Source organism: Methanoregula sp. (assembly GCA_026625165.1).
Lineage (GTDB): Archaea > Halobacteriota > Methanomicrobia > Methanomicrobiales > Methanospirillaceae > MVRE01.
Genome location: CP112999.1, coordinates 1,949,595 through 2,007,265 on the forward strand (window position 1 = coordinate 1,949,595; position 57,671 = coordinate 2,007,265).

At 54.4% G+C, this 57,671-nt stretch carries 53 protein-coding genes, 1 tRNA gene and 1 pseudogene (2 of these 55 cut by a window edge); 22 read left to right on the plus strand and 33 right to left on the minus strand.

Translation table 11 applies throughout. The annotated features are described in order from the left end of the window. From glgP to OS112_10300, 9 genes are all read right to left on the minus strand, one after another. Positions 1–899 carry the 5' portion of an alpha-glucan family phosphorylase gene (gene glgP, locus OS112_10260; GenBank protein WAC04821.1) on the minus strand. The gene continues 1,270 nt to the left of window position 1, outside the view, so only the first 899 of its 2,169 coding nucleotides appear in the window; its start codon is at positions 897–899; its stop codon lies off the left edge, out of view. A gap of 305 nt (positions 900–1,204) precedes the next feature. After that, positions 1,205–3,856 (minus strand): PAS domain S-box protein, encoded by a 2,652-nt coding sequence (locus OS112_10265; GenBank protein ID WAC04822.1) that lies wholly within the window; start codon positions 3,854–3,856, stop codon positions 1,205–1,207. A gap of 2 nt (positions 3,857–3,858) precedes the next feature. Beyond that, on the minus strand, positions 3,859–4,920 hold the full coding sequence (gene cheB, locus OS112_10270; GenBank protein WAC04823.1) for a chemotaxis-specific protein-glutamate methyltransferase CheB: 1,062 nt from the start codon (positions 4,918–4,920) through the stop codon (positions 3,859–3,861). A gap of 2 nt (positions 4,921–4,922) precedes the next feature. Then, positions 4,923–7,247: a response regulator gene (locus OS112_10275; GenBank protein ID WAC04824.1), complete on the minus strand. Its 2,325-nt coding sequence runs from the start codon at positions 7,245–7,247 to the stop codon at positions 4,923–4,925. Between the two features lie 11 nt (positions 7,248–7,258). After that, positions 7,259–8,908, minus strand: coding sequence for a methyl-accepting chemotaxis protein (locus tag OS112_10280; protein ID WAC04825.1), 1,650 nt, complete (start codon positions 8,906–8,908; stop codon positions 7,259–7,261). Positions 8,909–9,011: 103 nt separating this feature from the next. Next, the gene (locus OS112_10285; GenBank protein ID WAC04826.1) at positions 9,012–10,649 is read right to left on the minus strand and encodes a methyl-accepting chemotaxis protein; all 1,638 of its coding nucleotides are present in this window, start codon (positions 10,647–10,649) and stop codon (positions 9,012–9,014) included. Between the two features lie 25 nt (positions 10,650–10,674). Then, complete coding sequence (locus OS112_10290; protein WAC04827.1) at positions 10,675–11,301, minus strand: chemotaxis protein CheW; 627 nt, start codon at positions 11,299–11,301, stop codon at positions 10,675–10,677. Then, positions 11,298–12,851, minus strand: a complete 1,554-nt coding sequence (locus tag OS112_10295; protein WAC04828.1) for a hypothetical protein — start codon at positions 12,849–12,851, stop codon at positions 11,298–11,300. Before OS112_10295 ends, OS112_10290 begins: the two co-directional genes overlap by 4 nt. 2 nt (positions 12,852–12,853) lie before the next feature. Further along, a complete protein-coding gene (locus OS112_10300) occupies positions 12,854–13,324 on the minus strand; it encodes a chemotaxis protein CheW (GenBank protein WAC04829.1) in 471 nt (156 codons plus the stop codon). A 789-nt stretch (positions 13,325–14,113) separates the two neighbouring features. Here OS112_10300 and OS112_10305 point away from each other — a divergent pair. The 6 genes from OS112_10305 to OS112_10330 all read left to right on the plus strand — a co-directional run bounded on the left by OS112_10305 (position 14,114) and on the right by OS112_10330 (position 20,889). Beyond that, on the plus strand, positions 14,114–15,271 hold the full coding sequence (locus OS112_10305) for a PEGA domain-containing protein (GenBank protein ID WAC04830.1): 1,158 nt from the start codon (positions 14,114–14,116) through the stop codon (positions 15,269–15,271). 164 nt (positions 15,272–15,435) lie between these two features. Further along, positions 15,436–18,624, plus strand: a complete 3,189-nt coding sequence (ileS, locus tag OS112_10310; protein WAC04831.1) for an isoleucine--tRNA ligase — start codon at positions 15,436–15,438, stop codon at positions 18,622–18,624. 43 nt (positions 18,625–18,667) lie between these two features. Continuing rightward, positions 18,668–19,075 (plus strand): hypothetical protein, encoded by a 408-nt coding sequence (locus OS112_10315; protein WAC04832.1) that lies wholly within the window; start codon positions 18,668–18,670, stop codon positions 19,073–19,075. Between the two features lie 104 nt (positions 19,076–19,179). After that, the gene (locus tag OS112_10320) at positions 19,180–19,641 is read left to right on the plus strand and encodes a hypothetical protein (GenBank protein ID WAC04833.1); all 462 of its coding nucleotides are present in this window, start codon (positions 19,180–19,182) and stop codon (positions 19,639–19,641) included. 11 nt (positions 19,642–19,652) lie between these two features. Continuing rightward, positions 19,653–20,141, plus strand: coding sequence for a hypothetical protein (locus tag OS112_10325; protein WAC04834.1), 489 nt, complete (start codon positions 19,653–19,655; stop codon positions 20,139–20,141). Between the two features lie 40 nt (positions 20,142–20,181). Next, entirely contained in the window at positions 20,182–20,889 is a 708-nt protein-coding gene (locus tag OS112_10330; GenBank protein ID WAC04835.1) for a hypothetical protein, read from the plus strand. A 49-nt stretch (positions 20,890–20,938) separates the two neighbouring features. On the opposite strand, the gene OS112_10335 is transcribed toward OS112_10330, so the two are convergent. Beyond that, positions 20,939–21,670, minus strand: a complete 732-nt coding sequence (locus tag OS112_10335) for a tRNA 5'-guanylyltransferase (GenBank protein WAC04836.1) — start codon at positions 21,668–21,670, stop codon at positions 20,939–20,941. Between the two features lie 67 nt (positions 21,671–21,737). Next, the gene (locus tag OS112_10340) at positions 21,738–22,001 is read right to left on the minus strand and encodes a PRC-barrel domain-containing protein (protein ID WAC04837.1); all 264 of its coding nucleotides are present in this window, start codon (positions 21,999–22,001) and stop codon (positions 21,738–21,740) included. Positions 22,002–22,054: 53 nt separating this feature from the next. Between OS112_10340 and OS112_10345 the strand changes: the two genes are divergently transcribed. Continuing rightward, complete coding sequence (locus OS112_10345; protein ID WAC04838.1) at positions 22,055–23,200, plus strand: CBS domain-containing protein; 1,146 nt, start codon at positions 22,055–22,057, stop codon at positions 23,198–23,200. 2 nt (positions 23,201–23,202) lie between these two features. Here the strand turns inward: OS112_10345 and OS112_10350 are convergent, their stop codons facing one another. From OS112_10350 to OS112_10360, 3 genes are read right to left on the minus strand one after another with little or no spacing between them, the layout of a single operon-like run. After that, positions 23,203–24,846 (minus strand): radical SAM protein, encoded by a 1,644-nt coding sequence (locus OS112_10350; GenBank protein ID WAC04839.1) that lies wholly within the window; start codon positions 24,844–24,846, stop codon positions 23,203–23,205. Continuing rightward, a complete protein-coding gene (locus tag OS112_10355) occupies positions 24,836–25,456 on the minus strand; it encodes a DUF115 domain-containing protein (protein ID WAC04840.1) in 621 nt (206 codons plus the stop codon). The genes OS112_10350 and OS112_10355 overlap by 11 nt, the downstream gene beginning before the upstream one ends. A gap of 1 nt (position 25,457) precedes the next feature. Next, positions 25,458–26,915 (minus strand): DHH family phosphoesterase, encoded by a 1,458-nt coding sequence (locus tag OS112_10360; protein WAC04841.1) that lies wholly within the window; start codon positions 26,913–26,915, stop codon positions 25,458–25,460. Between the two features lie 235 nt (positions 26,916–27,150). Between OS112_10360 and OS112_10365 the strand changes: the two genes are divergently transcribed. Next, positions 27,151–27,223 (plus strand) — tRNA-Lys (locus tag OS112_10365). An 83-nt stretch (positions 27,224–27,306) separates the two neighbouring features. Here OS112_10365 and OS112_10370 read toward each other — a convergent pair. From OS112_10370 to OS112_10390, 5 genes are all read right to left on the minus strand, one after another. Continuing rightward, positions 27,307–27,699, minus strand: a complete 393-nt coding sequence (locus tag OS112_10370; GenBank protein ID WAC04842.1) for a PIN domain-containing protein — start codon at positions 27,697–27,699, stop codon at positions 27,307–27,309. Further along, entirely contained in the window at positions 27,696–27,920 is a 225-nt protein-coding gene (locus OS112_10375; GenBank protein WAC04843.1) for an AbrB/MazE/SpoVT family DNA-binding domain-containing protein, read from the minus strand. Before OS112_10375 ends, OS112_10370 begins: the two co-directional genes overlap by 4 nt. A 133-nt stretch (positions 27,921–28,053) precedes the next feature. Then, the gene (locus tag OS112_10380) at positions 28,054–28,479 is read right to left on the minus strand and encodes a cupin domain-containing protein (protein ID WAC04844.1); all 426 of its coding nucleotides are present in this window, start codon (positions 28,477–28,479) and stop codon (positions 28,054–28,056) included. Between the two features lie 17 nt (positions 28,480–28,496). Beyond that, positions 28,497–28,778: a DUF1294 domain-containing protein gene (locus OS112_10385; GenBank protein ID WAC04845.1), complete on the minus strand. Its 282-nt coding sequence runs from the start codon at positions 28,776–28,778 to the stop codon at positions 28,497–28,499. A gap of 262 nt (positions 28,779–29,040) precedes the next feature. Continuing rightward, a complete protein-coding gene (locus tag OS112_10390) occupies positions 29,041–29,601 on the minus strand; it encodes a DUF2148 domain-containing protein (protein WAC04846.1) in 561 nt (186 codons plus the stop codon). A 185-nt stretch (positions 29,602–29,786) separates the two neighbouring features. Here OS112_10390 and OS112_10395 point away from each other — a divergent pair, with 185 nt between their 5' ends. Next, positions 29,787–31,091 carry an alpha/beta fold hydrolase gene (locus OS112_10395; GenBank protein ID WAC04847.1) on the plus strand — a complete coding sequence of 435 codons (1,305 nt, stop codon included), beginning with the start codon at positions 29,787–29,789 and terminating at the stop codon, positions 31,089–31,091. A 115-nt stretch (positions 31,092–31,206) separates the two neighbouring features. Beyond that, entirely contained in the window at positions 31,207–31,779 is a 573-nt protein-coding gene (locus OS112_10400) for a rubrerythrin family protein (protein ID WAC04848.1), read from the plus strand. 141 nt (positions 31,780–31,920) lie between these two features. On the opposite strand, the gene OS112_10405 is transcribed toward OS112_10400, so the two are convergent. Next, entirely contained in the window at positions 31,921–32,691 is a 771-nt protein-coding gene (locus OS112_10405) for a hypothetical protein (GenBank protein ID WAC04849.1), read from the minus strand. Between the two features lie 96 nt (positions 32,692–32,787). Between OS112_10405 and OS112_10410 the strand changes: the two genes are divergently transcribed. From OS112_10410 to OS112_10425, 4 genes are all read left to right on the plus strand, one after another. Beyond that, on the plus strand, positions 32,788–33,153 hold the full coding sequence (locus tag OS112_10410; protein ID WAC04850.1) for a hypothetical protein: 366 nt from the start codon (positions 32,788–32,790) through the stop codon (positions 33,151–33,153). 51 nt (positions 33,154–33,204) lie between these two features. Beyond that, on the plus strand, positions 33,205–34,158 hold the full coding sequence (locus tag OS112_10415) for an aldolase (GenBank protein WAC04851.1): 954 nt from the start codon (positions 33,205–33,207) through the stop codon (positions 34,156–34,158). Positions 34,159–34,546: 388 nt separating this feature from the next. Continuing rightward, a complete protein-coding gene (locus OS112_10420; protein ID WAC04852.1) occupies positions 34,547–34,987 on the plus strand; it encodes a hypothetical protein in 441 nt (146 codons plus the stop codon). Positions 34,988–34,993: 6 nt separating this feature from the next. Continuing rightward, positions 34,994–36,523 (plus strand): hypothetical protein, encoded by a 1,530-nt coding sequence (locus OS112_10425; protein WAC04853.1) that lies wholly within the window; start codon positions 34,994–34,996, stop codon positions 36,521–36,523. A 40-nt stretch (positions 36,524–36,563) separates the two neighbouring features. Here OS112_10425 and OS112_10430 read toward each other — a convergent pair whose 3' ends face one another. Continuing rightward, positions 36,564–37,505, minus strand: a complete 942-nt coding sequence (locus tag OS112_10430; GenBank protein WAC04854.1) for an IS5 family transposase — start codon at positions 37,503–37,505, stop codon at positions 36,564–36,566. A 215-nt stretch (positions 37,506–37,720) separates the two neighbouring features. Next, positions 37,721–37,912 carry a hypothetical protein gene (locus tag OS112_10435; protein ID WAC04855.1) on the minus strand — a complete coding sequence of 64 codons (192 nt, stop codon included), beginning with the start codon at positions 37,910–37,912 and terminating at the stop codon, positions 37,721–37,723. Positions 37,913–38,046: 134 nt separating this feature from the next. On the opposite strand from OS112_10435, the gene OS112_10440 reads away from it, so the two are divergent. From OS112_10440 to OS112_10450, 3 genes are all read left to right on the plus strand, one after another. Next, on the plus strand, positions 38,047–41,154 hold the full coding sequence (locus OS112_10440) for an Eco57I restriction-modification methylase domain-containing protein (protein ID WAC04856.1): 3,108 nt from the start codon (positions 38,047–38,049) through the stop codon (positions 41,152–41,154). A 132-nt stretch (positions 41,155–41,286) separates the two neighbouring features. After that, on the plus strand, positions 41,287–41,520 hold the full coding sequence (locus OS112_10445; GenBank protein ID WAC04857.1) for a type II toxin-antitoxin system HicB family antitoxin: 234 nt from the start codon (positions 41,287–41,289) through the stop codon (positions 41,518–41,520). Further along, complete coding sequence (locus OS112_10450; GenBank protein WAC04858.1) at positions 41,513–41,737, plus strand: type II toxin-antitoxin system HicA family toxin; 225 nt, start codon at positions 41,513–41,515, stop codon at positions 41,735–41,737. The genes OS112_10445 and OS112_10450 overlap by 8 nt, the downstream gene beginning before the upstream one ends. Before the next feature lie 89 nt (positions 41,738–41,826). Here OS112_10450 and OS112_10455 read toward each other — a convergent pair whose 3' ends face one another. The 3 genes from OS112_10455 to OS112_10465 form a co-directional block, all read right to left on the minus strand. Continuing rightward, on the minus strand, positions 41,827–42,120 hold the full coding sequence (locus OS112_10455) for a hypothetical protein (GenBank protein WAC04859.1): 294 nt from the start codon (positions 42,118–42,120) through the stop codon (positions 41,827–41,829). 597 nt (positions 42,121–42,717) lie between these two features. After that, on the minus strand, positions 42,718–43,230 hold the full coding sequence (locus OS112_10460) for a hypothetical protein (GenBank protein ID WAC04860.1): 513 nt from the start codon (positions 43,228–43,230) through the stop codon (positions 42,718–42,720). 133 nt (positions 43,231–43,363) lie between these two features. Next, complete coding sequence (locus OS112_10465) at positions 43,364–43,879, minus strand: hypothetical protein (protein ID WAC04861.1); 516 nt, start codon at positions 43,877–43,879, stop codon at positions 43,364–43,366. Between OS112_10465 and OS112_10470 the strand changes: the two genes are divergently transcribed. Further along, complete coding sequence (locus OS112_10470; GenBank protein WAC04862.1) at positions 43,836–45,476, plus strand: beta-ribofuranosylaminobenzene 5'-phosphate synthase; 1,641 nt, start codon at positions 43,836–43,838, stop codon at positions 45,474–45,476. The two genes, OS112_10465 and OS112_10470, sit on opposite strands and share 44 nt — an antisense overlap. A 679-nt stretch (positions 45,477–46,155) precedes the next feature. Next, positions 46,156–46,689, plus strand: a complete 534-nt coding sequence (locus OS112_10475) for an Hsp20/alpha crystallin family protein (protein ID WAC04863.1) — start codon at positions 46,156–46,158, stop codon at positions 46,687–46,689. Positions 46,690–46,994: 305 nt separating this feature from the next. Here the strand turns inward: OS112_10475 and OS112_10480 are convergent, their stop codons facing one another. From OS112_10480 to OS112_10505, 6 genes and pseudogenes are all read right to left on the minus strand, one after another. Then, the gene (locus OS112_10480) at positions 46,995–48,194 is read right to left on the minus strand and encodes a radical SAM protein (protein ID WAC04864.1); all 1,200 of its coding nucleotides are present in this window, start codon (positions 48,192–48,194) and stop codon (positions 46,995–46,997) included. Continuing rightward, positions 48,191–48,679: an Lrp/AsnC family transcriptional regulator gene (locus OS112_10485; protein ID WAC04865.1), complete on the minus strand. Its 489-nt coding sequence runs from the start codon at positions 48,677–48,679 to the stop codon at positions 48,191–48,193. Before OS112_10485 ends, OS112_10480 begins: the two co-directional genes overlap by 4 nt. Then, positions 48,666–49,175: an AsnC family transcriptional regulator gene (locus OS112_10490; GenBank protein ID WAC04866.1), complete on the minus strand. Its 510-nt coding sequence runs from the start codon at positions 49,173–49,175 to the stop codon at positions 48,666–48,668. Before OS112_10490 ends, OS112_10485 begins: the two co-directional genes overlap by 14 nt. After that, positions 49,172–50,245: a radical SAM protein gene (locus tag OS112_10495; GenBank protein WAC04867.1), complete on the minus strand. Its 1,074-nt coding sequence runs from the start codon at positions 50,243–50,245 to the stop codon at positions 49,172–49,174. Before OS112_10495 ends, OS112_10490 begins: the two co-directional genes overlap by 4 nt. An 80-nt stretch (positions 50,246–50,325) precedes the next feature. Then, the gene (gene katG / locus OS112_10500; protein WAC04868.1) at positions 50,326–52,527 is read right to left on the minus strand and encodes a catalase/peroxidase HPI; all 2,202 of its coding nucleotides are present in this window, start codon (positions 52,525–52,527) and stop codon (positions 50,326–50,328) included. 14 nt (positions 52,528–52,541) lie between these two features. Further along, positions 52,542–52,658, minus strand: a pseudogene (locus tag OS112_10505) (catalase). 334 nt (positions 52,659–52,992) lie between these two features. Between OS112_10505 and OS112_10510 the strand changes: the two are divergent. Next, positions 52,993–53,340, plus strand: coding sequence for an MTH938/NDUFAF3 family protein (locus tag OS112_10510; GenBank protein ID WAC04869.1), 348 nt, complete (start codon positions 52,993–52,995; stop codon positions 53,338–53,340). A 75-nt stretch (positions 53,341–53,415) separates the two neighbouring features. Here OS112_10510 and OS112_10515 read toward each other — a convergent pair whose 3' ends face one another. Then, entirely contained in the window at positions 53,416–54,306 is an 891-nt protein-coding gene (locus OS112_10515) for an ABC transporter ATP-binding protein (protein ID WAC04870.1), read from the minus strand. Between the two features lie 193 nt (positions 54,307–54,499). Here OS112_10515 and OS112_10520 point away from each other — a divergent pair, with 193 nt between their 5' ends. Next, complete coding sequence (locus OS112_10520; GenBank protein ID WAC04871.1) at positions 54,500–56,305, plus strand: PrsW family intramembrane metalloprotease; 1,806 nt, start codon at positions 54,500–54,502, stop codon at positions 56,303–56,305. After that, complete coding sequence (locus OS112_10525; GenBank protein ID WAC04872.1) at positions 56,302–57,381, plus strand: ABC transporter permease; 1,080 nt, start codon at positions 56,302–56,304, stop codon at positions 57,379–57,381. Before OS112_10520 ends, OS112_10525 begins: the two co-directional genes overlap by 4 nt. 28 nt (positions 57,382–57,409) lie before the next feature. Here the strand turns inward: OS112_10525 and OS112_10530 are convergent, their stop codons facing one another. After that, positions 57,410–57,671, minus strand: the 3' portion of a protein-coding gene (locus OS112_10530) for a hypothetical protein (GenBank protein ID WAC04873.1). Its footprint extends 212 nt past the window's final position; the window shows 262 of its 474 coding nt (coding positions 213–474); the start codon falls outside the window, past its right edge — the gene reads right to left on this strand; its stop codon occupies positions 57,410–57,412.

Sequence of the window (57,671 nt, forward strand, 5' to 3'; positions counted from 1 at the left end):
AGTGCCTCATCAAAAGATTGCCCTTTCTCCACGCGTTCCCTGATCCGCTCCAGCAGGGCAAACGCCGGGTGGCCCTCGTTGAGGTGTACGGCTGTGTACTCGATTCCAAGATGGCTCAGTACCTTGCGGCCGCCGATTCCAAGCACAATCTCCTGCTTCAGCCGCAGTTCCCGGTCGCTGGTATAAAGGCTTGATGAAATTTTACGGCTCGCGGGATCGTTTAAGGGAATATCGGTATCGAGAAGGTAAAGGGGGACCTTCCCGACATCCACCTTCCATACTGCGACATAAATCGGCGGTTCGATATGAGGCGTCCGGATAACCAGTTGCTCTCCCTCACTTGTCAGTATCCGTTTGACCGGGGCGGCATCCCGGTCGAGGATCTCCCGGATCCCTACCTGCCAGCCATCGGTCCTGATATGCTGGTGGAGATATCCCTCCGAGTACATGAATCCCACACCCACCAGCGGAACTCCCAGATCGCTGCATTCCTTGAGGTGGTCGCCGGCGAGAAAGCCAAGCCCGCCTGCATACAGGGGGAGGGAGTGGTGAAGGCCGTACTCCGCGGAAAAATAAGCGATTGTCAGGGCCCGGCTGTCGGGATTATGATCCTGGAACCAGCCGGCTTTTGAGTTCATGTACCTAAAAAAACGGTTCATTATGATATCGTACCGCCGGAGATATTCCTCGTTCTTTACAGCGGCTTCAAGAAATTCGGCCGGGATATCACGGAGCATCTTCACCGGGTTATGAACGCTCGCCTTCCATGCCTCCTGGTTCAGCTGCTTGAAAAGGACCCGTGCCTGCGGGTGCCAGCTCCACCAGAGATTGTACGCCAGGTCAACAAGCCCGGATAAACGGGTGGGAATATTGCTAAAATGGTTGTTGGTACCGTTCACATTACCTATCTCTACCGGTGACCATATAATATCTGAGATTGGCGCCGGATCCATCGGAAGGGAGATGCGATGAAGGAAAGATCCGGAGTCAGACGAACTTTTTCATGTACCGTTGCTGTTTCCGGCCCCGATTGCTACTATCTGCATACCATCTGTTAAGCAGACCTCAATATTAAACTCCGGCTTAGAAGAGTGATACTCTCATTCTGACATGATCGTGCAGCAGGGGATATACCGCAAATATATTTTTTGGGGGGGACGGGCATCTTAAAAATAGAGTGTGTGCGGAGAGATGCGCTGGCTGCCTATGCTTTTTCCTTTACCATAATTATGAATTTTGTCCCCGCCGTCCGGTCGAGTTCAATCGTTCCCTGCAACTGCTCCACGAGCGAGTTGACAAGGCGGATCCCGAGTGACTTTGCATTGTGCCAGTCAAAGTCCTGTGGGATACCGACACCGTTATCCCTGACAACAAGAGAGATCTCATTTTTATCTTTTGTGATATCGATGACGATCTCTCCCTTCCTGTCATCAGGAAAAGCGTACTTGATCGCGTTGGAGATGAGTTCATTGACCATGAGACCAAGAGGGATTGCCGTGTCTATGTTCACCATGATTACTGGTGCATTGATGGTGAGGTGTATGAGCTGCGATTTGACACCGTAAAACGAAAAGAGTTCCCTTGCGAGGAACTGGATGTAGTCCCTGAGATCAATTTTCGAGATGTCACCGGACTGGTAGAGGCGTTCGTGGACAAGCGCCATCGCCCTGATCCGGCTCTGGCTGTCCTTGATCGTCTTCAGGATAACGGGGTCGTCGATGGTGCGGGACTGGAGGTTTAACAGGCTGATGATGATCTGCATGTTATTTTTGACCCGGTGGTGGACTTCTTTAAAGAGGATATCTTTCTCGTGCAGGGTCTTGTTGAGAGATTCGGTGCGTTCGGCAACCCGCTGTTCGAGGACTGTGTTGAGGGAGCGGATCTCATCTTCCATCAGCTTGCGTTCGGTGATGTCATAGTATGTACCCAGCACACCGATATTCTTCCCCTGATTATCGGACAAGGGGACTTTGCTGGTGAGGAGGTGTATCGTCTCTCCGGCAGGGGTCGTCTGCGACTCCTCGATCATGAGTTTCGGTCTCCCGGTTTCGATGACCGTACGGTCATCGGCGCGGTAGAGCTCAGCCTGATCCCGCCAGACCATTACATAATCGTCCTTGCCGATAACATCCTCGGGTTTTTCGAACCCGGCATCTCTGGCAAACGGGATGTTGCAGCCCAAATAGGTAAGGTTTTTATCTTTCCAGAAGACTCTGACAGGGATATTATTGAGAATTTTTTCGAGAATCTGCTGTGAATCACGGAGTGCATCCTCCGCCTTTTTGCGCTCGGTGATATCAATACCCTGAGCGATTGTTGCGGTAAGATTCCCATGAACGTCAAGAACATTTGCCGAATTCCAGAGGACTGTTCTTGTACCACCTTCAGCTGTGAGGATGGGGATTTCGACTGCCTCCCATCGTTCACCTTCGAGGGTCTTCTGGATTAATGCCATTGCGGCTTTACGGCCCTTATCAGGGAAGAGAAGCCCCAACGTCTTTCCCAGCATCTCCTCCTGGCTTCTGCCAGTCAGATGTTCGAACGCGTGGTTGAACCGTGTGATCCGGAACTCTGTATCCCATGTGATGATGGGAGCATTGGCATAGTTGAAGAGGTTACTGAGATATTCATTGGTTTCATGGAGTGCTTCCTCAGCTTCATTACGTTCGATAGTAGTCCGTATTGATGCAATTCCAAATGCCAGATCCCCTGCCATTTCCGAGAGCAGTTGCATTTCATCGGAGTCGAATGCTTCCGGTTCGATGGCATAGATGGTCAGCGCACCAATCACCTGTTCCTGTATGATAAGCGGAAACGCTGCGACCGTGGAATAATCCCGCTTTATTGCCTCATAGATCCATCTCCCGCATTTCGGATTGTTCTGGATGTTATGTACAACCGTGGGTTTACCGGTCATGATTGCTGTGCCTGTGGGACCTTTTCCATGATGTCCCTTTTTCCAGCTGATCCGGAGATTTTTGAGATATTCCTCTTCAAATCCGAACTGGGCAACCACTTCAACAGTTTTGTCCTTGTCATGATGGGCATACCCTACCCATGCACAGCGGTATCCTCCCAGAGTCACCAGGATCTTACAGATACCTTTAATGAGGTCTTGTAGGTCTGATGTCCTGACAAGGAACTGGTTACATTCGGAGATTACATGGTATGCTCTTGTCTTTCTCTGGAGCGCTTCTTCGGTCTTTTTCCGGACTTCAATCTCTTCAAGGAGTTGGCGGTTTGTGTTCTCGAGCTGGAGAGTCCGTTCTGCAACCAGATCCTCAAGATGTTCGTTCAGTTCCCTGAGCTGATCTCTTGCTTCTGTGAGTTCCTGATTTTTCTGGACAGCGGTCTCGTACGTGGAAAGGAGCATATTGAGGATCTGCAGCCGGCTTGCAGCGATGTGATGCTTTTTACCGGCAAATGAGATCTCAAGTCCAATCTGGAATTTTTCAGTCTCCTCGGCATAGGAACTGGCAAGGACTATTTCGATCCTTGACAGCAGATATTTTTCATCATAGGGTTTTGAGATAAAATTGTTCGCACCGCATTCAAGTCCCCGTATGACATCCGCCGGGTCATACAGGACGGTGACAAGGATGACCGGGATCTCTTTAAACCGTTCGTCCCCTTTGATCCTGCGGCAGAGCTCATAACCGTCCATTTCAGGCATGACGATATCGGAAATGACCAGCTTTGAAAGTGTTGTTTCCAGCAGTAAAAGCGCCTCTTTCCCATTGCCTGCAATGCTTACTTCATACCCTGCTTTTTCCAAAATTAATTTTAAGTGTTCTGCCTGGGTGGGGCTGTCCTCCACAACCAGGACGTTGGTATTCTTGTTTTTATGCGATACCATAGTCATTTTCCTCCGTTATTTGTGATCTCGTTCAGGACATCCACGATTTTTTCCGGCGAAAGCACATACATCGCAGCACCAAGTTTGATTGCTTCTCCCGGCATCCCGTGAACGACCGAGCTCTGTTCATCCTGGACGATTGTGAGCGCCCCGCAATCCTTGAGAGATTTTAACTCATCGGCACCATCCCGTCCCATGCCGGTGAGGAGGAGCGCGATTACCCGGTTCCCGTACACCTGCCGTACTGACCGGAACAGGAATGAGACAGAAGGGCGCACCCCGTTTTCCGGGGGTGCATTTGTCAGCATGATCCGGTTATCATTCGAAAATCCCACATGATAACCGTCAGCTCCAATATACGCATGGCCCGGCAGAAGGTATTCCCCGTTCACAGCAATGTGGATGGGAAACCCGGTTGTCCCCTGCAGCCATTCGGCAAATCCTTCGCCGAATCCTAATGTCATGTGCTGGACAATAACAAGCGGGAGCGGGAATCCTTTTTTTAGTCCGGAAAGGAGCGTCTGGATAACAACAGGCCCGCCAGTGGATGCACCGATGGCAACGATCTGTGCCCCATCCTTTATAGGTTCGATTTTCATCTTCGCTTTAAGGTATGTCTGCGTGACCGATCCAGTACCCTTCTGCGGAAACCGTCGCACTACTTTGATTTCAGCATAGGTCTTCACTGCATCAACGAGTGATTTTGCCATTGCCTCGAATTTGGGATGGTTGGCACCGGGCGGGCGGGGCATCAGGGTAACCGCGCCCGCTTCCATGGCTTTAAACGAGGTTGCGATTTCATGGATGTTTTCGCTTCCCGAGACAATGATGATCGGGACCGGGGTGGTTTCCATGATCGTGCGGGTCGCATCGAAGCCGTTCATTTTTGGCATGTTGATGTCCATAGTGATAAGGTCCGGTTTTTTATCACGAACAGCCTGTATTGCCTCTTCCCCGTTTGTTGCGGTTCCGATGACGGTAATCCCGGGATCACGGCTGAGAATGAATTCCAGAAGCTGCCGCGCCACCGGAGAATCATCAACGATCAATACCTTCACCATCATTGTCACTTCCCGATAAGCCTCTGGACTACTTCGAGCAGGTTGCTCTGGTCAAAACTGCTTTTTACGATGTAGGCATTGGCGCCCACGTCGATCCCGCGCTCACGGTCCTGCTGTGAATCAAGAGCGGTCACAAGAACCACGGGCAGTTCTGAATATTTCTTGTCACTTCGGATCTTTTCAGTCAGGACAAACCCATTCATTCGCGGCATGTCTACGTCAGACACAACGATATCAAATGATCCTGACCGGAGTTTTGAGAACGCATCCATGCCATCCACTGCCGTCTCGACTATGTATCCTGCACCTTCCAGGATATTCTTGAGAAGCATTCTTGATGTAATCGAGTCCTCGGTAACAAGAATTGTTTTTTTCTTTTTTTCCTTCTCCTTATCAGTTGCAGGAATGGACGCTCCTCCCTCAGAACGAAGACGGACCGCAGATTTCATAAGATCCCCGACATTCACCACCGGCACTACTTTTCCGGTGCCGAGCACTGTCGCGCTGGAAATATTCCTCACCCGCATCAGGTGCTGACCGAGCCCTTTAATCATCACATCCTGTGCGTACCCAATCTCATCGACAGAGATACCGAGACGTTTGTCAGCGAAAATAACCACGACAATATAGATCGCCTGCGGTTCTTTATCTGATACATTATAGGGAATCCCGAGTGCATCGGCAAGCCGGACGATTGCAAGCGGCTCGTTTTCCAGTTCGATTACCCTCTGGCCTTCCACGGTTTTGATTTTTTCAGGGGTGATCCGCATGACACGATCCACGTTCTTTAACGGCACTACAAAAGTCTGCCGGTTTTCGTTGACAACGAGCCCCTGGAACGTGGCAATGGTCAGGGGGATAAGGATCCGGAATTTCGTTCCCATACCGGGTGTCGTGTTTACTTCAATCGATCCGCCAAGCCTGTCCACCTTCTCCATGGCTATTGCAAGGCCAAGCCCCCTTCCCGATGTATCGGTGATAATGGGGCTTGTCGTGACCCCGGAACGGAATATCAGGGTAAGAATTTCATTGTCGGTAAAGTGATCAAGTTCTTCTTCTGTGATGATTCCCGATTTGACTGCTGCCATCCCGATATTTTTATTTTCGATTCCGGCACCGTCATCCTCCATAAGAATTTCAACATTTTTTCCCTCTCTGTACGTGAAGCGGATAGTGATTTTCCCAGACCTTTCCTTTCCTTTCCCGATCCTTGTTTCCGGCGGTTCGATGCCGTGATCGATTGCATTTCGCACCATATGCATGAACGCGTCCTTCATCTCATCAAGGATCCGCCTGTCGATCATGATCTCCTGTCCCTCAATGGCAAGATCCACGTCCTTGTTTTTGTCCCGTGAGAATTCCCTGACAAATCGCGGGAAGGACTCTAGCATAGATCCGGCAGGCATCATCAGGAGCCCTTTCATATCATCGATAAGGTTGTCTGTCCGCTCCAGGAGGAACTGGTGATCTGCACTGATCATGGTTTTCTGTCGTACCAGTTCGGATTCAAGGGTATGGACAAATTCGGCATTATATTCGAGAAAATCCGTGAATTTTCCAAACTCTGCGCGCTTGTGTTCCTGATGCTTTTGAATTTGTACAGGCCGGGCACTTCTCCGTAGTGCCGGAAGCCGGGTCCGGATGCCCGCCCAGCGCTGTTTCCATGGCGCGAACTGCCGGCAGATCCTGCCAAGATCGGATGAGCGTTGGGCAGCTGCACGTTTTGCATCGCTAATCTCTTCTGTCTTGAGCATGAGCAAATCGAGCCGGGCCGTGGAGATCTTGATCGTGTCTGCCTGGATACCGGCCCGGGCAGGGGCGGTTGGTACCGGTCCGGCTATATGGACCGGCTCAACGTCTGCATGGGGTTCCGGTATGGTTGTTGTCCCTGCCGTTTCCTGCCGGGCCGGTGCAGGGGGCGTTCCCTGAACAATTTCGGTTAAGCTCAGGATAATTTCCCGGCTTTTTTTGCGGGCCGTTTTGATATCCGGTTCAGTGCCTTGTAAGAATGTTTCGAGAAGACTGACGCACTGGTGAAGGAGATCAAAGGTCTCGCGTGAGAAAGTGATCTTTTGCTGTTTGGCGGCTGAAAAAACACTTTCGAGCGCCTGACAGGTCTTCTCGATATCGGTAAGGTTTACCGAACGAGCAGCGCCTTTTAACGTGTGTGTCTCACGAAAGACTGATTCCACAACAGCGGCATGATGTTCCGGGCCCAGCGGCTTTTCGAGCTCGAGTAAACCCGCTGCGATGGCACTGAGGTGCCCATCTGCCTCAACACGGAAGGTCGCAAGGAGCTTTTGTGCAAATTCGCTGTTGTCTCTTACCATATGATTCTTCCTTATAGCCGGTATCTGTCGGCGATTTGCTTGAGTTTCTGCCCAAGATCGTGGAGGTTCTTTGCTGCGGTTTCGGCCTGTTGTGTGCCTTTCAGGTTCTGCTGGCTTGCCTGCTTGATGTTCTCCATTGACTGCACGATCTGGTTCATTCCCACGAGCTGCTGCTGGCTTGAAGCGGCGATCTGGGTTGCCGCTGTTGCAGATTCCGCAACGGTACCTGCGAGCACCCGGATGGATTCTCCTGCCTCAGTGGACTGTTTCATGCTCTCGGCAACCGTCCGGTTCCCCTGCTCGGTTGCCATCACCGAGGCGCTCACGCCCCGCTGGATATCGGTAAGGATGGTCCTGACCTGTGCGGTCGCCTCTTTCGACTGCTCGGCAAGCGTGCGGATCTCCTGCGCCACGACGCCGAACCCCTTGCCCTGCTCGCCTGCTTTTGCCGCCTCGATGGACGCATTGACCGCGAGGATATTGGACTGTTCTGCAATATCGTTCACCGTCACGATGATCTCCCCGATTGCCTGGCTCTTCTCGGCAAGCTGCACCACGTTATCGGCGATGGACTCCATCTGTTCCTGCACCCGGTGCATGCTGCTCACCACATTATCGACAGCCTTCTGCCCGGACTGCGCGATTGCGGATGCCTGCCGGGAACCTTCGGCAACATTGTTTGCCTTCTGGCTGGCAAGGTCTACCGTCTGCTTGACTTCTTCAATGGTTGAGGTGGTCTCGCCGATGGCAGACGCGGTCTCTGCTGCACCGGCGGCGATCTGGGTGGTGGTGGCAAGGATCTCGGATGAGGAGGAGGCGAGGACCTGAATTGCTCCGTTAAGTTCCTCCATGGTTTTTTCCAGTTCAAGCTTCCTAAGGATAATTTTTGAGGATTCCAGTAATTTCCGGCTGGTCTGCTGGAATACATAATAAACATACCCCAGCAGGACGAGGTAGGCGGCGAGGCGAAGGAAGTGCCACAGCCACCAGCTCGCCAGCCACGGGGCTGATAAGGGAAACACAGCGGCTGCCACGCCATTGAGCAGACAAAAACTGCCAAAAAACAGTTCCACAAGCTGCCCGTTCTGCCGGTAACGAGAGAGGAACCAGAACCCTGCACAAAGGAACAGAATGCCGGCGATGACATTCATGATGATGCCGGTTAAGGTAAAAACGCCCCCGACCATCACGACCGGTACAGAGTCCGGAGCGATGATCGAGTATAAACCGATCAGGACGACCACGACCCCGGCAATAACCGGAGCTGTCGTGTTTCCCCGTCCCTGATCGCTGCGGATTACGCCAAGGGCAACAAGAAAGAGGGATCCACCGGCAAGGACTGCGATGGTGTGGAACCAGACAAAAAGATTACCGGGGGTGACAGAAGCATGGAACCCGTCAAGGATAGCCATCCCGATAAGCGCTGCAGCGATCCAGGTATAATAACCGCCATTTTCCTTGTCTTCTTTCCCGGAAATAAATATCCAGGCGAGGAACAACCCTGCAAAGACTCCCATCGCTTCCAGAACGGAATGGAATGGTATCTCAAGCCATGTCCATCCTTCTGTTGTTACCCCGAGAAACCCCAGGCCGATAATGGGGAGAATAATTGTTAAGACAATGACTTTGAATATGTTTGAATGTGCTTTGGTTTCAGGCATTGTATTCCACCTCTCCTCCACTCATTTTTTTCTTTATGTCCTGACTCTCTCTGAATCCTGAACCGGTGTTTGTGCTTACTTCCTGAATCAACGTGATCAACCCTTAAATCCGGTACCTGCCTGCGATCTCTTTGAGTTTCTGCCCAAGATCGTGGAGGTTCTTTGCTGCGGTTTCGGCCTGTTGTGTGCCTTTCAGGTTCTGCTGGCTTGCCTGCTTGATGTTCTCCATCGACTGAACGATCTGGTTCATTCCTACGAGCTGCTGCTGGCTGGATGCTGAAATCTGGGTCGCCGCTTTTGAAGATTCCCCGACGGTACCTGCGAGCACCCGGATGGATTCCCCTGCCTCGGTCGACTGTTTCATGCTCTCGGCAACCGTCCGGTTCCCCTGTTCAGTTGCCATCACTGCGGAGCTCACACCCCGCTGGATATCGGTGAGGATGGTCCTGACCTGTGCGGTCGCCTCTTTCGATTGCTCGGCAAGAGTACGGATCTCCTGTGCCACAACACCGAATCCTTTGCCTTGCTCTCCCGTCTTTGCCGCCTCGATAGAAGCATTGACAGCGAGAATATTGGACTGTTCAGCGATATCGTTCACCGTGACGATGATCTCGCCGATTGCCTGGCTCTTCTCGGCGAGCTGCACCACGTTGTCGGCAATGGATTCCATCTGTTCCTGGACACGGTGCATGCTCCCGACCACCTCATCGACTGCCTTCTGTCCTGACTGCGCTATTGCGGATGCCTGCTGGGAACTTTCGGCAACGCTTTTTGCCTTCTGGCTGGCAAGGTCGACAGTCTGTTTCACTTCTTCGACCGTTGCGGTAGTCTCGCTTACGGCAGAAGCTGTCTCTGCTGCACCGGCGGCGATCTGGGTGGTAGTGGCAAGGATCTCAGATGAGGAGGAGGCAAGCACACCGATGCCCGCGGATAAATCCGTCTGGACATCGCGCAGGTTCTTCACCATCGTGGCAAACGAGGCATTCAACATACCGATCTCATCAGCCCGGGATTCTGTCGTAGTCTGTACGGTGAGATCTCCTTTGGCAATCCGGTCTGCATTTTCAGCAAGGGTGCTTATCGGGGAGGAGATGCTCTGCGTGAGGAGGTAGGACAAACCGAGTCCCAGCAGAAGAGCGGCTAGCACTGCGATCAGGATGATGGTGTTCATCTGCGCTGCCAGCTGATCGGTCTGCCTTAGAGAATCCGAAACACGCTGCTCTGTGATGGTCACAATATCATCGACCATCGGTTCGATTTGCGAATACCGCTGCTGCTGGATCCCCAGTGCTAGCTGGGTTGCTTCTTCACGTTTTCCCGAAAGGATAAGGGGGATCTGCTCATTGTCTCTCGTGTCTGCGTATTCGATCCTGAGTTCGTTGAAAGACTGCAACTTTGGGAGGAGAACCGGGTCATTCGCGTTGCGGGAAAGAAGGTCTTTCATCTTCCCGTCGACGAGTGCCTTTCGCTGGATGATATCCTGCCGTTTCTGTTCAATGGCTGACTTGTTTTTTTCAACGATCATCGAAAGGACTTCGTCACGGTTCTCCGAGGTGTAACCACGGACCTCAAGGACGTCGATTACATTGGCGAGATCGCTGTCATGGATTTTCTTATTATTCTCCTGTATATAGGCTACACTCAGATACGCCGTTGCTGCCACGATAACGAGCAGCAGGATCATGATGCCAAAACTCACAAAGAGCTTGGCCTTTACCGGAAAATCACGAAACGCTTTCATTTTTTTACCTCGTTATTTTTTCATCCTACACCTGTTCATTTACGACAAGGTTCCGGTCTGCCAGAATTCTTTCCCCGTCAAGAATGACAACCGGCCCGGGTGCCACACCCTTCACATAATCCGTATGGATGCCGGTAAATGTCGGCGGCAGGGGTTTCAGGGACATGTGAAGGATCTGGCGGGAACCGACAACAGAATCGACAACGATTCCGAATTTCATTGACTCATTCTGGATAACAATCACTTTATTGAATTCCGGGAGCCCCAGTTCCGGAAGGCTGAAGAATTTTTTCAGATCGATGACCGAGCAAATCTCTCCCCGGATATTGATGATACCCAGCAGAAACGGTGGAGTACCGGGAAGATGGGTAAGGTCCCTGATCTGCAATACCTCCTTAACAAAGGAAGATTCGATCCCGTAGTGCTCTGAGGCGAGCATAAATTCGACAACAGAGATGCTATTCTGATCCGGAATTTTTTCTTCTTCTTGTGCGAGCAGTCTTGCACGTTCCCTGAGGATCCGTTTTCTGTCCTCTGCAGCCGGTGCCCTGAGGTGCTCGATTGCCAGCCTTGCAGCATCGAGCCGGTGATGCACATCGCCCCAGTTCACCGGTTGCTTCTTCCCTGACAGAGATTGTTTTATTGTTATCATGCGATACCCTCCTTTCCGATGATCGAACAGATAATCCGATCAAGGCCGGCAGCACTCATCCCGCCGGCACCCCCGATAATCTCACCGGGCTGGTGGCTTTGGAGCAGCATACGTGCGTTCCGGAAATGAACATCTGACTCCTTAAGCATTCCCTGCCGGCGCCTGAGGTTTGCCAGCGTGAAGTGCGCAGGGATGTAAGAGGGATCGGCATACAGCGCCCGGCGCAGTTCTCCAATGGCGGCATCGATTGCCCCCTCCTCCTGACGGATCGTCGCCAGAATATGGTGATAGAACGGATTCAGTTTGTCCTGTGCAATCGCCTTTTCGCACCATCCGCGTGCCCCGGCAAGGTCTCCCCGGTTTGCCAGTACCTGCGCCATGAGTGCCATGGCCCTATGATCGTGGCGGTGCACTGCAGTATAGCGGACAAGATTTTTCTCCGCGCCGGGATAGTCTCCTGATTCGAACAGTACGACAGCAGTAATATACGGATCTTTTTCTGGCAACCGGGGACCAGACGGACGCTCCGTTTGCATGGCAGCGAGGACACCTGCGGGTTTGAGCGTTTCTGCAGGTTTTACAACTGAATCACCCTGATTAACTGTTCCAGGTGCGCTGACGGGAATCGGCTTGAAGACGTCCGGAATGGAAAATACTCCGTGGATCGTGGGGGCTGCAGGTACCTGACCGGGCTGCATGATATCCGATTTCCGGTAGGTTGTCATACCGTTGCAGATCTCCGGTACAAGGTGCTGGTTGGAAACAAGCGACGTTTCAGTTGCACTGACAATGAGCCTGCCATCCGGTACAAGGGAGCGCTGGATCTTTTCTATCGTCGCCTGAGCCGCGTCTTTCGAGAAGTACATGAGGACATTGCGACAGAGGATGATATCCATCGCGTTCGTATTGGTGAGGAGGGCAGGGTAAGCGTCCTCAACAAGGTTCAGGTACGAGAATGTGACAAGGTCTCTGATCGTGGTGTTGATCTCATACCTGCCGTCGCCCAGTTTCCGGAAATAGCGGTCTTTTACCCATTGGGGATTGGAGCGGAACGACCATTCGCTGTAGATGCCGGATTCTGCTTTTTTCAGTGCTTTCGGGTTGATGTCCGTGGCAAGAAGGGCAATTGACCAGTCATCGATATCGTGAAGGGTTCGCAGGAGAAGGATGGCGAGACTGTATGCCTCTTCACCGGTACTGCATCCGGCGCTCCAGATCCGCAGGAACTTTTCCTGTTCCCTGCGCCGGGAGATGACAGCAGGGAGAACCGAATGTTCAATCGCTTCAAATACCTTCGGGTCACGGAAGAAATAGGTCTCTCCTACCGTGAGGGCGGAAGCAAGGGTCTCCACAAGGGAACGGTCAAGTGTATCTGACATGATCCACGTAAGGCATGACGAGGGATCATCAAATCCCTGTTCGGCAGCGATCGCAGTGATCCCCCGACGGAGATCTTCATACCTTCCGACCGGGAAATGGAGCCCGATCCGGTTTTTTACAAACTCACTGAACTGCGCAAGTTCATCCTCGGCAAACCCGGATTCCCCCATGATTAAATCCCACCCCCGGGCAACGCAACATTCAGTGCTGTCTCTTCATCAAGCGACAGGAACGTATCGAGATCATGAATCAGGACCAGTCCATCGGGCAATTTTACGACACCCTGAATATAGGGAAGATCGGGGAGGATCTCGCCAGCGTCGACAGGTTTGCTGGCGGGTTCAACCACTCCCTGCACGGTATCAACTGGGAGGGCAACCCTGCGTTTCTTTGTACTGGCGAGAATGAGCTGGTCAGAGATTCCGCATTCCCGTTCGCTGCATCCAAACCTCCTGCGGATGTCAAAGACCGGGACCAAGGATCCACGAACATTGATAATTCCAAGAACAATATCCGGAGATTTCGGGAGCGGAGTAACCTCCACCATCGGGAACACCCGCTCGACAACAGGGAGTTCGAGCCCGTACCGCTGCTCGTCAAGCGTGAAAACAAGAACGCCGGAAATTTTGTTCATGGGTCCCATACCTCATACCTCCCACGATTTCGGTGTGTCCTATAAGTGCAGGCAACAAGGAAGACTCTTGTGATAACCCATTGCCAGATATAATGAGAATCAGATCGTCGCAGACTAAATGGTGAGTCTATTATTAGTCTTTAGGTTGATGAGTTATAATTGCCTATTTTATATATAAATTTTCCGGGGCATAATTATCCCGACAGGGTAATGTTTTGCATTGCGATTAACTGATGATAATGAGGAATTGATTCAAATTTCATGACAGGATCAATAATCGCAGATTACACAAAATGGGGGTTTTATGGCTGTTTAAGACCATCATTTGCTGTATTATTTTTGAGGGTATTTGTGAGAGTACCACGATTAAAAAAGCCAAAACGTGTTTGCTGACTATCACACTGTGGAGAATGCCCTATCAGCGGGAGCAAGCCGGAAACGACGCCCCCGGGAGTGTTTAAAAATAAGATGATCTGTTGAATTTTAGTCAGATTTTTGGTGCTGGATTGAAATTATACCCAAGTCAATAAGAAAGACATTCTGTTTACCGGTTTCACTCCCACCATCTTTTTTGCAAACGCCTGTGCCCGCTTCAGATCGCGGCTGCCGGGATGCCGTCAGGGGAAGTGGAATAATGGAGGGGGACAACTTCCTTTTCAAGGAGATTATAGAGGGCGTGTGCATCAAACGGGATGCTTTAAGAACTGCCCGATCCTGATCAGGCGGCACATGCATGCCTGGCCTGGACCCTCCATGAGATAATCATTATATAGCAGGTGCGGATTGAGAGTTACATGTATGAACTGGAATTTCGTCCCGGATAGGGAATATTTCCGGTGTTTGCCCGGATCTGCAGTTCCCGTTTTAATAATCGCCCTCCTGATCCTTCCCATGTGTGCCGGGGCAGCTGATCCTCTCGGTTCCCTGATCGTGGAATCCAATCCCTCGTCAGCACGCGTATTCATCAATGACCAGTATGTCGGGGCAACCCCATTTGCGACCAAACTTGATTCGGGTCATTATACAGTGAAGGTGACACAGGTAGGATATCAGGACTACACAACCACGGTTGCAATATTCTCAAACCAGATAACCACGGTCAACCCGGTTCTTGTACCGGTCCCGCAGACCGGAACGCTCTCAGTCGCATCGACACCTTCGCAAGCGCGTGTACTTGTCGATGATGTCATGGTTGGCATGACACCCTATACCGGCGCCGTAAACGCAGGATCGCATAACGTGAAGGTGACAAAGATCAATTTTAACGATTATTCGACAACGGTGGTGATCGCTGCGGACCAGACAACCACATTGACAGTGAACCTCGTTTTGGTGCCGCAGACAGGAACGGTATCGGTCTTCTCGACACCTGCAGGTGCAACCGTTTATATTGACGGCGTATACTATGGATCTGCACCGGTAACAGCAGATCTTGCTCCGGCCTCCCACGCCATCAAAGTCAGTCTGGCAGGTTACAACGATTATATTGCATCAGTATCAGTGGCTGCCGGGCAGTCGTTACCTCTTTACGTGACGCTTGTCCAGGCTTCCGGCACCTTCACTGCGACAACGGCACCAACCCTTATGCAGGCAACAACCACAACCACCGTTTCATTGCCGCCGCAAGCCGGGCAGGGATCTGTTATGCTTTACTCGCGTCCGCCCGGAGCAAAGGTGTATATCGACGGTACCTATATTGGGATCGCTCCCGCAGGTAGGCGTTCTGTCACTGCCGGGACCCATGCGGTTCTTTTTACGATGGAGGAATACGAGGATTTCCCCACGTCAATCACTGTCACGGCTGATCAGACAGCGGAGTTCATCGCCGCGATGGTGCCTGCCGGTCAGCAGGGCCGCGCCACACCTCAGGCAACAAAGGCACCCGGTTTCGGGCTGCTCCTTACGGTTGCGGGGATTGCAGGCTCTGTGGTGTTGGGTAAGAGGGTAAAACGATAACTTTCCCGCATCTTTTTTCCTTTTTTATAGGATCGATAACCCTGCTGCCCCTGCACCCTGACCTAGTATCCGCAAGTCATCATCCTGTGAAAAACTACTTTGTCCATTGACACCAACATTTTTAACACGCTTGGGCTGTTACGTCCAATGTACAGAGGGGCAACGTGAAGGAAGTCACCGCGAACTTTGACGCAAAAGGCATTGAACAGGGTGTGCGGGAATACTGGCGCACCAACGACACGTATAAAAAAGTAAAGGAGCTGCGCAGGCATGGCAGGCCGTTTTTCTTTGTCGATGGCCCGCCCTATACCACCGGGCACATCCACCTCGGCACTGCATGGAACAAGATCATCAAAGACAGTGTCCTGCGTTATTACCGGATGAACGGGCGGGACGTGATCGACCGTGCGGGCTATGACATGCACGGGCTGCCCATTGAAGTCAAGGTCGAGCAGGCGCTGGGGTTTAAGTCCAAAAAGGATATCGAGACGTTCGGCATCCAGCCGTTCATCGAGAAGTGCCGGGAGTTCGCGGTAAAAAACAAGCTCCTCATGGACACACAGTTCGAAAACCTTGGCGTATGGCTCGATTTTGCAAACGCATACCAGACCGTGGAGCCCGGATATATCGAGGCGGCGTGGTGGACCCTTGCCCGTGCCGATGCAAAAGGGATGCTCGAACGCGGGCACCGGGTCGTGAACTGGTGCCCCCGGTGCGAGACGGCAATCGCGGACGCCGAAGTGGAATACTGGGACGAGACCGACCCCTCGATCTTTGTCAAGTTCCCCCTCACCGGAAAAGCAGACGAGTCCCTCGTCATCTGGACGACGACACCGTGGACGCTCCCGGCAAACGTCGCGGTCGCGGTCTCAAAAGACTTCATCTACGCAAAAATAAAGGCGGTAAAAGACGGCAAAGAGGAGATACTCTGGATCGCCGCCGACCTCGTGGAGAGCGTGCTCAAAAAAGGGCGGTACAAGGATTACAGCGTGCTTGACAAACAACCGGGCACCGCACTTATCGGGCTGGAATACGACTCCCCGCTTGCGGATTTCGTCCCGCTCCAAAAGGAGATCCGGCACCGGGTCGTGGCCGCAGACTTTGTTGCCATGGAGAACACCGGCTTGGTTCATATTGCTCCCGGGCACGGCTGGGACGACTTCGTGCTGGGAACAAAGGAAGGCCTCGACATTGTCTGCCCGGTTGACGGGGCAGGGCGCTTTAAGGACGAGGCGGGGAAGTTTGCCGGTAAGTTTGTCAAGGACGCGGATGCAGACGTGCTCGCAGCGCTCGGCGACAGGCTGATGGCAACAGCATCGGTCGTCCACCGGTACGGGCACTGCTGGCGGTGCAAGACCCCGATCATCTTCCGGGCGACATCCCAGTGGTTCATCAAGGCGGCGGAGATGCGGGATAAAATGCTTGACGAGGTGGCTGCCGTCACCTGGTATCCTGACTGGGCGGGCAGTGCACGGTTCTACGACTGGATCAAGGAAGCCCGGGACTGGTGCATCTCCCGCCAGCGGTACTGGGGCATCCCGATACCGGTCTGGGTATGCGGGAAATGCGACAAGTACCGGGTCATCGGCACAATCCGTGAACTCGAAGAGGCGAGTGGCAAACCCCTCAAAGACCCGCACCGCCCGTACGTGGACAGCGTGACGGTTCCGTGCACCTGTGGCGGGACCATGAAACGGGTGGAGGACATCTTCGATGTCTGGTTCGATTCCGCGGTCGCTTCGTGGGCAACGCTCGGGTACCCGGGAAAAACAGACCAGTTCGAAAAGCTCTGGCCTGCAGAGTTCATCACCGAGGGGCAGGACCAGACCCGGGGCTGGTTCTACTCGCAGCTGGGAGCGAGCACGGTCGCGTTCGGCAAGGCGCCGTACAAAAGCGTGCTCATGCACGGTTTTGCGCTGGATGCCGAGGGCAAGAAGATGTCAAAAAGCTTTGGGAACGTGGTGACGCCCGAAGAGGTTATCGCAAAGGTCGGGGTGGACGTGCTCCGGCTCTACGTGCTCTCGTCATCCGCACCGTGGGACGACCTCAAGTTCAACTGGGAGGGCGTCTCGACCATCAACCGTGCGGCAAACATCCTCTGGAACGTGTACCGGTTCCCGCTCCCGTACATGATCCTCGACCGGTTCGAACCGGAAACGGAGAACGGTGCGTGGAACGGCACCTATGTAAGCGCAAACCTGCCCTTCATGGCAGACGAGGACCGCTGGATCGTTTCGAAGGCCTGTTCGCTCGCCGCACAGGTCGATGCTGCCATGAAGGAGTGCACCCTCCATAAGGCGACCCGGGCGGTCGTTTCGTTCATCCTCGACGACCTCTCCCGCTGGTATGTCCAGCTCGTGCGGGAACGGATGTGGCTTGAGGGCGAGTCCGTAAGCAAGCGACACGCGTACGAGACGATCTACTTCGTGCTGCGCCGGCTGACCGGGATCCTCGCACCCTTCTGCCCGCACATCGCCGAGACCATGTACGGGAACCTGCGGTGCGCAAATGACCCTGAAAGCGTACACCTGCTCGACTGGTTTGCCGGTGATGCTGCGCTTTATGACAGCGCACTTGAAACGGATATGGCCTATGCCCAGTCATTTGACGACGCGGCGGCGAATGCCCGGCAGGCCGGCAAACGGAAGCTCCGGTGGCCGGTGGCGGAGTGCGTGGTCGTGACCTCTGCGGGCAGCGTGCTGGATGCGATGACCCGCTTAAACGCCATCTGCCGCGAGCGTACAAACAGCCGGAAGGTCACGATGATCGACGGGCGGTGGGACAGGATTGGCTGGAAGGCCGAGCCGGTGATGAAAGCTCTGGGCCCGGCATTCGGGAAGAATTCGACAAAGGCCAGAGATGCAATCGAGAGCACTGACGGGACAACACTGAAGGCAACGCTCGACACTCTCGGCACTGCAACGCTCAAATCCGGGTCCGAAACGTTTGAGATCACACCGGCGCACGTGACGTTTAAAGAACAGTTGCCGGTAAATGTCTTCTCCGCTCCCATGAAGGACGCGACCGTGTATGTCGATGTGGCGCTCTTCCCGGACCTTGAGGCGGAAGGCTATGCCAGAGAGGTGATCCGGCGGGTCCAGGAGATGCGCCGTCAGCTCGATCTTGCCGTCGAGGACTTCATCACCGCGGACGTCATGGTCGGCGACACCCGGGTCTGCGACCTGATCCGAGTCACATGGCATGACGGGATCGCAGACGAGGTCCGGGCAAAAGCGCTCGTAATCCGTGCCAGTGATGAGCCGGCTCCGGCTGGCGTGACATGGCAGCTTGAAAAAGACTGGGATGTCGAAGGCATCCAAATGACGATTGGTATCTCACACGCCGGCAACTAACGACAATTTCCAGATCAATCCGCTTCACAGGCAGACAATGACGATGGATAGACAACACGTTTCAGACTTACTGGGGGTATATTGCGCTTTATTCCTCACTCTTGTCGCAGCAGAATCCCTATTTGTTTTTATCATCAACTGGGAGGACTGGTTCTTCGGGATTAAACTGGACGGGTGGCCTGCAGGGCTCTATTTATTTTCAAAAGCGGTTATTGCAGCGTTGCTTGCATATTTATTATTGAAAAACGGGAATAAACGAATCCAATGGAGCGTCATATCCATTCTTTTCTTTGCGTTTGTGTTCATATTGCCTGTTTTTTCCAGCCAGCGAAACATGCGGAGCGAACTGGGTTGGACGGCATTCTGGATTGAACTTGCTATTTTGATTATTATCCCGGTACTTCTGCTCATTGTTTACATGATTATGAACCGGATGGACCGAAAGGAATGAAGGGCAATGAAAAAGATCATAATCGCTGGAATTTTAGTCCTGATTGCAGAAACCTGCCGATATGATCATGTGCCATCAGTGGGAGCATTAGAAGGAGGAGCTGTTTGGATGTGCCCCTGCTGACCAGAATCAAGGAACAGATTGTGCCGATCACGATTGAGGCGGTAATTCTTGCAATCGGGTATTTTACCTTCACCAAGATGCCTCCGCAGGGAACCGCAGGAGATATTGTCGCCTGGTTCCTGCTGCTCGTTGCCTTCTGCATTGTGTTTTCCATTTTCCCGGCAATTGCCGTCATCTACGGATGGTATACCAGGAACCGTATCGGTGCAGTACTTGCCGGGGCACTCCCGTTTCCACTATTCTTTATTACCGTGTTTTTCCTGATCAGTTCAGATAATATGGTGTTTATTCCTGTTCCCGGCACAATACTTTTTATTGCATTTCTTTCGGCAATCTGCGGGCTTGCAGGATATTGTGCAGCACAGAGGACGAAAAATTACCTTGCGGTATCGATTATTCTCACCGGGATGTGGCTTATTATCTGGATGAAGTCATTCAATTGAGGTTTGAAACAATGGATGATGACAGAAAATTGTTAATAAAAGGGAATGTTCTGCTCGCGCTGCTCCTGGCCGCGATGGTAGTGATCCCGACAGCAGCAGCGGAGAACGGAACAAATATCAACGGTTTTGAACCTGTACGGAATGAGAATGGCACGGTGACTATTGACGGGATTACTCTCCCGGTCGTGGAATCCAGAGCGTATCCGATCAACACATCCGAATTCGATGCCCCGCTCACGCGCGAACAGTTCATCGCGGGAAACCAGAGATACATCGCGTTCCTCACAGAGCAATTGGGAAAGGAACAGGCTGAAACGATGGTGAATGATGAGTTCGACCGGATAACCAACGCTTCGAAAATGCGAGCTGACACCGCACCGGCAACGGTTCCGCTCCAATCACCATCAGCTCCCCCACCCCAGCCCGCACCGCTCTCCGCGATACCTGCCATCGGAGCATGTGTAACGATATCTGTTTTTTCAATTACCAGGAGAATATAACAGTCAGTAAGGACATCGTACCATAGAGTTGAAGGGAAAAATGACCGATCCGGATTGTTCTTTTTATGCAGTTCCGGTTGTTGCCTTCCTGCTCTTTGCAACAATTCTCGGAGCCGGTTGTACCGGGACATCCCTGACATCTCCGGCCAATGACACAGCATTCCCGGCTCCCCCGTTGCCAGTGCCTGAGGTACCCATAGCGGATCAGGGACGGCCTTGCCAGACAAACGAGGAATGGCACGCCAAAGCCGATCAAACTGGCGCGTGGATAGATGGTTTTCTCATCGATGAAAAGACGCCGGATGATGAGATCCGCTCAATTGTGAATAATTACACGCGTATCGTTTCTCTGGATATCCGGATTTCCCCACCTCATTACATCGGATATTACATCACAGTGCCGGAATCGAGGTTTCTAACCTTCAGAAAAATGATAGAGGATAATGTTTCAGAATGGAACATGAGCTTCTCATCGCCGATGTTTGGTGTCATTGAACCCGCGGTGAAAACACGGGGGATCGACCTTGTTGCTCCTGTCTTCATATCGTATAGCGACCGGATGAAAGAACCGGACGTCTTTGACAATCTTATTTTACGTAACGTCTCTTTGATGAGAACTAAGGTCGTCAGGTTTGACCTCAGCCCAGTATATACGCCGCAGGAGCGGGACACTGTGCTCCACCGGCTCAATGCAGACACAAAAGTCCTTTTCGTGTTCAAGGAATACCTTGAGGGAGTGCTCTGTTGATGTATATGGATCGCCTATGAGACCGCAAGGTTCCTTTCAGAGGGGATATTTACCCCGTCGAAATAATTTTTCTTAAAAATGCCTGCCCCTCTGGCGACGTGAACAGGGGCAGGTCATCGTCAATGATGACACTGCTCCGTATTGCCTTTACTTTCTCTTTTGTCAGCGGGTTGAACCCTTCCTTCTCCGCTGTTTTCTTATATACAAGCACGCCCCGGCGCTGCCATGCCGGTGTCTTTGCGAGGTTGACTCCCCGTGCGTGCATGAGGTCGTGGAGTTCGTTAGAAGGCATCCCTTTGAGCCGTGCTGCTGCCTGCCGGGGTTTCATGCCATCAGCGATCAGCGCCTGCTGGCAGTAGCCGTTCAAGTGGTTCCGCCATGCCTCGTCCTGCCGGTTCACCAGGTACTCGACCACGTATTCGGGCGTCACGGGAATAGTGCGGGCGTCAAACGCGATAGGTTCGGCGCATTCGAGCGCGAGGGTGAGCGCACTTGCTGCAAACGATGCGGCAACCGAATCGATCTTCTCCACGCGCCCAGAGAACGGGAGTTTTGGGAGGTACAGGCTGATCTCATCGGAGAACGTATACGCAAACTCCGGCGAGAGCCCGCTGTCGGCAACGAGGCTCCGGCAGACGGCGCCCATCGCGTGGGAAAACCGGGCGTCAAACGGTTTTGAAAGGCCAAGCATGTGGGCGAGCCTGTGGAATGCCCGCCCGTCAAGACGCACGATCACCGGCGGGACAGTGGTGATCGATGCAAAGAGTTCGCGGTTTTCCATACGGCAAGGGGTGCTTATGGTGAAGGGAAAAAAGAGACAGGGTATTGTGCCCGCCTTTCTGGTAGGCTCACTCCAGCGGCGCCGCTGTGGTGAATGCACCGGGCAGGTGGCGGATGAGCACGATATCGTCGATTGCGGAGATGATGCGGTACGGGATCTTCAGGCCTTTGAAGTTCTTTAAGTCGACCAGCTGGTCGTTGACCTTGCCGACGACAATCGCATCAATCTTTTTCTGGTCCACATCGAGAAGGACATCTTCGACCTCCCCGACAAACATCCCTTTGTCAGTGTAGATCAGAAGCCCGAAAAGTTCTGTAATCTGGGTCTGCATCGCTATCAGATGAAAGTATATACTATAATGGTTAAAAAGATAATCCTTTCAATATGGACGGTTCGTTTCGGATCGGGCGGATTTTCGGGATCCCGATACAGGTACATTTCACATTTTTCCTGATCATACCGGTCTTTGCATGGATCATCGGGACCGACATCACCTATGCCATCGAGTTTGTCACGACAACATTTGAACTGTCGTCTCCCGTCTCCTTTGATACGTCCCTGATCACTGCCGGCCTTATGCCCTACATCCTTGGGACGATCATCTCGCTGGGGCTCTTTGCCGGGGTGCTTGTCCACGAGCTTGCCCATTCCATCGTCGCGCGGCGCAACGGGATCCGGATCAACAGCATCACGCTGCTGATATTTGGCGGGGTTGCGTCGATGGAGGAGGGGTTGCCCGACCCGCGTGTGGAGCTGCCGATGGCGCTTGTCGGCCCCCTCACAAGCCTGCTTGTCGGGCTTATCTGCACCGGCATTGTGTATGCGACCCCCGCGTTTGTAACAGACACGGCAGTCGCCGGCCTGATCATGTTTGTCTTTGGCTACCTCGGAATACTCAACATTGTCCTCTTTGTCTTCAACCTCCTGCCGGCATTTCCCATGGACGGCGGCAGGGTGCTGCGGGCATGGCTTGCAAAACGGATGCCGCTTCATCGCGCCACCCGGATCGCTGCAGATGTGGGCAAAGGTTTTGCGGTCCTGTTTGCCATCATCGCGATCGTCTTTTTCAACCCACTCCTGCTTGTCATCGCGTTCTTCATCTATATCGGGGCGAGCCAGGAGACCATTGCGGTAAAATACAGCGTCCTTTTAGGAGACGTGCGGGCAGGGAGCATCATGAGCAGCCCGGTGACATCCGTCGCGCCCACCCTGCCGGTCACCAAAGTGGTCGAGATGATGTACGCGACCAAGCACCTCGGCTTCCCCGTCACCGAACACGATGTCCTCGTGGGCATGGTGACAGTAGCTGACGTGCAGAGGAGGACCCCCATCGACCGGGACGCGATGCAGGTGCGCGACGTGATGAGCCGGGACGTAATCGCGGTGACTCCCGATACTCCGGTGACCGATGTGCTCCGGATCATGACCGCAAAGGATATCGGGCGTGTGCCCGTGGTCGAGGGCGACAGGGTGGTTGGCATTGTTACCCGGACAGACATCCTCAAAGTCGTCGAGTTAAAAGAGATCTGATCCTATAAGGTTATCAGGCGGTCGAGCGGTGTTTTCCCGGCGATTGCCCAAAACTCTTCCATAGTCCTGAACGGCCGGTGTGCAAGGACGGAAACAACCTGTTTTTTCCCCAGGCCCGGTACCCATTTGAGAGCGGATGGAGGCAGCGTATTGACCGCAACGGGGACGGGGAGGGCCGTGATCGACCGCATCCCGTGGCCGACGACAACGGCATCAAGTATCGTCAGCGGGGCGAGCCGTAGCGGGAGCCCGACAAGGATCGGGTACGACCCCATAGGTCGGGCAAACGAGAGGTCGCCGCTGACTTCCACGATCACGTCCCGGATTACCGTGCCCGCCGGGAATACCTTTCGGACCATTGGAATGTCAAACCGCTGCCGGGCCTTCTCCTTGAACGCGATGAACCGGCGGCCGTATTTTCCCAGCGTGTTGTTCTCATACGCCCGCGTCCCCTCAAACGGCATCAGCTGCCGGATGTTCACCCGCCGCACGAGCAGCCCGGCATCAAGGACACGGGCGAGGAACTGTTCGTTGAGCTCGTAGGTCTTCTCTGTTTCACCCGCAAGCCCGCAGACAAAGTTGAGCCCGGGCAAAAGTTCCGGGATGCCATCCTTACGCATCCCCCCGGCTTCGTTGACAATCTCAATTGCCCGGAACACTTCATCCGGCTGTGCCTTGAGGTTGTTTGCCGCAATCACGGCAGGGTCGGCAGTCTCCATGCCGAACGCGGCAACATCGCCTGCGGTATGGTGCCGGACGATGGCGTTGAGTGCCTCGCGGGCCGCCTCTTCGTGGCGTGCGATGGTTGCCGGGTTGGTGTTATCGATATGCAGCGTTTTCAGGCCCGGGGCGGCTGTACGGATCGAGTGGAACAGCGCCTCGATCTTCTCAGGTTCCGGCGCAGGATACTCCCCGCTGCCTGCCCCGTATGCAAGGATGTCCGGCTGCCGGCCGACCCGGAAGTGCCGGGCGCCGCTGGCGTACAGTGCCTTCACTTCACCTTCAATCCCGGGTATGCCCCGGTACTTTGGGCTGCCGTAGAAGGGTTCGGTGCAGAACGAACAGCCGCCATATGCCCCGTGGGAGCAGCCCCGTGCGGTCTCCAGCTCACACATGACGTGCGGGTAATTCGGGTGCTGCGTGACGATCCCGCTTCCGGCAATACTCCATGGATCCGACCGGGAGTAGTCAAGGACGCCGTGCGGTTCATTGCCGGACAGGTATTCATCAAGGGCCTCGGCAACGGATCCGGCGAGCATGCTGTCAAACCCGCCAATTGCCTGCTTTACCGCCTTCTGCCCCCCTTCCGGCGAGTACCCGAACCCGATCGGCCCCCCGATCAGTTTTTTTCCCGCCCGTATCGCAGAGCCGATCTGCCGTATCTCGGTCAGCGTTGCAGGTGCTCCCCCGAGGTACTTGCCCGGTACCGTAACACCGGCAATCATGACAAGACATTCCGTTGCATTGAGCTGGTTGATCCGTGCGGGATCGTTCCGGAGCTGGTCGATGGTGAGATACCGGACAGAATAGTGATGTGTAATAAGCACCCCGGCAACAGTGCGGATATATGGTGAGATATATGGCGGCACGCCAAGGCAGGCAGGCTCGTCCACGTACCCGTCAAGGATGAACGCTTCAGCACTCATGCCCGATCAGCCTGAGCAGTTTTCGCGCCCAGAAGAGTTTGCCCCGTTTCACCGGGTCGACGCCTTTGTCATCAAGGTCAAAGCCGATGATCGTGATTTCCGATGCGCCTAATTCATCGGCGGCAAAGACCGCACGGTCGCCATCGGTGAACCCGCCGAAGTTGTGGACGCGGGGGAGTGGGGCGGCCTGCGTGGTGGCGACAGTCGGGCCGGGGAACCGGGGCACCCAGTGGCGCAGGAGCGGCATGTTGTCGCCATGCGCATGGACAACGATGATCGTCCCACTACGGTTCATGTCGATGAAACGGTCGGTCGCCCCGTCTAAATCGGTGAAGACTGCATCGGGACGGATGCCATGATCGAGAAGGACTTCGGCTGCTGCATCCGCGGCAAAGACGACCCCCCTGATCTTTTTTAGTTCGTCTTTGAGGCGCGGGGCATTTCCGCAGACCGTGACTTCGCTGCCATCAGTGAGCGAGGCAAGGGACAGGAGGTTGTCGCGGGTAAGAAGCGTATCGAGGAGCCGGGCCGCCTCTTCGTCTTGTGCCCGGTCGAAACTGAAGTACTGGAGGATTTCGAGGTAGCGAGGTTCCCACTCCGGATACTTCATCCTACTTTCCCTCGTTCTCGAGCCCGACGAGGGTCTTGAACTTCTGGAGGATTGGGTCGATGGTAATATTGAGGAGCTCGGCTTTCTGCTCCACCCTGCCAAAGTAGTGGAGCGGGAGTGTGGCTGCTGCCATGTTCGGGTGCCCGCCCGCGTCTCCGATGTCGCCGAACGCCTCGGCTAGCGCGTTCCCGACATGGAGCCGGATGTCACGGTTGCGGGCGGAGACGACGATCGCGGTATCGGTGATGCCGTACACGAGCGCCGTGTTCACGCCCTCGAGCGTGATCAGGAGGTCTGCTGCCTGCGGGAGCGCGTCCCGGTTCATGACGTAGCCAACATTGGAGAAGAGGTACCCGCTGATCACCTGCCTGTTCTGGATCGCCTTGCCAAGCACGTCAATTGTCTCCTGCGAGAGCGAGGGCGACATGATCTTGTCCAGAAGGTCTGCATCGGTGAGCGGGAGCAGAAAGCCTGCATAGTTCAAGTCCTGCGGGGTAGTGTTGCGCTTGAAGTCCTTTGTGTCGGCCCGGATGCCGTACATGAGCGCGGTAGCCACGCGCTTGTCGACCGGGATGTCAAGCTCCTGCAGGTACTGGGTGAGGATGCTGGCCGTCGCCCCGAGGCCCGGCCGGATATCGATGAACGTGCCTGAACCTGCCGGGCGCTTTCCGTCCTTGTGATGGTCGATGATAATATGGATTTTTGTGCTCTGCGGGACGTCATTGTTGGCCCCCGGTGCCGGGGTGTCAACGAGCGCGAGGTAGTTGCACTTGGCAAGCGCCTCCAAAGTGAGGTGCTCCATCTTGATGTCGAGCAGGTTGACGAACGTCCGGTTCTCCTGGTGCCCGATATTTCCCTCGTAGAAGATCCGGGTCGTAAGGGACCTGGGGTTTGCGTGTTTTGCGATCGCGGCAAGCGCCATCGCGCTTGCGATTGCGTCAGGATCGGGGTTCTGGTGGGTGATAATGCCCAGCGTGCCTTCCCAGCCGGCAAGGAGTGTAAAGAGCCTCTGTGAGATCCGGCTCACGTGCTGTTTCTTGATCTGGTGGATCGCTGCTTTTGCGACCACTTCCTGCGGGTAGAGCACGAACTCTGCGCCGGCAGCGGTGAGCTTTTGGCCGCTCACGGGATCGATAGAACGTGCGATCACGTGTGCCGCCGGGTACCGCTTCCGGATCGCCGTGACCGCGGCAAGGTTTGCCTCCGCATCGCTTGTCATCACAAATGCAATCTCGGGTTCGGGCAGCCCGGTGAGCATATCGGGCGCGTTGATGTCCCGCTGGTACGCGTCGTACTTCTGGTCGCGGAGGTTGCGGACCCGCTGCTCGTCTTTGTCCACGACGACCACGTGCTCGTTCTCTTTTACCAGTTCGAGGATGATATTGTAGCCGGTCGTACCGCAGCCGAATATGAGGTACTTGACCTGTCCCGGGGCCACAAATGGCGCTGCGTCAGGCATGTTACACTGATGTCAGCGTCCATGATATTAAGGGATTGCAGAAGAATGCAGGAGAGGCACACAAACCCTTTTTTTATTTTCTTGACGGCAGAAGAGATAAAAACGAGAGCACACAAATGACGGGCCAAAACATGAAGCCCCCCGTTCTCACGCAGGAGATCCCCGTCTGTTTGCTGCCCGACACGTTACTCGACACCTTTATTTGCGATTGTCAACCACATTATTAGGTCTAAGTGGGTCTGTAGCTTAGTCGGCATAGCGGCGGACTCTTAATCCGCAGGTCAAGGGTTCAAATCCCTTCAGGCCCGTTTTCTATTTTGGATTTTTCCCGTCGCCATTATTGTTCTGCTGGTTATCTGGAGGATTGGGTATTGGTTCATCGTGAATTTTTTTAGCTGATCCGTACGATCCCATCGACTTTATCAAAATCCGAATCAAACGAAACGATCCGGTTGATCTTTTTCATCTCCATGATGGCGACGTATACCGCGTCAGAGACCGACAGGGTCCCGTCATAGCGCAGGAACACCGCCATGCCCCTTTTCAGGATTTGCTCATCAGCGAACACGATCTCACAATTGTCGATAAAATAATGATACAGGAGCTCCCCGGCTTTTCCCCCGCTGCGCCGGCCGATGATCGTTACCGCTTCTGCAAGGATCATGTCCGAGATGACGAGAGTCTCGCCGGCAATGGCAGGCATGAGTTTCTTTGCCCCTGCATGCCATTGATCCTTCCGGTCGGCAAGAGCAATGAAGAACGATGAGTCGGCAAGGATCATCATTCACCGGACTGGGCGTTCCGTTTCTCCCGCACTGCGTCCCCGCCCGATTGGATCATGCCGCAGATTCCCGCAAGCGTCACTTTTTTCCGGGGCCGTATGGTAATGATCCCGTCCTCGATGTCCCACTGGAGGATATCGCCCGGCGCCAGGTCCAGCATCTTCCGGATCTCAGCCGGGAGGACGGTAGAATATCCATCGGAAATTTTTGTTTTACTAGGCATAATCGCACCTATTAGTGTTTTCTTTTTACTTAGTAAACCGTTCTCACTAATAAAACTTACAATCACAGGATTCTGATTGGGCGGGGGTCGGTCCTGCCGGAATCTTTTTAGGATTGTTACTCTCGGTCGTGCGTTATGGCAGGTATTCTTTCCTGACCGGGGAAAAGATCTCGATTGCCACCGAGTCTTCATGGATCGTTGCCCCATGCTCGATACTACCGGGAATGTTCCAGCTGTCGCCCGGACGGATGTCTGCCTCGTCATCTCCTATCCGGAGCGTGATGTGCCCGCGGACAAGGTAGCCGGTCTGTTCGTGGGGATGTGAGTGCCGGGGAAGCACCGCACCTTTCTTCAACCGGAACTCGGCCATAAGCGTGTTCTTTCCCCAGACGAGGGTCTTCTGGGTGATACCGGGCAGCGATCCGGTATAGCCGGTCTCAGCATGATGGGCAAACATTTTCTGACTCCTGATCCTGACATTGGGGGGCGGTTCGCTTAAGGGTGATGGTTCGGTTGTGCTGCACGGATGATCCTTGCCAGGAACTGCCCGCGGATCCACCACCCGGCTCCCTCTTTTCAGGAAGATCCGGAAATAAACCAGAGAATCGCAAGGATCTGGAGGAGGCAGAAGAGCGGGACTACGAAAAACCGGAGTTTCTGCGTCTTGTGCCGGAAGAGCCGCATCGCAAAGAATGCACCGAACGGCCCGATGAGAGCGCTGCACAACAGGAGGGATTCGGAAATCCTCCACCTCGCGGTTGCAGCCCTCCTCTTGTCCGCAGCATAGAGGAAGAAGACTACACCATTCACAACAAGGAAGATGAATACAAGGAATTCGGGAGCACTACCAGCCGGCATACAAAAAAGACTCCTCTCACTCTCATGAAAATCTCGTCTGTCCCAGTACCGTCTGATTTCGCGGGAAAAGTAATGATGGGGGATTTATTGCCTGAGGGCCGGCACCTCGATGCTCACGCATCTCAGTGCTTAATCACCACATCGGTGCTGACGCACCTCAGTGTTTGATCAACACATCAATACTGACGTATTTCAGTGCCTGATCGGCACCTCAATGTTAACACATTTCGGTGGTTCATAAGCACCTCGATGCTCACGCATCTCAGTGCTTAATCACCACATCGAAGTAGGGGTTCTTGCCGGCAGCTTTCAACGGGATGCCGTACGCGACACTGCACCCTTTCAGCATGCCCAGCTCAAGGGCGGCGACCCCCGCGGTGAACATGATCCGGTTGTCCACGTTGTGGATCGATGCCGTCTTGACCGCAGACCCGACCGCGATGCCAAGATCCGAGACCTTGAAGACACAGTTGGGGCCGCTGTACACGGACTTCTTCCTCTTTGCCGCCCCCTCTCCCGCTTTGATCATGTTGACGCACGTGGAAAACCCGCACCCGCCGCAGTTGAGACCGAGCGCTTTTGTGCCTTCGACACCGATAAGCAGCGTAGCATCGCTCTTTCTCACCTGACCGGCGTTTACAAAGAAGAAGCCCATGCCAAGCGCCTTTCCCATCGCTTCGATCCGTGCGGCCAGTTTCTCCTGCTCTTTTCCTGTCACGACCCGGCAGACGACCGAGTCCTGCCCAACCGCTTTCGGTGCTGTCCGTGCCGCAAGCACCATGAGCCCGGCGACGGTTTTTACTGCATCCGCTTCCGCAGTCATACAAGGTATTCTGCCTGTGACAGGGAAAAACCGTTGCTTGCTTCCCATCTGGAACGGCAGGATATCCAAACGCTTATCACCGTTCCTGCACGAAATTCCGCTGATGAGTTATGGCATTGCGTAAAATTCCTGCAGTTTTTTTTCTTTTTTGTGCCCTCATCCTCCTGTTCGCTACGACAGGTTGTATGACTCCTGCCCCCTCCGTGCCGGCACCACAGGCGCTCAAGCCAGCCCCGCAGGCTGCATGCTCCTGTCCTCCCCTGGTCTTCTCTGATCCCGAGTTCGCGTTTGAACTGGAGCGGACGCTGGCAGCTGCGTATGCGGGCGAGGCCGATACCGGGGAGTGCCTCGCCACCGCGTCCCGGATAAAAGAGGGCGACTTTGAGAGCTGGTATGCTGAATGGAAGAAGACTGCCGACCATTTCCGGGCAGACGGCGATAAGAGCCTTGCAGCAGGACACAATGTCACGGCACGCGAAGCATACTACCGGACCGCAACCTATTACCGCACCGCCGAGTTCTTCCTGCACGGGAACCCGTCCGATCCCCGCATTGTGGAAACGTGGGAGAAGAGCCGGGACGCGTTCCGCGATGCGATTTCACTCGACACCGTCCCGTACGAGATCGTCACCATCCCTTACGGGAACACCACGTTGCCGGGTTATTTCTACAAGGCTGACGACTCCGGAAAAGCCCGGCCGCTCCTGATCGTGCAGACCGGATTTGACGGCTGCCAGGAAGAACTCCACCCGTACGCGATGGAAGGCATCAAACGCGGGTATAATGTCCTGACATTCGAGGGGCCGGGGCAGGGCGGGGTGATCCGGGTGCAGCACCTCCCGTTCCGGGCAGACTGGGAGAACGTGATTGTGCCGGTTGTCGATTATGCCGTGAGCCGGCCGGACGTTGACCGTGACCGGATCGCGCTCTGGGGGATCTCGCTTGGAGGCTACCTCGCCCCGCGGGGCGCTGCTTACGAGCCCCGGATCACAGCGCTGATAGCGGATGGCGGGACATATGATGTCGGGCAAAACCTTCTTGCCGGCATGAAAAGAGGTGGCGGGCCGTTCGCGAACATGACGGAAAAGGAACTGCAGGAATGGCTGAAGTCAGATCCAAAAGAGTTCAACGACGGGATCCGGGAGGCAATGGAGAAGAGCACCTTTACCCGCTGGCTCAACGAGCAGGGGATGTTCGCGTTCAACAAGAGCTCGCCCGCGCTCTTATGGGCGGATTACATGGACTTCTCGCTTGTGGGGCGGGCGGAAAACATCCGGTGCCCCACGCTCGTAACTGCCGGAACAAAAGACCAGTTCGACCCGGGCGAGGTGCAGGCAAGGGCGCTCTACGACCATCTCACATGCGATAAGGAACTGATGGTCTACTCAGATGAGTTCGGTGCCGGCTCCCACTGCCAGCTCGGTGCGTTCGCCCAGTCATTTGCCGGAAAGTTCGACTGGCTTGATGGGAAGATGGGGATGAGGGATTGAACATGTGGGAAATCCGGGTGCCACAAACCGGCCAGAGGGCAATACCGGCATGATTGTCCAGACAGCAGGGTATAATACCCGTGGATGAGAACGATCAGATGGAGTCCTGACTGAAATGGAATTCAAAGGAAGTAAAACTGAAAAGAACGTGCTCGCTGCATTCGCCGGCGAGTCGCAGGCCCGGAACCGGTACAGTTTCTTTGCAAGCGCTGCAAAGAAGGAAGGCTACGAGCAGGTCGGTGCGATCTTTGCCCAGACCGCAGAGGAGGAACGGGAGCACGCTAAACTCTTCTTCAAGCTGCTCAAAGGAGGGGAGGTTGAGATCTCTGCGGCATACCCCGCGGGCATGATCGGGACGACAAAGGAAAACTTAAAAGCGGCTGCCGCGGGCGAGAGAATGGAGTGGGGCACCCTCTACCCGTCATTTGCAAAGACCGCGGACGAAGAGGGCTTCAAAGAGATCGCCAACCAGTTCAGGCAGGTTGCAAAGGTCGAAGAGCACCACGAGAAGCGGTACGCAACGCTGCTTGCCAACATGCAGAAGGGCGAGGTTTTCAAGAAAGATGTCCCATCGAAATGGTACTGCCGGAACTGCGGGTACGTCCATGACGGGAAATCCGCGCCGGCAAAATGCCCGGTCTGCGACCACCCGCAGGCGTATTTTGAGCTGCTGGCACAGAACTACTGATCTCTTTTCATCCTTTTTGTCTGCTTTGTTCAGGACAGGCAGGGCGGTTTATCCAAAGATAGATATAAAATTTCAGGCTTTTTTTAGATCACAAACTCAGGGGATTTTTTATCAGGGCTGTCACAATTCGCTCAAAAAAAATTACCGGATATCTGTTACGTATACCGCGTAATCCCCGTCCCAGCTAAGTGTGACTGCAGAAGTACCAAGGACCGCACCCCTGCGGGTCATGTCGCGTGCCGTGACCGTGATGACGACCGGTTCCTTATTAGATGCCGGCTTCTCCATAAACGTCCAGTAGATTGTCTTACCATCTGTTGCGACCGGGTTCCCGATCTGGTGGACCTTGTAATCCGGTGCATCCCATGTGAGGAAACTACCGTAAGTGGCATTCCATTCGTAGGTTATGGCATTCCATTTAATGTCCGTGGCATTCCCTGCATAGTCCGTATTCGCCGCTATAAAGCCGGTGACATTCGGGGTGAGCCCGATGCCGGGCGTCGAGGACATCATCGGGGAGTACCGCTGCGGGAACGCTTCAAGCCTTACGGAGACCTTTTGCGCTGTGTGGCCTGCAGATGCCTGTGCCGGGATAACACTGCACCTGCCGTTGACGCACCCGCAGGCGCCGGAGCCGCAGTCAATCGGCCCTTCGCAGCTCATCGTGCATAACTTGTTCTCGCAGGGTGGGGCTGACGCTTTGTTTGTGCAGCTCGCGGGATGGCAGCACTGGGCCGGCACGCAGTCCCCGGCGGAGGTGCAGCTTGTCGCGTCCGCGGGTGTTGCAGGTACTCCGGTCACGACGGGAGTGGGGGAAGGCAACGGTGCCGCAGCAGGCGGACCTGCCGTGCACCCGGCAAATGCCACTGTTGCCATACAGATGAGGATGAGGGCGATTGCCATTGTTTTCATCAGTAAAAGGATCGGCCCGGAAATAATTAAACCCGGCGCAGGAACCGGTGTTTACTGCCGGCTTTATCAGGATATGGCGTAAAAATACTTTTTCATATGAAAGACGAAGAGCGGACTGAACGAAAACAGAGACACAGCAGGTACGGGTTCATACCGGCCGGGGTCCTCATCGGACTCGGCGTCGGACTTCTGACCGGCTTTTCCGGATCCGGCGTGCTGATCGGCCTCGGGCTGGGATTCCTTGCAACGGCACTGGTGCCCGCCATGACAAAAACTCCGGAAACTGCAGACCCGGGACTCAAAAGGATGAACATAACGATGCTTCTTGTTGGCATCTTCCTGATACTCATCGGTGTCGGTGTCATCTGGGCACCGGCAGATCTCTGGCCGCTCCTGACCGCGGGATTCCTGATAATGCTGGGCATCTGGTTTGCGGTACGGGGATTTCACCGGGATGCCTGAAGGGAACAAGGTATGACGGTCCCGCTGATTTACCCGGCCCGGTGATGGCGCATGGCCTATACCATCACCCTGATCACCCTGGAAGAAAAGGAGGACTTAGCGGCACGGCTCCTCCCGAAGGTCAGGTATGAGGTAAAATCCGAGATCTACGGGTGCTGCATCAAGCTCCTCTCCGATAACCCGGAGATCCGTGACACATGGCAGGAGAACTTCTACTCGATGTCGCAGAACGTCCGCTCCCATGGCCGGCTGTTTGTACTGGCGGATCCTGCCTGCCCTGCCGACACCGTGTATTATGACCCGTACTCGAAGACGGCGTTCCTCCTGAATATCCATTACTACGGCTGGATCAAATCCCTTGCACTCGCTTGTGCCGGCGATATCCTGGAGGACGAGCATAACATCTACTCGGTCCATGGCGCCTGTATCGATGTCGGGGGTTGCGGGCTCTGCATCGTGGGGCAGTCCGGGGCCGGCAAGACCACCCAGACCTACGGGCTCCTCTCCGACCCAAGGACCCGGATTGTTGCCGACGACTGGTTCTTCTCCCGGGTCTACGGGCCTGACATCCTTGCTTATGGCTCTGAGAAGAATTTTTACATCCGGCAGGACCTTGCCACCATCTGGAAGGACTTCGACGGGCTCGTCAAATCTGAAGAGTACGACGCCGAGGGCCGGGCTGTCGCGGATATCCGCTGGGTCGTGGGAAAAGGCAGGCTGTTCCCGCTTACTACAGTCAAGACCGTTGTTGTCCTGAAACGCGACCCGTCCGATCCGGAGGTGCTCCGATCCTTGGATCCGGGTGCCGGGCGGGAACTGTTTGCAGCAAACAGTTACTTCAACCCGCATCTCCTTGTCAAAAATTCCCGCAAGACCTCGATACGGGACCGGTTCATTGCCGACCTCCTGAGCCGGACAAAACTATGGGAGGTCAATACGACGGGGACACCGCCCGGGACGCAGGGATGGATACGGTCGCTCGCCGGCCTGCCTCCTGCACTGTGAGCCCTTGGGATCTCTTTTTAAAAAATTTGTACTCTTGAAATCCTAATGATTCTGGTGAAATCCATCGTTTACCCGTGAAAATCTTCAAGCAGAGTCCATCCTTCCGAAACGTTCCTGGAATAATGAGACCATCTGCGGAAATATCATCAGGAAATGGCTCGCCGGTCCGATGATGAAAAATATAAAAAGATAGCAACTCATTGAAAACCGATTCTCTGTATTGAAAAGAAAGTCCGGTAGCGATCCAATGGCAAGACGATCTCTTCTTCAGATGATGGAAATCGCCAATAAAATGATTGCCCGTAACCTTCTCAGGTTTTTACAATTTCTCATCATTGACCTTTTCTCCAGAGCAAAGATTTTAATGCAAATATGGGAAGGTGTTATCATGGTGGAAGAGAGACAAAGTCCCGGGCCTGTTCTTCCCATCCAAGTCGTCAATCCGATCGGGAATCCTGCGACACCGGTCACGGTAAATACGGCACGGTCAAAAAAAAGATGGATTGTAATTGCAGGAATACTCGTTCTCATTGTCATCATTGTAGTCGCACTCCTTGCGTTTGGGATATTGAGCACCAGTGACCCCATAGTGGGCACATGGACCGTGGAGTCAACAGGCCTGCAGATGCAGTTTGATACGAATGGTATGGCAACTCTCCGATATCCCGATACTGGATACTATGCGATTGGCCGGTGGGAGAGAGTGGCAGAAAACCGGTACCAGCTCTATTCCGCAAAAGGAACAAAAAGCCCGCTTCTCTCCTACGACCCGATTGCAGATGCCCTGCACACTGATGATTTTTCCATAATATTTGTAAAAAAGGGGTGACAGGTGATGGATAAGATTACCCTACAGGTATCCGGAGCAGTCGTGTGCACCCTCACAATCCTTGTCTTCTTAACAGCCTGCGTGACGGTTTTCGTTCCCGGGGTACGGGCGGCAGAAACAAACAATACATTTTTTACCGACTGGAATGTGGCCCAGACCGGGGGAACTGTCCATGTTGACCTTATCACCCCCCCATTCATACTGCCGGACATCGTTCCGGATACTACCTTCACCAAGGGTTACTATGATGACAAGGGCTGTCCCATCGGAATGACGGTCGGAACGAAGGAGGCACCCCGGATGCGTGACGCGGGGTTCACCTCGGGCGCGTTGTGCCGGGGAGCCTGTGGTCCCGATTGTCCGACCGGACGATGCAAAGAGCTGCATGAGATCGCTATCGAGAACCGTGACAAGACCGGAACATGCTGGTACTACGGGGTCATTGAATGTCCTACCGATACGGGCTGCCAGGAACATGATTCGTGTTACGATTACTGCGAAGCTCACGGGTATAATTTCATACTGGATCCTTGCCACCTGCAATGCAACGGGCGCTGTTTTGACAAATACGGGTACACAACCTGCACCAACTGGGCTGATCTCCCGGGAAGAACGGGCAAATATACAACAAAAACCTTTGATTTCGTTTTCAGGCCCAGCTATGATCAGTCCTCTATCACGTTCTCATATCCCCCGGAATTATATAAAAACCCGCCCACAATCGCAACAACTTCCACAACACAAACTTCTCAACCGGTTCCTGTGACCTCGACAACCATACCCGCAACGACAATCATACCTCCCACGACAACCATACCTGCCACAACAAAGCCTTCCGGGCCGGACACCCGCCTGACAATCATCATGGGAGGTGGCTTGTCTGCAGAGGATATGGAAGGGACAACGATTGGCTGGAACCCGGAGGCTCGTGAGCAGTCCTGTTCACCCACTTCGGGAGGGGCACAGTGCATCCTGAAATTCCCTTATGGTACCTCGGTTGTCGTATCTGCATTCCCAAGCGGTGGCGTCCGGTTCGTCGGGTGGTTCGGGTCATGCTCCGGTTCGGGGGACTGCACGGTCAGTATGACAAAGGACAAGACCGTCACCGCAGAGTTCAGTAAGATCCGGACAACGACTACCTTCACAAATTATCAGGACTACTGCACGGCGAATTATCCCGGCTCGGTCTATGACCCGGAGACTCAGTCCTGCGTGTTCCAAAGGGGGACACCGACAACAACAACAAACTATGCATCCGGCAGCAGGGTCACCCTCATCCCCTTATCAGGCGAGTGTTGCCCGGATGAGCCCTGCTCAACGCAGATTGCGACTGCCACCGGCGGGACCCCTCCCTACACGTTCACTTCCAGTTCGCTGGCCGCGGGAAGTGCCCCGCCCATGGGCATGATAATCGATGTCAACGGTTTCCTGACCGGGAAAGCCCCGTCCAGAGTGGGGACGTACCCCTTGGGTGTCTGTGTCAAGGACCTGGCAGGCCAGACCGACTGCGGGGTGTCATCCATTGTGGTGAGTTAGACAAGTATACCCACGGCATTAAAAAAGGGCAACTCAGGAATCATTGGTGTTTTTTTAAGATCCCCCGCATTTTCCATTTTTCGGCTCTGTAGAATTCCTCAATACGAATAAGAACTGAAATTGTTAACATCATTCTTGAGAGGTTATAGAGGATCACTTTAATTTTGATCTCCTTGATCTGGAGTCTATATTTTCGAGCCTTGAGGGCTTCTCCGAACTTTCTTTTCAGGACGGAGAATACCGTTTCGACCTTATTTCTCTGATGATACTTATCTTCATCGAATGACTGAGCGATTCGTCTTCGGTAATACCCGGAGATTCGTTTCCGTTTTCTGTTTCTGACCGGGATAAGGGAACAGGAGTTGAGGGAGTCCCGGATCAATTCATGGATCTCTTCAGAGTCGTATCCTTTGTCCATGACATAGAGGTCGGATTGTCTGGTTCTGTGAGTTTGTTTCAGGAGTTTTTCAGCGTGAGGGATATCATGGACCGGGTGCTGGGAGATCTTCAGACCGGTGATAATCTGACGATCAGTATCAACGGAGATCGAGGTTTTCAGGAACCGTTTTCTGGTCTTACCGGTTCTCCACGAATAATAATGGCTGGCATAGGAGCTGGTGAACCCGGATGAATCGATAGCAGTACAAGGGATCCTCTCGCCCCAGTCGTAGAACATTTTCATGAGCCGGTTAAGTAACCGGGTGAAAGTGAATGATCGGATCCGTTGACAGAACTTCTGGATAGTCGTGAAATGAGGTACTTCATCGAGGTGAATCTTCTCTCTGAGAGAATCCATGATCTCAGTTAGTTCGATCGTGTCCCGGTAATCTTCAGACAGATATTCTTTCAGGAGAAGGAGAATGAGTAACTGGTGTTGGGTATAGGTTTTTCTTGAGAACTTGGAAGAGAAAAGAGGAATTCTTGAATCTTTGATCAATCCGGATGATATTTCAACAAACCTGATATACCGGTTTGCTGACACTATATCGTCTCCTTACAGGTTGATTGCATAACAAGGTAAGGAGACACCGTACCTTAGCTCTTTCGGTCGTCGGTACAACTCTGTTTTAGATCAGGTTTTCTACAGAGCCCATTTTTCGCAATTAAGGGTGGATTTATAACCAGGAGAATGGAGAAACGGGGGAAAGGGGAAAATGAACTAAAGAACAAATTCAACAGTGCGTTGTTTAAAAAAATTTATTTCTTTTTGGATTTCTTTGGTTCGTCATGAATCAGTTTGCACATGTTGACGCACTCCCAGTTTTCGGGCAGGAATTTACCGTCAGGACCCGGTTTCATTACAGCGTTGTGCTTCTCCCCGCAGACAAGGCATTCCATCAGGCCGGTCTTCTCATCGACAAGTTTCATCGTATGCTCTTTCTTAGACATCCTCTTACGAGTCGGACTGCCTGAATAATAAAGGCATGGAATGATGATGCAGCCAGGGAATTCTGCCTGCGCCACACCGGTCCCGGTACATCCGTTCAACAAATATTTCGTGTCATACCGCAACATCTGTCATAATGGCAGTCCCCGGAGCCGTCCGTGATCTTGTCCAGCGGTATGCCGACAACCGGTTTGTATACCATAAGGGGCAGAAGAACGAGACAGAGCTGCGGCGGGAGTTCCTTGACCCGTTCTTCCGGGCGCTCGGCTGGGATGTGGACAACAACAAGGGATACTCGGAGGCGTACAAGGAGGTCGCCCACGAGGACCCGATCCGGATCCGGGGGCAGACGAAGTTCATCGACTACTCATTCCGTGTCGGGGGGATGCGCAAGTTCATCTGCGAAGCGAAAAAGCCGTCCGTGCCGATAAAAGATGATCTGGATTCTGCGCTCCAGCTGCGAAGGTATGCATGGAACGCGGGGCTCAAACTATCGATTCTTACGAACTTCGAGGAGTTCGCGGTCTATGACTGCAACGTGCCGATCCGGAAAGAGGACAATGCTGCAACCGCCCGGATCGCGTTCCTCACGTTTGAGAATTATCCTGAGCGCTGGGACAGAATCGCGTCTGTCTTCTCACCGGAAGCGATCCTGAAAGGGTCGTATGACAAGTACGTTGCGACAAACGGCGAGAAGCATGGCACAGCCGGCGTTGACGAGAAGTTCCTTGAGGATATCGAGGACTGGCGGCTCAAACTTGCCCGGAACATCGCGCTCCGCAATCCATTACTCACGGTCGAGCAGCTCAACACCGCTGTCCAGCTGATCATCGACCGGATCATTTTCTTACGGATCTGCGAGGACAGGGGGATCGAGAAGTACGAGACGCTGCGCACCCTTACGGATGGAGAGGGGGTATATGGCCGGCTGTGCGAACTGTTCCGCACCGCTGACGACAAGTACAACTCCGGGCTCTTCTATTTCACCGGGGAGCCCGGCCGCGACGAGCTGCCCGACACGCTGACACCGGGACTGGTGATCGATGACAATGTGCTTGCCCGGATCATCAACCACCTGTACTACCCGGAGAGCCCGTACGAGTTCTCGGTGATCCCGGCGGAGATGCTGGGGCATGTGTACGAACAATTCCTCGGAAAGGTGATCCGGCTCACGGCGTCGCACCGTGCGGACGTTGACGACAAGCCGGAGGTGCGAAAAGCCGGCGGGGTCTTCTACACGCCGTCGTATATCGTGGATTACATCGTTGAGAAAACGGTCGGCGAACTGCTGAAGAGGAAAACGCCCCGCGACGTGGCAATGCTCCGGATCTGCGATCCGGCGTGCGGATCGGGATCTTTCCTGTTGGGCGCGTACCAGTACCTGCTCGACTGGCACCGGGACTGGTACATCGAGAAACTCGTCCCGGTCTTAATCGACCACCCTGCGACATCACCGGAAGTCCGGGCGCTCCTGCCGGAACCGCCGGGTTCTAAAAAAGCGGCGAAGAAAGAGGGCGGGTTCGAGCTGCCGGTGTACAAGACTACCAATGGCGACGGGTCGAAACTGCGCAGCGGCTGGAAGCTGACGACAGCGGAACGTAAGCGTATCCTCCTCAACAACATCTACGGTGTGGACATCGACACACAGGCTGTCGAGGTGACAAAACTCTCGCTGCTCCTCAAGGTGCTGGAAGAGGAGAGCGAGGAGAACGTTGCAAAGCAGCTCAAGCTCACGGCCGAGCGGGCGCTCCCGTCCCTGCACCACAACGTCCGGTGCGGCAACTCGCTCGTTGCGCCGGACTTCTTTGATTACAGGCAGGCACACCCGTTCAACATGGAGGAGCGCAAGCGCGTCAACGCATTCGACTGGAAAGCAGGGTTCCCTCAGGTAATGGCTGCGGGCGGATTCGACGCGGTGATCGGCAACCCGCCGTACGTCCGGCAGGAGTCGCTCAAGGAGCAGAAAGAATATTTCCAGTCGCGCTACGCGGTCTACCAGGGGACAGCCGACCTGTACGCGTACTTCATCGAGAAGGGCATCTCGCTTTTACGCGAGGGCGGGATCTTCTCGTACATCGTGGCAAACAAGTGGATGAGGGCGAACTACGGCAAACCGCTCCGCAAGTTCCTCTTAACAAAACAGATCGAGGAGGTCGTGGACTTCGGCGATCTTCCGGTTTTCAAGGACGCGACCACCTACCCCTGCATCCTCCGGGTCAGCAACGCCCAACCCTCCCGCGAGTTCTGCGTCTCGAAGGTGGACACGCTCGACTTCCCCGATCTCGCGGAGTACGTCAAAGCACACCGGCACCCCATCGACCAGAAATCGCTCACGGACGGCAGCTGGACGCTCGGCGACAAGCGGACAGAGAATTTGCTGAAGAAGTTGCAGAGTGTGGGGAGGCCGCTGGAAGATTACGTGATGGGAGCGGTTTATCGGGGAATCGTCACTGGATTTAATGATGCATTTGTGATTGATGAAAAAACGAGAAACCGATTGATTGAGGAAGATCCGAAAAGTGCAGAAATTATTAAACCATTTATTGTTGGAAAAGATGTTAAAAGATACAAAGCACCACGAAACGAGGGTAAGTTTCTAATTTTCACACGACATGGGATTGAGATAAAACAATATCCTGCAATTTTGAATTATCTAAAACGATTCAAAGCGAATTTAATGCCGAAGCCTATTGATTGGAACGGCGAACAATGGAAAGGTCGCAAACCCGGATTGTACGAATGGTACGAGATTCAGGACACGATTGATTATTTTACAGAATTTGAAAAAGTAAAAATTGTCTATCCGGAAATTTGTCAAAAACCAGAATTCACATTGGACGAAGCTCGTTATTATACGAATAATAAGTGCTTCATCATTCCGCGTTCTGACAAATATTTATTGGGAGTTTTAAACAGCAAATTAACGTATTTCTTGTTCGAGACAAATTTACCTAAACTTCGTGCTGGTTTTTTCATGCCAGCATATGTTGTCCTGAAAAATTTCCCCATCTACACCCCAGACTTCGACAAACTCGCGGACAAAACCCGGCACGACCGGATGGTCGATCTTGTGACGCAGATGCTATCACTTCATGCATATTTGCAGAAGGCCAAGACCGATCAGGAAAAGCGGCTCGTGCAGCAGGAGATCGACACGATGGATGTGAAGATCGATGCGCTGGTGTATGAATTGTACGGGCTGACTGCGGATGAGATAGGGGTGATCGAAGCGAGTTCTGCCTGAGAGGCAGGGCAAGCTTGAGAAGATCCCGCAGGGATCTTTGATGTCTTCTCACTGACCTCATCGGCAAATCTATAACCATCCACAGAAGAGATAAACCAGAGAGCACAAAACAAAAGGAATAGGATCAGCACTATGGATCAGATGAGCTATCGGGTTCTGCTCAGGAAAGAGCCGGAAGGCGGGTATACCGCAATCGTTCCGATGCTTCCCGGCTGCGTCACGTTCGGCGACACCATTGAAGAAGCTATTGCAATGGCAAAAGAAGCAATCGAGCTCTACCTCGAAAGCCTCAAAGCTCACGGAGAGGAGATCCCGACCGAAGAAGGTATCCTCGAATACACGGTCATGGTAAAGGCACATGCCTAAACTCCCGCGGCTGACACCGCAGAAGACCATAAAAATTCTGGAAAGCCGTGGGTTTGTCCTTGACCGGACAAAGGGAAGCCACCATATCTTTTTTCATCCCGAATCAAAACGGCGGGTGGTTGTCCCGGTACACCAAAAGGATCTTCCGGTCGGGACGCTCATCGAGATCCTCAAACAGGCCGGGATCGAGAAAGATGACATGCGCGAATTCCTGTGAGACGATCCGATCATTGGTTTATCCGGCAGGAGATCGAGGCGACAGACTTTTTACAGCATCATTACTCTCCGGATCGCGGATTGTGCTTCTTAGGATATATCTTCCTTCATATCGGGCAGCTTCCGGAAATCCTGAAGTAATGCCGGTTCATCGGGCACTTTTAAAAGTAAGAACGCAGCGAGCGGGCGTTTGAATGCTGATGAAAGCCGCTCGACTTTATGTAAGGGTAAGATAACGGGATCATGACCATCCCACCATCTTCTGACAACATTTTCAGGGACACCAATTCGCTGTGCAATTTCTTCCGCACGCCATCCGGAAGTATCGCATAGCCACCGGAATACATCAGGGGCGATCGAAACCTGAACAGAAGTGCGTGGCATGGTATCAGACTATAGAGAGAATTTTGTGATAATCTATTAAAAGATAGCCCGGAGATGGAGAAAGTGCGTGAGTCTGCACTGTCATGATTTCATACCATTTTGTTGGCGTCAACCAAATGGTAGCTATCGAATCAGAATCAACATCCTGTCAAACCGCTTCGTTCAATCTTTGGCGCATTCCCGGAGATCGATATGAAAAAGATATACGAAGATCACGACCGGGAAGTTGAACTGGAGGATGAGGATGACCGAAAAACAGCACTTCCACCAGTTTAAGGAGTGAAATTCATATTATTTTTATATAAATTCCAAATATATGAGGGCGACTGCTTGTTTCTTTTAACAGATAATTGGCCGGATCAACCTGTAATATATCCCAAAAAACAGGGGGCTAAAAAGCCCGCTATTTAGCAGGGTTTTAACCGGTTATACAACGGTATTTTTGTGAATAGCCCGTTTTAATCAATATTTTCCGTGGGCGTGGACACCATTTCCATTCGAGATTGATCCAAACACACACCAGAATACAAAGCCTCCGTCGGAGAAAGATCCCCTGTATCCTTAGAGACTATGGAAGGGGGTATAACCTGGCAATAATCAGATACCGTCAGACCCACCTTCCCCATCTCCGGGTGGGGGGTTTGACCGTCCTGATTCCATAGACATCCCCTGATGCAGCCTTTTTAGCGCTTCGAGCGGATTGATGATGATCTCCCTCTCTGTCTTCCACTTCTCCTTGTCATAGTGGGGGTTGACATACCCCTCGACCCGGTTGAACCCGAGCTCTCCGACAACGTCGCTCAGGATGTAAAAGCGCCTCCACGCCCGCTCGTTCTGCGTACGCACCCAGAGCTCGCGCAGCACGAAGCGCGGCATCGGCAGGGCTCGCAGGGCCGCGATCTCTTCCGGAAAAAATTTCTCGGCCGGCGTTTTGTCATTGATGGAGTACCGGATCTTTTTCACCTTCACGACCGCGATTACCGCATCGCGAAAAATAAATGCATCAAAGGGAAACTCCGGGTCCGTGTTCCCGCACCACCGGTACCCCATCTTCTCCGCACAGCTCTTTGCCTCATCAATCGCAGCCGTTGGTTTCTTCCCGCGTGTCAATGCAAAAACTCCACAAGGATCATCAAAGATATTTCAAAAAAGAAAGTTGTCCGGAATAATACGCTTTGTGGGAGAGAGCCGGCCGAAACAGATCGCGCCAAAAAAAAGCTGGAATGATTTCCTTTTTTAATCCCTACCCGATGTGGGTTATCGCAAGAAACGTAAAAATGTACAGCACCGCAACAAAGAATCCGGTACTGACAGTGCTGCGTACCGCACGCTGCCGCTGGCCGGGGCGGTAAAGGTCGTCCGGGGTAATGGCCTGTTTGAGATGGAGCAGGAATGCGCAGAACAGGTATGTCCCGTAGGTAAAGAGCGTGATCCCGCAGGCAAGCGGCCCCCAGTTGAAGACCGCTGCGGCAAATGCCGCGATACCGATCGCGAGGTTCGCGTACCCCACTTCGATCTGGAACTCGGGGTGCTCCTGCGTCCAGCCCATCCGGGCCTGGTCAGACCGGTAATATACCGAATGCCGGAGGAAGCTGAGCGTCCCCACAACCCCTACGAGGAGCGTTGCAACGATTCGGAATGCAAGTCCGGAATTGACAAAGAGAAGGTAGATTCCCAAAAAGATCCCGATCATCGTTACGACCATCGTCGCTGCCATGAGCTGCGAAGCAGTCTTTCCTGCTGCCGGTTGCGGTGCCATAGTTGTTCTCGTACTGTACCGGAGATCAGTATCCTTATTAGTCCTTGTGCAGAGGATCATCGGGATGGATATCACTAAGGGCCTTGATAAGATCGAGAGGGACGTGGGGCACCTCTCTCCCTTCCAGAAATTTCTTCTCGGGACTGACGGTTCAGTCACGCAGCTCCTTGAAGCGGTAACGGGACATCAGGTCAGTATCAAGACAATCGTACAGGAAGTCGTCCCTGCGGATGCTGCGGTTGCTGACCGGCTCGGCATCCCCACCGGCGAAAGCGTCAACCACCGGGTTGTGGAGTTAAAAGACGCGGAAACCGGCACCGTTCTCATCTACGCTGTCTCGGAGACGCCCCTCTCCCGGCTATCGCCGGAGTTCAGAGAGGATCTTATGAAGGCGGATATCCCGATCGGTAAAATCATCAGCCGGCACAAGATCGAGGCACGGCGCGAGATCCTCTCTGCCCGCGTCACCCCCGCAGATGGCACGACCGGACCCTTGTTTTCGGTCTGCAGAAACGAGCCTCTCGTCTCCCGCGATTACCGGATCATCCACAGGGAAAAACCCCTGATCTTCATCACCGAACAGTTCCCCTACAACCGGTTCCTTGATGAGCGGCGCGTAATTGTCGAGACCGGCAGCCGTATCCACCTCGGACTCATCGAGATGAACGGCGGGTCCGGGAGGGTTGATGGCGGCATCGGGATTGCGCTGGACGACCCCCGCGTGCTGCTGGAAGCTAAGCAGAGTGCTGAAGTGGAAATTTCCGGCTGCGATGAGGCAACCGGCCGGCTGGTCAGGGATATCGCAACCCGCACGCTTGCCGGCATCCGTGCCGGGGCAGGGGCATCGATCACGGTCCGGTCCTCGTACCCTTCCCATACCGGCCTTGGCTCCGGCTCGCAGATCTCTCTTGCAACCTCACGGGCAATCTGCGAGCTTTATGGCAGGCAGATGACGGTTCATGAGCTTGCACAGATGACGGGCCGGGGCGGAACATCCGGCATCGGCACCGCGGCGTTTGAGATCGGCGGTTTCATTATTGACGGCGGGCACCGGTTCGGGCCGGGTGCTGAGAAGACCGGGTTTGCCCCGTCATCCGCTTCAAAGGGGATCCGCCCTGCACCGGTCACCGTCCGGCACGACTTCCCAAAGGACTGGAAAATCATGCTCGCGATCCCCGACATCCCGAAAGGTGCAAGCGGCGGGCGGGAACTGGACATCTTCCAGAAGCACTGCCCGGTGCCGCTTGAAGAGGTGCAAGCTCTCTGCCACGAGGTGCTGGTGCGGATGCTGCCCGGCATCGTGGAACACGACCTCGACCTGTTCGGCTCATCGGTCAACAATATCCAAAGCCTCGGGTTCAAGAAGGTCGAACACAGCCTCCAGCCAAAGGAGATGGGCGGGCTTCTAGGCGCGATGCGGCAGGCGGGTGCAGCTGGCGCTGGCATGAGCTCGTTCGGGCCGGCACTCTATGCCGTGTGCGATACTGGTGTGCGGGATGCAGAATCTGCCGCCCGGTCGTACATGGACGGCTGGTGCGGCGGGACGACTCTCATCACATTGGCGCGGAATACGGGCGCCATCGTGAGAGTTGCATGAGTTTTTTGGTCCTTACCAATGAGGGCAGCTGAAAATCCAGGCTCAGTTTTTTTATCATTATACACAGAATGAAAACATCGGGGAACCGGGGGACAGAGAGAGGCACAAATTGCAGATATCCCGCTGGATTTCACCGGCAACCGCTGGATGATGATGATCGGATTGGCTGTAAAATAATTCTAACCGGATCAAACCACTGCTGGTTCTGATGGATTCATTCTGTTGGGTCTTCCCACTTACAAAGGAATAAAATATATCGATGTTTGAGCAATTAAAAAATAAGAATACAAAAAAACCCGAAAGCAATAATTATAACAATTACAATTTGCTCCCAGAAGGATAATCCTGCAAAAAAACTAAAGATACGACCGCCACGCCGTGCCATACCTAACAATATTTCACGGTAAAATTGTTGCTTGTGATTTTGACTTACGGCTATTTTTCCCATGCTTCTTGTTTAAAGTCCCGCCATTTATCAGTCCGTTGTTTTTTGTTGGAAATCCCGTTATCTTATCAGAACCTGTGAACGGCTTTGCACTTAAAGTATCATCCCCGCCCTACTTTAGGTGCAGACTTAAGACTTTAGGTGCAGAATGGTGGTTTAGGTGCAAAGCCCCTGTGAGCAAAAACTTTATTAGTTAATTAAGACTAACTAAAAGTGAAACATAGGAGGGATCCTATGACCCGTGAAAAACCTGAGAAAAAAAGTACTGATGTAATTCCCATCACTCCGGGTTCTTCGCAGATACCCCGGAGAGGGCAGAGCTGGCTTGAACGTGACTTCGACTCCATCTTCGATGACTTCCGGAGGTCGTTCGATGTCATGATGCGACCGTATATTCCGCTGGAGATGCAGATGCAGGACCTCGGCATGCTGCCGGTCCGGTACGCACCGCTCGATTTCATCGATGAGGGAGACCACTACCTCATCCATGTCGAGCTCCCGGGCTTTACGAAGGATAATGTGGAGGTCCAGGTCAACAGGGACGGACTGACCGTCCGTGCAAAGAAAGAGACAGAGAAAGAAGACAAGAAGAAGAACTATCTCCACCGCGAGCGGGCGTACTCCGCATTTGAACGGTCCATCTCATTCCCGGAAGAAGTTGATCCGGCAAAAGCCGAAGGTACGATGAAGGAGGGAGTGCTGGAACTCAAAGTTAACAAAAAAGAGCCCAAACCTGAAGTGAAACCAAGGAAGATCGAACTGAAGTGACCCGCTTCTGTAATTATTAATTTTTCACTTTTTTTTCTTTTAGGTGCAGCAGATTTTAACGGCATCCCTGCCCACCAGATGGATCATGACGCTCTCAAATTGAGTTACTGAGCGAACTACATCTGTCGCATCAACGGCAAAAAGGAGTAGGATAACAAGGTTGGGGCGTCATCGTGTCGGATCAACCGGAGAAAGGAGCCGGGAGGATCTGCGGGCGGAACAGAGGGGAGCGAGCGCGAGGCGGAGTGAGGCGGAGATGAACAGTCCCGGCCGTACTGTATTTCCGCGAGAAGGCCCTCATCTCATTACTCCTGCTGCCAAACATCCTGATTGATAAAACAGAAGGGATCACCGGCTGATACATCCCCGGTTGCTGCAAACGCCCGCACCCTGCACCCCCCGCCACAGAGATTGAAATATCCGCATGTCCGGCATTTTCCGCCGATATCTCCGGTTTTATCCCGGAACCGGGAGAGGATCGGGTTGGAAACATCGGTCCAGAGTACACTGAACGGTCGCGTACGGATATTCCCGATAAAAAAAACCGGCAATCTGGCAAACTGGCAGGGGTAAACGTTTCCCCGGGGATCGACATTTGCCGCCCGGTTGCCTGCGCTGCACCCGCCCTTTAAGGACTTCAGGAGATTTTTTGCATCCTCAAGGTCCGGTGAACCGTCCCGTTCCATGGACTTGAGCAGGTGGATGCAGTCCTGCGGGGCGTCAACCGTAAGAAACTCCATCTCATCCGGCGGGATCTCCTGTGCCTTCCGGTACAGGAGCGAGAGGGCTTCAGTCACTTCGTGGCTGCCGAGCTGGATCCGGGAATAGCTGTCGCTTCCCCTGCCGCTCGGGACGAGCCAGTACAGGCAGAACCGGGAGGCACCAAGGGAGCGGGAGAGATCAATGAGGTCGTTAAGTTCCCCGAAATTTTCCTTTGTCAGCGTGACCCGCACCCCGCACCGGACTCCTGCTTCCCGGCACCGGGCAAATGCTGCAATCGTACGGTCAAATGCACCGGGAGCATTCCGGAACCGGTCATGGGTCTCTGCAGTCGCCCCGTCGAGCGAGATCCCGGCATATTCGATCCCGCTTTCTTTGATCTTCCGGGCATTTTCCGCAGTGATCAGGGTGCCGTTCGTACTGAGTGCCGTCTTGATCCCGTTTGCCGCAGCGTGGCCTGCAAGTTCCCAGATATCATGGCGCAGGAGCGGTTCGCCGCCGGTAAAAAGGATGAGGGGGATTTCAAATCCGGCCATGTCGTCAATAAAAGCGATCGCCTCGGCAGTTGTCAGTTCACCTGCCACGTCACGATCAGGACCTGAACGGCTGTAGCAGTGCTCGCACGAGAGGTTGCACCGGTCGGTAATATTCCAGAAAACGACCGGGCGCGGCATACCGGAAAATGCCATGAGCCCGCTCGGTACCTTGGCGGGGTGTGCATGCCGGTGTTTCATCACGGCGCTGATAGTGCCCCGGCCATGGAGGCACTGGGTGATCCTGTTCACAGGACACCGCCCCCGTTCTCCCGGATCCTCACGTTCGGCACGCGCTTGAACTCTTCGGTGCTGAACAGGATGGTGTAATCAGTAAGATTCGTTTTGCCTGCGATCAGCCGGACTTCCTCCTGAACTTCTTTGCGGGAAAAGCCGTGGTGCACCGTATAAAGGTTATATTCCCACTTACCCGGCACCGGCCTGCGTTCATAACAATGGGTGACGCAGGGGTAGGAAGCCAGCAACCCCCCGATCCTGCCAGCCTCCTGCCCGTTGCATTTCCATGCAACGAGGGCATTGGCTGTAATCCCGACAAGCCGCTGGTTGATCCGGGCCCGGAACCTGCGGATGATGCCGGAAGCCTGAAGATCGCGGATCCTCTCCAGCACCTCCTCCCCGTTCATCCCTATCTGCTTCCCGATCTCCTCATAGGGTTCGGAAACGAGCGGGAGGCCGCCTTCAAGAGATGAGAGGATCTGGAGATCATGCGGGTCCATGGGGTTCCTCCTCCTGTTGCCGGGTGAACGGGAACTGCACATCGATCTTGATCTTCTGAACGGTGGGAAGATTGAGGATCGTATCCTCAGGTATTCCGGTCTCCGAGAGGATCGTATCAAGAACCTGCCGGAGAGCCGTGTCATCCTTTGCGGCAAGCGTAAACCAGAGCGAGTAATGATGGTCCCGCCGGAAATTGTGGGACACTTCAGGATACCGGCTGATGATGGCAGCAACAGTGGAGATCCTGTCCTGCGGCACGGGAAGCGCAACCAGCGTTGCTGCGGCAAGGCCCATCGGCCGGGACTCGATGATGGGCGATATGCCCCGGATGATCCGGGCATCCTGAAGCCGCCGCAGCCGTTCCAGCAGGAGCTGCTCAGGGATCCCGAGCCGTGATGCGATCTCTCCAAATGGCCGGGGAACAAGCGGGATCTCCTGCTGCAGGGCATCAAGAATGCACAGGTCCAGCCGGTCCGGCAGCACATTTTCCGTCATGCTGCATCCCCCGTTTCGTACGGGCATAACGGATCTTCGGCACAGATTTCCCCTATGAGAGCGCCCGGTTTTTCCAGCCCGTCACACCAGCGATGGGGGAGGGCATTTGCCCCGCGGAACGCCCGCGCCCGGCAGCCCCCGCAGACGGTTTTATACCGGCACCGCCCGCATTTACCGGTGAGCAGGTCCGGATCCCTGAGTGCCCGGAAGATTTCAGCATGGTACCAGATCTCATCAAATGGTATAGTCCGCACATTGCCGGTGCTAACCGGCAGGTACGGGCAGGGCGTCACATCGCCATTGGCGTAAATCCGGCAGTAACTGATTCCCGCAAGACAGCCCCGGCCCCATGCCGGGTTCCGGATGCCAGCCTCGTCCGCGATCCGGCGGAACTGGGGGGCGCAGGTCGGGCGGATATTCAGATCGGAATTCCGGTACCGGATAAGGATCTGCCGGATCAGTTCCTCGTATTCCTCCGGCCTGCGTGACTCTATCTGCCGTGCCCTTCCGGTAGGAACCGGGAAGAAGAGCTGGTAATCACTGACCCCGAGAGCCGTCCCGAGCCCGATCACGTCTTCAACATCGCTGATGGCAGACCGCATCACCGACATATTGATCTGGACAGCGATCCCCGCATTGCGGCAGTGCCCGATGGCCTGAACGGCCCGCTCCCATACCCCCTCAAGGCCGCGGAACGAATCGTGGGTCGCCGCGTCTTTCGAGTCCAGGCTGATGGCCACTGCCCGAATCCCCACTCCCCGGAGTTTTACTGCAGTGTCTTTGTCGATAAGATACCCGCTGGTGCCCATGACCATCCGGAGCCCCCGTTCAGTCCCGTACCGGGCAATGGCAAAGATATCCTCCCTCATGAGAGGTTCCCCTCCGGAGAGCACGACAATTGGTTTCCCGGTCTTACAGATCTGGTCGATGATGCCGAACGCTTCCTTTGTGGAAAGCACTCCCTCTGCTTCTCGTTTGCCAGCGTCCACGTAACAGTGGGCACACTTCAGGGGACACCTGAGCGTGATGTTCCACGAGATAAGACGCGGACCGTTCCCTGCACCGTTCAAAGTTTCAGCCCTTTTGCCACCCGCTGCCCGGGTTCCTTATACAACTTCGTGAGGTTCTCCACCATAAAAAGACGTTTATGTTATGATCTGGCGAGATCAAAGCGATCAAGGTTCATCACTTTGGTCCAGGCCATAACAAAGTCCTCTACAAACTTCAACTGCCCGTCCGCGCTTCCATAGACTTCGGCAAGAGCCCGGAGCTGGGAGTTCGAACCAAAGATGAGATCGACACGCGTGCCGGTCCACCTGACTTCGCCGGTCCTGCGATCGCGCCCCTCAAACATGTCCCTGGCGTCCGAAACCGCCTTCCACTCTGTACCCATGTCGAGCAGGTTTACAAAGAAGTCGTTGGTGAGCGCCTCCGGGCGCCTTGTGAAGACGCCGTGCTGTGATCCGCCGAAGTTGGTCTTCAGGACACGCATGCCGCCAACGAGCACCGTCATCTCGGGCGCGGTCAGGGTCAGCAATTGCGCCTTGTCGACCAGCAACTCCTCGGCCGATGCGGCAAAGCGGGTCTTTTCGTAGTTGCGGAAGCCGTCCGCCTTCGGCTCGAGCACAGCGAAGGAGGCCACATCGGTCTGTTCCTGCGAAGCGTCCATGCGTCCCGGCGTGAAGGGGACCGTCACATTGTAACCGGCATTCTTTGCAGCCTGCTCGACGCCTGCACAACCGGCCAGGACGATCAGGTCAGCAAGCGAGACCTTTTTGCCACCGGAGGCTGCGCTGTTGAACGCGCTCTGGATGCCCTCTAAGGTCCTGAGCACCTTCGCCAGCCGGGCCGGCTGGTTGACTTCCCAGTCCTTCTGCGGCGCGAGGCGGATCCGGGCACCGTTGGCACCGCCGCGCTTGTCGGAGCCACGGAAGGTGGACGCCGACGCCCAGGCGGTCGAGACCAGCTCTGACACGGACAGGCGGGAATCAAGGATCTTACCTTTAAGCGAGGCGATGTCCTGTGCATTGATCAGCGGGTGATTGACGGCAGGGATGGGATCCTGCCAGATGAGCTCTTCTGCCGGGACCTCCGGACCGAGATAGCGTGAACGCGGGCCCATGTCGCGGTGCGTCAGTTTGAACCACGCCCGGGCGAACGCGTCTGCAAACAGGTCCGGGTTCTCCATGAAGCGCCGTGAAATCTTTTCGTAGACAGGGTCGAACCGTAAAGAGAGGTCAGTGGTCAGCATGGCTGGCGCGTGACGCTTCGACTTGTCGTGGGCATCCGGCACCGTGCCGGTGCCTGCGTCGCCCTTCGGCTTCCACTGGTGCGCACCGGCGGGGCTCTTTGTCAGTTCCCACTCGTTTTCAAACAGGATCCGGAAGAAGTTGTTGCTCCACTTCGTCGGCGTGTTGGTCCAGGTGACCTCCAGGCCGCTTGTGATCGCATCCCCGCCTTTACCGGTGCCGAAACTGCTCTTCCAGCCGAGTCCCTGCTCCTCGATGGGGGCTGCTTCGGGCTCGGGTCCCACGTGGGTTGCAGGGCCGGCGCCGTGGGTCTTGCCAAAGGAGTGACCGCCGGCGATGAGCGCAACCGTCTCCTCGTCATTCATGGCCATGCGGGCAAACGTCTCGCGGATATCCTTTGCCGCAGCGACCGGATCAGGGACGCCGTTCGGGCCTTCCGGATTGACGTAGATCAGTCCCATCTGCACGGCAGCGAGGGGATTTTCAAGCTTCCGTTCGCCGGAGTAGCGTTTGTCTTCCAGCCACATGCTCTCAGAACCCCAGTACACGCTCTCTTCCGGCTCCCAGGCATCCTCACGGCCCCCGGCAAAGCCGAAGGTCTTGAACCCCATCGACTCCAGGGCGACATTGCCGGCAAGGATCATGAGGTCGGCCCATGAGATCTTCCTGCCATACTTCTGCTTGATCGGCCAGAGCAGCCGGCGCGCCTTGTCGAGGTTCACGTTGTCGGGCCAGCTGTTGAGGGGCGGAAAGCGCTGCTGGGCGGAACCGGCGCCGCCTCGACCGTCACCGGTACGGTACGTGCCGGCGCTGTGCCACGCCATGCGAATAAGCAGGGGCCCGTAGTGGCCGAAATCCGCCGGCCACCAGTCCTTCGAATCGGTCATCAGCGCCTTCAGATCCTTCTTTGTGGCCGCCAGGTCGAGATTGTTGAATTCGGAAGCGTAGTTGAACTCCCCGCCCATCGGACTTACCAGGGGAGAGTGCTGGTGAAGAACCTTCAGGTTCAACTGGTTCGGCCACCAGTCCTGGATGGACCTGCCCCGGCCGGTTGCCTGTTTGTTTGCCCCGGCCGTTACCGGGCTCTTGCTGTCGTCAGTCATAACGTCATCTCCTGTTTTTCGATCAGGCGGACATCCTTAAGAAGAACCGGGCCACGCTGCCCGGCCGTGAGAGGGTTCTGGTTGTCAGCAACCGGGACCCCCTGTTCCGTGGTGAGGGTTTTCTTGGCCATGATAGATCAGAGTAACCTTACTGCAATCTTATTTAATAAGATAAGGTTCATGGCAAAAGCTCAATAAATTATAAAATACCGGAAAGTGCCGGAAAGATTCAGGTCAAGCCAAAGTTCACAAAAAAGAGCCCAAACCTGAAGTGGAACCAAGGAAGGTCGAACTGAAGTAAAGCGCTTCTGTAATTTTTAATTTTTCACTTTTTTTCCCCGGGTGCAGCCGATTTTAATGGTATCACTGCCCACCAGATGGACCGCGATACTCTCTTTTTTGGCTTCCGGGACTGAAGAAAGGTTGATAGGTACACGCTGCTATCATCTGGACGGTGGATTCTGTATGCAGACCGGGTTTGGCTGGATAGAGATTAACGGGGTCCGGTACGATCACGACGTCATCATCCATGCGGATGGTACGGTGAACAAACGAAAAAAGAAGGCATCAAAGGCCCTGAAAGGGGAGTACGGGCACACGCCACTCTCCCGTGCAGAACTGGACTTCCTCTCCGATGAAAAGCCACGGAAAGTCTTCATCGGCACGGGCCAGGACGGCGATCTCCCGGTTACACCGGATGCAACGGCGTTCCTCTCCCGGTATGAAACCGTGACTGCACCGACACCCGAATTGCTTACTCTTATCGGGCAGGAAAAAGAGCGGTTCGTAGCGATCCTGCACGTCACCTGCTGAAGCGTCTTGAGAGGGGGCGATAGGTGAACACGCAACCAGGGCACGGGATACGGTGAGTTGCTGCTTTTTGCCAAATCACTTACCAATCTTTAAAAGCATCTCCTCAAGCGACGGGTACCGTGACTCGATCTTCTCCACCTTTCCTCCCGCCTCATGGATGAGCCCCGTGCACTCATTGAGCTCCCCCATGCTCTCCGCTTCGCAGATGTAGAACCCCTCCTCCTGCCGGTATGTCTTTGAATGCCCGATCAGTTTTCCGGGATTATCGATAGAGAAGAAGATTGTATAGGAGAGCGAGCCGAACTGTTCGCGGAGCTCAGACATGCTGCCGAAAGCGACCATCTTCCCGCGCCTGAGGATCATCACCCTGTCGCAGATCGCCTCTACCTGGTACAGGTTGTGGGCCGAGAGCACGATCGTCTTGCCCTCTTTTTTTAACGTGCGCAGGTAGTCAGCAATGAAACGAGAGGTCATCGGGTCAAGCCCGCTCGTCGCCTCATCATAGACCAGCAGCTCCGGGTCATGGATGAGCGACCGTGCGATTGCCGTCTTGCGCTTCATGCCCTTGGAAAACTCCCCGATCTTCTTGCCGTTGGGTTCCAGCGAGAGCACTGAGAGCAGCTGCCGGCTGCGTTCGCGGATCACCTGAAGCGGCAACCCGTAGATCTCCCCAAAAAACGCAAGGTAGTTCTCGGCAGTCATCGTCTCGTAGAGCCGGGACTCCTCGGGCAGGTAGCCGAGGATCCCCTTGAGCGAGACCGGATCTTTGACCACATCGATCCCGTTGACAGAGAGCGAGCCGGAAGTCGGTGCGATAAGCCCTGACATAATCTTTAAAAGCGTGGTCTTGCCTGCCCCGTTGTGCCCGATGATCCCGAAGATCTCGCCATCCGAAAACCCGAAACTGATATCGTCGAGTGCCAGGAACCCGTCGAACTTTTTGACAAGGTTTGTTGCGGTGATCATGGGGATGACACGTTCATAGTGAGGTGTTCAGGAATCCAGATTAAGGTTCGGGTGGTGCACTTCCCCATGCCATGATGGATGGGTATATTTTGTGCCACACTGGACTATTGTTTACTGCAATCAAAATGATGAAAACGGTTATAGTGCTGCCTAAAAAAATCCGGCACCGTAATGACCGTGCAAGGAACCAGCCATGGGCGCACTCGCAGATATCACCACCATCGCGCGATGGGAAGTGAGACGGACGCTCACCCAGATGAGCAGGGACACGCTCCCGCTCGCCATTGTCCTCTTCATCCTCCTCGTCCTCGTCACCGGCTTTGCTGCCCAGAGCGGTATGCACCTGCAGGACGGGATGTACGTTGTGGGGGTGGACGACCCCGTGATCGCACAGCTCCTTGCGTCCGACAACCGGTTCTCGGTATACCCGGCGGACAGCGCAACACTGGAGAAGAACCGGCAGGTGTTTGACCTTATCATCATCAACGGGCAGGTCTTTGCCGGCATAACCGACCGAAGCAAATCCGCGCTTAAAACCGTGGAACGCGACTATGGAAAGTACACCAACAGGGTATACAACCGGCAGGACGACCTCTACGCTGCGTACCCGCTCTGGATTGATGTTGTGAATGTAAAGTCAGAACTGAACTTTTTAGCAACACAGGGCGGGCAGTACATCTCGGCCCGCCCGGACGCCGTTGCACCCGTTCCCGAAGGGGAGATAAGCAACATCCCGGTACCATCGCCAACCCTTGCGATCAGCAAAGAAGAGCTCCGCAACGAGCTCACAAAGTCCGAAGCGGCAAACTCCCAGATCTCCCGCTACACCGAGATGCTCTCTTCCGATACCGCAATGGGCAGGTTCAGGACACCCTCCCAGCTCTCGCCCCCGCTCCCCTTTGACTCCATCATCCTCATCTTCGTCTTCATCTTCCCGCTCTACTTCACCTCGCAGTTCTTCATGATGAGCATCATGAACGAGCGGATCGAGCGCAAAGGCGAGGTGCTCCTTTCAACGCCGGTAAAACCTGTCTTTATCATCATAGGAAAAGCGCTCCCGTATCTGATTGGCATGCTCGCGATCTCTGCCGCGCTCACGGTTTATCTCAAAGCGTCCCTGCTGATCATGCTCCCCCTTGTGCCGGTCATCTTCTTCTTCTTGGCAAATGCGCTGCTCATCGGGATGGTCTCGCGCAGCTTCAAGGAGCTCTCGTTCATCTCGATCTTCTTTTCAACCGTCGCCACGTCCTACCTCTTTTTTCCCTCCATCTTTGCCAACGTCCACGTCATCAGCCTCATCTCCCCGTTAACACTCATCATCCTCACCCTGCAGGGCACTGCGTACACCTTCACCGACTACCTCTTCTCCACCTCGCTCTTCTGGCTCACCTCCGGTGTCCTCTTTTATGTCGCGGTAAGGAACTTTTCCGAAGAACGGCTCTTCTCCGAAAAAGGACTCCTGATTCGGATCCGCGAGTTTGTTGCCACAAGCCTGTCGCAGAAGCACCCGTTCTTCTCGCTCTTTCTCTTAAACGGGTTTGCGATCCCGTTTGTCTTCATGGTGCAGCTGATGTGCCTTGTGCTCTTCTTCAACCTGCCCATGCCGTACTCGCTTGTCCTGCTCATCGTCTTTGCCGCAGGGATTGAAGAGCTTACAAAATCGATCGGGATTTACACGCTCTACGCACAGGACCCGTCGTTTTTGTCATGGAAGAACCTCATCCTGGCCTGTGCTGCAACTGCAATCGGGTTCCTGGCCGGTGAAAAACTGCTTCTCCTCATCACGCTTTCCCAGATCACCGAATCGGTCTTCGGGAGCGTCCTGTTTTTGTCGCTCGGTGTGCTATGGCTTCCCCTGCTGCTGCACTTTGCAGGGGTATTTGTCGTCGCCTGCGCCCTGAAATCCGGCGGCAGGAAATGGTATGTCCCGGGGCTCCTTGCAGCGACGGTGATCCACTGCCTGTATAACCTCTACTTCATCCTGGGGTGGCTCACGTGAAAGCGCGGCACCTTTCCATTGTGATGCGAAAAGAGTTCCGGGGGTTGTTCAATGAACGGACGATCCTGCTTGCAGTCCTCCTCCAGCTCTTCATCGCGATGTTCTCGTCGTTCCTCATGGTCGGGCTCACTTCGATGTACGACCCCTCGTCCCTCTCCAAGTACTCACGGTTCAGGTACAGTATCGGATACTGCGGCAACGATTCGGGACTGCGGGACTACCTTGAGAAGAGCCCCGACTTCAATGTCTATGGCATGGAACTCTCCCCTGCGGTTGAAGCTCTTAAAGAGCGCAAGCTTGCCGCGGTGATCTATGTCCCGGATACCGCGCCGGACGCGGACGACCCGGTCAAGATCACGCTCTATTCCCTGCAGAATGACCTGCAGAGCGCGATCGTGAACGTCAAACTCAAGGATATATTCCTGAAATATGAAAAAGACCTCCGGGGGGTGCGGGCAGCCCGGCTGAACGAATATCCAATCCCACTCCGGATCCCGGCTGCACGGGGCGGGGGCGACTTCTACGAGTTCGTGTACGGCCTCCTGATCCCGCTCCTGCTCTTCATGCCGGCGATCATCGCATCAGCCCTTGTCATCGACCTGATCACCGAGGAGTACCAGCACGAGACGCTCGAGACGCTCATCTCGACTCCCGTCACCTTTGCCGAGGTTGTCTGGGGCAAGGTGCTCGCCTGCGAGCTGCTCATACCCCTGCAGGCGGGAGCGTGGCTGCTCCTGCTCCTTATCAACGGGATCACAATTGACAATGTGCCACTCATCCTCATACAGGTCACGCTCACATCGTTTGTCCCCATTCTTATCGGGGCGCTCACCGCGCTCCACTACCGGGAACGCACCTCTGCCCAGTTCATCTTCTCCACCGCGCTCGTGGTCGTGATCCTGTTTGTTCTTGCCCTGCCGGCGAACCCGTTAAACATCCTGACCCGCCTTGCCGTTGGCACCGCAGGTCTTGAGCAATGGATCGTGCTTGCCGGAGTTATAGCAATCGGGGCCGTGCTCTCGGTTGCAACCCAGAAATACGCGGAAAAGATCTGGAGGGAGCACCATACCGGGTGAACTACTGGTTAAAAAAGATTAATTCTTCTTAATACATTCCGCCGATGATCAGCGATTCGTCCTTCACCTTGTACACCGTGCCTGAGGATGTGACATAGACCTCGCACCGGTCGCTGCCCCGGGTGCCGCGGATCACGATCTCGTCTCCCTGCTGGGGCTTCTTGCCGTCACGCATGTATTGTTCTTCAACAGTCCCGTCAGAACGCGTGACCCGCATCATGATCTTCTGGACAAACGGCAATCCCCTTCCCCCATTGTAGTGCAGGGTAATGTCGGAATAGGTCCGGTCC

Coding starts and splice junctions, on each gene's coding strand:
- OS112_10375 (WAC04843.1), bottom strand. CDS start 27,920: ATGCCTAGTAAAACAAAAATTTCCGATGGATATTCTACCGTCCTCCCG.
- OS112_10335 (WAC04836.1), bottom strand. CDS start 21,670: ATGGAAAACCGCGAACTCTTTGCATCGATCACCACTGTCCCGCCGGTG.
- OS112_10370 (WAC04842.1), bottom strand. CDS start 27,699: ATGATGATCCTTGCCGACTCATCGTTCTTCATTGCTCTTGCCGACCGG.
- OS112_10275 (WAC04824.1), bottom strand. CDS start 7,247: ATGGTAAGAGACAACAGCGAATTTGCACAAAAGCTCCTTGCGACCTTC.
- OS112_10315 (WAC04832.1), top strand. CDS start 18,668: ATGGATAGACAACACGTTTCAGACTTACTGGGGGTATATTGCGCTTTA.
- OS112_10510 (WAC04869.1), top strand. CDS start 52,993: ATGCAGACCGGGTTTGGCTGGATAGAGATTAACGGGGTCCGGTACGAT.
- OS112_10420 (WAC04852.1), top strand. CDS start 34,547: ATGGTGGAAGAGAGACAAAGTCCCGGGCCTGTTCTTCCCATCCAAGTC.
- OS112_10425 (WAC04853.1), top strand. CDS start 34,994: ATGGATAAGATTACCCTACAGGTATCCGGAGCAGTCGTGTGCACCCTC.
- OS112_10385 (WAC04845.1), bottom strand. CDS start 28,778: ATGCCGGCTGGTAGTGCTCCCGAATTCCTTGTATTCATCTTCCTTGTT.
- OS112_10415 (WAC04851.1), top strand. CDS start 33,205: ATGGCCTATACCATCACCCTGATCACCCTGGAAGAAAAGGAGGACTTA.
- katG (WAC04868.1), bottom strand. CDS start 52,527: ATGACTGACGACAGCAAGAGCCCGGTAACGGCCGGGGCAAACAAACAG.
- OS112_10280 (WAC04825.1), bottom strand. CDS start 8,908: ATGCCTGAAACCAAAGCACATTCAAACATATTCAAAGTCATTGTCTTA.
- OS112_10300 (WAC04829.1), bottom strand. CDS start 13,324: ATGGGACCCATGAACAAAATTTCCGGCGTTCTTGTTTTCACGCTTGAC.
- OS112_10305 (WAC04830.1), top strand. CDS start 14,114: ATGAACTGGAATTTCGTCCCGGATAGGGAATATTTCCGGTGTTTGCCC.
- OS112_10470 (WAC04862.1), top strand. CDS start 43,836: ATGAGCTGCGAAGCAGTCTTTCCTGCTGCCGGTTGCGGTGCCATAGTT.
- OS112_10440 (WAC04856.1), top strand. CDS start 38,047: ATGGCAGTCCCCGGAGCCGTCCGTGATCTTGTCCAGCGGTATGCCGAC.
- OS112_10360 (WAC04841.1), bottom strand. CDS start 26,915: ATGCCTGACGCAGCGCCATTTGTGGCCCCGGGACAGGTCAAGTACCTC.
- OS112_10445 (WAC04857.1), top strand. CDS start 41,287: ATGGATCAGATGAGCTATCGGGTTCTGCTCAGGAAAGAGCCGGAAGGC.
- OS112_10285 (WAC04826.1), bottom strand. CDS start 10,649: ATGAAAGCGTTTCGTGATTTTCCGGTAAAGGCCAAGCTCTTTGTGAGT.
- OS112_10395 (WAC04847.1), top strand. CDS start 29,787: ATGACTCCTGCCCCCTCCGTGCCGGCACCACAGGCGCTCAAGCCAGCC.
- OS112_10400 (WAC04848.1), top strand. CDS start 31,207: ATGGAATTCAAAGGAAGTAAAACTGAAAAGAACGTGCTCGCTGCATTC.
- OS112_10515 (WAC04870.1), bottom strand. CDS start 54,306: ATGATCACCGCAACAAACCTTGTCAAAAAGTTCGACGGGTTCCTGGCA.
- OS112_10265 (WAC04822.1), bottom strand. CDS start 3,856: ATGGTATCGCATAAAAACAAGAATACCAACGTCCTGGTTGTGGAGGAC.
- OS112_10455 (WAC04859.1), bottom strand. CDS start 42,120: ATGCCACGCACTTCTGTTCAGGTTTCGATCGCCCCTGATGTATTCCGG.
- OS112_10325 (WAC04834.1), top strand. CDS start 19,653: ATGGATGATGACAGAAAATTGTTAATAAAAGGGAATGTTCTGCTCGCG.
- OS112_10295 (WAC04828.1), bottom strand. CDS start 12,851: ATGGGGGAATCCGGGTTTGCCGAGGATGAACTTGCGCAGTTCAGTGAG.
- OS112_10450 (WAC04858.1), top strand. CDS start 41,513: ATGCCTAAACTCCCGCGGCTGACACCGCAGAAGACCATAAAAATTCTG.
- OS112_10520 (WAC04871.1), top strand. CDS start 54,500: ATGGGCGCACTCGCAGATATCACCACCATCGCGCGATGGGAAGTGAGA.
- OS112_10490 (WAC04866.1), bottom strand. CDS start 49,175: ATGACGGAAAATGTGCTGCCGGACCGGCTGGACCTGTGCATTCTTGAT.
- OS112_10475 (WAC04863.1), top strand. CDS start 46,156: ATGACCCGTGAAAAACCTGAGAAAAAAAGTACTGATGTAATTCCCATC.
- OS112_10410 (WAC04850.1), top strand. CDS start 32,788: ATGAAAGACGAAGAGCGGACTGAACGAAAACAGAGACACAGCAGGTAC.
- OS112_10390 (WAC04846.1), bottom strand. CDS start 29,601: ATGACTGCGGAAGCGGATGCAGTAAAAACCGTCGCCGGGCTCATGGTG.
- OS112_10350 (WAC04839.1), bottom strand. CDS start 24,846: ATGAGTGCTGAAGCGTTCATCCTTGACGGGTACGTGGACGAGCCTGCC.
- OS112_10290 (WAC04827.1), bottom strand. CDS start 11,301: ATGATAACAATAAAACAATCTCTGTCAGGGAAGAAGCAACCGGTGAAC.
- OS112_10340 (WAC04837.1), bottom strand. CDS start 22,001: ATGCAGACCCAGATTACAGAACTTTTCGGGCTTCTGATCTACACTGAC.
- OS112_10465 (WAC04861.1), bottom strand. CDS start 43,879: ATGGCACCGCAACCGGCAGCAGGAAAGACTGCTTCGCAGCTCATGGCA.
- OS112_10435 (WAC04855.1), bottom strand. CDS start 37,912: ATGTCTAAGAAAGAGCATACGATGAAACTTGTCGATGAGAAGACCGGC.
- cheB (WAC04823.1), bottom strand. CDS start 4,920: ATGATGGTGAAGGTATTGATCGTTGATGATTCTCCGGTGGCGCGGCAG.
- OS112_10355 (WAC04840.1), bottom strand. CDS start 25,456: ATGAAGTATCCGGAGTGGGAACCTCGCTACCTCGAAATCCTCCAGTAC.
- OS112_10485 (WAC04865.1), bottom strand. CDS start 48,679: ATGGACCCGCATGATCTCCAGATCCTCTCATCTCTTGAAGGCGGCCTC.
- OS112_10330 (WAC04835.1), top strand. CDS start 20,182: ATGACCGATCCGGATTGTTCTTTTTATGCAGTTCCGGTTGTTGCCTTC.
- OS112_10405 (WAC04849.1), bottom strand. CDS start 32,691: ATGAAAACAATGGCAATCGCCCTCATCCTCATCTGTATGGCAACAGTG.
- OS112_10345 (WAC04838.1), top strand. CDS start 22,055: ATGGACGGTTCGTTTCGGATCGGGCGGATTTTCGGGATCCCGATACAG.